This is a genomic window from Chryseobacterium sp. T16E-39, from assembly GCF_002216065.1.
Lineage (GTDB): Bacteria > Bacteroidota > Bacteroidia > Flavobacteriales > Weeksellaceae > Chryseobacterium.
In genome coordinates, this window is the sequence record NZ_CP022282.1 from 2,825,633 (window position 1) to 2,883,303 (window position 57,671).

General features: G+C 35.6%; 52 protein-coding genes (2 of these 52 running past the window's edge). 29 read left to right on the forward strand and 23 right to left on the reverse strand.

Going from position 1 to position 57,671, the window contains the following annotated elements:
* The 4 genes from topA to CEY12_RS12740 all read right to left on the reverse strand — a co-directional run.
* Window positions 1-961: the 5' portion of a type I DNA topoisomerase gene (topA, locus tag CEY12_RS12725; RefSeq protein WP_089028040.1), read on the reverse strand. It extends 1,571 nt beyond the left edge of the window; the window shows 961 of its 2,532 coding nt (coding positions 1-961); the start codon lies at window positions 959-961; its stop codon lies beyond the left edge, outside the window.
* A gap of 258 nt (window positions 962-1,219) precedes the next feature.
* Window positions 1,220-4,711, reverse strand: coding sequence for a T9SS type A sorting domain-containing protein (locus tag CEY12_RS12730; protein ID WP_089028041.1), 3,492 nt, complete (start codon window positions 4,709-4,711; stop codon window positions 1,220-1,222).
* Window positions 4,712-5,041: 330 nt separating this feature from the next.
* Window positions 5,042-6,181, reverse strand: a complete 1,140-nt coding sequence (locus CEY12_RS12735; protein WP_228409694.1) for an EpsG family protein — start codon at window positions 6,179-6,181, stop codon at window positions 5,042-5,044.
* Window positions 6,178-7,185, reverse strand: coding sequence for a hypothetical protein (locus CEY12_RS12740; RefSeq protein WP_089028042.1), 1,008 nt, complete (start codon window positions 7,183-7,185; stop codon window positions 6,178-6,180). The genes CEY12_RS12735 and CEY12_RS12740 overlap by 4 nt, the downstream gene beginning before the upstream one ends.
* Before the next feature lie 187 nt (window positions 7,186-7,372).
* On the opposite strand from CEY12_RS12740, the gene CEY12_RS12745 reads away from it, so the two are divergent.
* The 21 genes from CEY12_RS12745 (at window position 7,373) to CEY12_RS12845 (ending at window position 26,426) form a co-directional block, all read left to right on the forward strand.
* Window positions 7,373-11,023 (forward strand): MMPL family transporter, encoded by a 3,651-nt coding sequence (locus CEY12_RS12745; RefSeq protein ID WP_089028043.1) that lies wholly within the window; start codon window positions 7,373-7,375, stop codon window positions 11,021-11,023.
* A 45-nt stretch (window positions 11,024-11,068) separates the two neighbouring features.
* Window positions 11,069-11,983 carry a hypothetical protein gene (locus CEY12_RS12750; protein ID WP_089028044.1) on the forward strand — a complete coding sequence of 305 codons (915 nt, stop codon included), beginning with the start codon at window positions 11,069-11,071 and terminating at the stop codon, window positions 11,981-11,983.
* Between the two features lie 3 nt (window positions 11,984-11,986).
* A complete protein-coding gene (locus tag CEY12_RS12755; RefSeq protein WP_089028045.1) occupies window positions 11,987-13,126 on the forward strand; it encodes a beta-ketoacyl-ACP synthase III in 1,140 nt (379 codons plus the stop codon).
* Window positions 13,126-13,557 carry a hypothetical protein gene (locus CEY12_RS12760; protein ID WP_089028046.1) on the forward strand — a complete coding sequence of 144 codons (432 nt, stop codon included), beginning with the start codon at window positions 13,126-13,128 and terminating at the stop codon, window positions 13,555-13,557. The genes CEY12_RS12755 and CEY12_RS12760 overlap by 1 nt, the downstream gene beginning before the upstream one ends.
* Before the next feature lie 5 nt (window positions 13,558-13,562).
* On the forward strand, window positions 13,563-14,003 hold the full coding sequence (locus tag CEY12_RS12765; protein WP_089028047.1) for an ABC transporter permease: 441 nt from the start codon (window positions 13,563-13,565) through the stop codon (window positions 14,001-14,003).
* 11 nt (window positions 14,004-14,014) lie between these two features.
* Complete coding sequence (locus tag CEY12_RS12770) at window positions 14,015-14,419, forward strand: hypothetical protein (protein ID WP_089028048.1); 405 nt, start codon at window positions 14,015-14,017, stop codon at window positions 14,417-14,419.
* A 63-nt stretch (window positions 14,420-14,482) separates the two neighbouring features.
* The gene (locus tag CEY12_RS12775) at window positions 14,483-15,478 is read left to right on the forward strand and encodes a BtrH N-terminal domain-containing protein (protein ID WP_089028049.1); all 996 of its coding nucleotides are present in this window, start codon (window positions 14,483-14,485) and stop codon (window positions 15,476-15,478) included.
* Window position 15,479: 1 nt separating this feature from the next.
* Window positions 15,480-16,238 (forward strand): ABC transporter ATP-binding protein, encoded by a 759-nt coding sequence (locus CEY12_RS12780; protein WP_089028050.1) that lies wholly within the window; start codon window positions 15,480-15,482, stop codon window positions 16,236-16,238.
* On the forward strand, window positions 16,225-17,493 hold the full coding sequence (locus tag CEY12_RS12785; RefSeq protein ID WP_089028051.1) for an ABC transporter permease: 1,269 nt from the start codon (window positions 16,225-16,227) through the stop codon (window positions 17,491-17,493). The genes CEY12_RS12780 and CEY12_RS12785 overlap by 14 nt, the downstream gene beginning before the upstream one ends.
* The gene (locus CEY12_RS12790) at window positions 17,483-17,911 is read left to right on the forward strand and encodes an acyl-CoA thioesterase (protein WP_089028052.1); all 429 of its coding nucleotides are present in this window, start codon (window positions 17,483-17,485) and stop codon (window positions 17,909-17,911) included. The genes CEY12_RS12785 and CEY12_RS12790 overlap by 11 nt, the downstream gene beginning before the upstream one ends.
* Window positions 17,908-19,041, forward strand: a complete 1,134-nt coding sequence (locus CEY12_RS12795) for a beta-ketoacyl synthase N-terminal-like domain-containing protein (protein ID WP_089028053.1) — start codon at window positions 17,908-17,910, stop codon at window positions 19,039-19,041. The genes CEY12_RS12790 and CEY12_RS12795 overlap by 4 nt, the downstream gene beginning before the upstream one ends.
* Before the next feature lie 10 nt (window positions 19,042-19,051).
* Complete coding sequence (locus tag CEY12_RS12800; protein WP_089028054.1) at window positions 19,052-19,591, forward strand: 3-oxoacyl-ACP synthase; 540 nt, start codon at window positions 19,052-19,054, stop codon at window positions 19,589-19,591.
* A gap of 113 nt (window positions 19,592-19,704) precedes the next feature.
* Window positions 19,705-19,962: a phosphopantetheine-binding protein gene (locus CEY12_RS12805; protein ID WP_089028055.1), complete on the forward strand. Its 258-nt coding sequence runs from the start codon at window positions 19,705-19,707 to the stop codon at window positions 19,960-19,962.
* A gap of 3 nt (window positions 19,963-19,965) precedes the next feature.
* A complete protein-coding gene (locus tag CEY12_RS12810; protein WP_089028056.1) occupies window positions 19,966-21,165 on the forward strand; it encodes a beta-ketoacyl-[acyl-carrier-protein] synthase family protein in 1,200 nt (399 codons plus the stop codon).
* Window positions 21,162-22,223 (forward strand): beta-ketoacyl synthase N-terminal-like domain-containing protein, encoded by a 1,062-nt coding sequence (locus CEY12_RS12815; RefSeq protein WP_089028057.1) that lies wholly within the window; start codon window positions 21,162-21,164, stop codon window positions 22,221-22,223. The genes CEY12_RS12810 and CEY12_RS12815 overlap by 4 nt, the downstream gene beginning before the upstream one ends.
* 183 nt (window positions 22,224-22,406) lie before the next feature.
* The gene (locus CEY12_RS12820) at window positions 22,407-23,159 is read left to right on the forward strand and encodes a polysaccharide deacetylase family protein (protein ID WP_089028058.1); all 753 of its coding nucleotides are present in this window, start codon (window positions 22,407-22,409) and stop codon (window positions 23,157-23,159) included.
* Window positions 23,156-23,782, forward strand: coding sequence for a LolA family protein (locus CEY12_RS12825; RefSeq protein WP_089028059.1), 627 nt, complete (start codon window positions 23,156-23,158; stop codon window positions 23,780-23,782). The genes CEY12_RS12820 and CEY12_RS12825 overlap by 4 nt, the downstream gene beginning before the upstream one ends.
* A complete protein-coding gene (locus tag CEY12_RS12830) occupies window positions 23,748-24,383 on the forward strand; it encodes a hypothetical protein (RefSeq protein ID WP_089028060.1) in 636 nt (211 codons plus the stop codon). Before CEY12_RS12825 ends, CEY12_RS12830 begins: the two co-directional genes overlap by 35 nt.
* A gap of 3 nt (window positions 24,384-24,386) precedes the next feature.
* Window positions 24,387-24,758, forward strand: coding sequence for a 3-hydroxyacyl-ACP dehydratase (locus CEY12_RS12835; RefSeq protein WP_089028061.1), 372 nt, complete (start codon window positions 24,387-24,389; stop codon window positions 24,756-24,758).
* Window positions 24,759-24,763: 5 nt separating this feature from the next.
* The gene (locus tag CEY12_RS12840) at window positions 24,764-25,249 is read left to right on the forward strand and encodes a hypothetical protein (protein WP_089028062.1); all 486 of its coding nucleotides are present in this window, start codon (window positions 24,764-24,766) and stop codon (window positions 25,247-25,249) included.
* Between the two features lie 4 nt (window positions 25,250-25,253).
* A complete protein-coding gene (locus CEY12_RS12845) occupies window positions 25,254-26,426 on the forward strand; it encodes a DUF2062 domain-containing protein (protein ID WP_089028063.1) in 1,173 nt (390 codons plus the stop codon).
* 98 nt (window positions 26,427-26,524) lie between these two features.
* Here CEY12_RS12845 and CEY12_RS12850 read toward each other — a convergent pair whose 3' ends face one another.
* The 11 genes from CEY12_RS12850 to hutH all read right to left on the reverse strand — a co-directional run bounded on the left by CEY12_RS12850 (window position 26,525) and on the right by hutH (window position 42,282).
* Window positions 26,525-29,179 (reverse strand): T9SS-dependent M36 family metallopeptidase, encoded by a 2,655-nt coding sequence (locus CEY12_RS12850; RefSeq protein WP_089028064.1) that lies wholly within the window; start codon window positions 29,177-29,179, stop codon window positions 26,525-26,527.
* Between the two features lie 495 nt (window positions 29,180-29,674).
* Window positions 29,675-31,687: an FG-GAP-like repeat-containing protein gene (locus CEY12_RS12855; protein ID WP_089028065.1), complete on the reverse strand. Its 2,013-nt coding sequence runs from the start codon at window positions 31,685-31,687 to the stop codon at window positions 29,675-29,677.
* 28 nt (window positions 31,688-31,715) lie between these two features.
* Entirely contained in the window at window positions 31,716-32,807 is a 1,092-nt protein-coding gene (locus CEY12_RS12860; RefSeq protein WP_089028066.1) for a hypothetical protein, read from the reverse strand.
* Between the two features lie 240 nt (window positions 32,808-33,047).
* Window positions 33,048-34,706: a C45 family peptidase gene (locus CEY12_RS12865; protein WP_089029871.1), complete on the reverse strand. Its 1,659-nt coding sequence runs from the start codon at window positions 34,704-34,706 to the stop codon at window positions 33,048-33,050.
* Window positions 34,707-34,794: 88 nt separating this feature from the next.
* Window positions 34,795-36,324 carry a phytoene desaturase family protein gene (locus tag CEY12_RS12870; protein ID WP_089028067.1) on the reverse strand — a complete coding sequence of 510 codons (1,530 nt, stop codon included), beginning with the start codon at window positions 36,322-36,324 and terminating at the stop codon, window positions 34,795-34,797.
* A gap of 142 nt (window positions 36,325-36,466) precedes the next feature.
* On the reverse strand, window positions 36,467-37,348 hold the full coding sequence (locus tag CEY12_RS12875; protein WP_089028068.1) for a lipid A biosynthesis acyltransferase: 882 nt from the start codon (window positions 37,346-37,348) through the stop codon (window positions 36,467-36,469).
* Window positions 37,349-37,407: 59 nt separating this feature from the next.
* Window positions 37,408-37,662, reverse strand: coding sequence for an acyl carrier protein (locus CEY12_RS12880; protein ID WP_089028069.1), 255 nt, complete (start codon window positions 37,660-37,662; stop codon window positions 37,408-37,410).
* 4 nt (window positions 37,663-37,666) lie between these two features.
* On the reverse strand, window positions 37,667-38,887 hold the full coding sequence (locus CEY12_RS12885; protein WP_089028070.1) for a beta-ketoacyl-[acyl-carrier-protein] synthase family protein: 1,221 nt from the start codon (window positions 38,885-38,887) through the stop codon (window positions 37,667-37,669).
* Between the two features lie 18 nt (window positions 38,888-38,905).
* Window positions 38,906-39,637, reverse strand: a complete 732-nt coding sequence (gene fabG / locus CEY12_RS12890) for a 3-oxoacyl-ACP reductase FabG (RefSeq protein WP_089028071.1) — start codon at window positions 39,635-39,637, stop codon at window positions 38,906-38,908.
* Window positions 39,638-39,652: 15 nt separating this feature from the next.
* Window positions 39,653-40,759 (reverse strand): WG repeat-containing protein, encoded by a 1,107-nt coding sequence (locus tag CEY12_RS12895; RefSeq protein ID WP_089028072.1) that lies wholly within the window; start codon window positions 40,757-40,759, stop codon window positions 39,653-39,655.
* Window positions 40,756-42,282, reverse strand: coding sequence for a histidine ammonia-lyase (gene hutH / locus CEY12_RS12900; RefSeq protein WP_089028073.1), 1,527 nt, complete (start codon window positions 42,280-42,282; stop codon window positions 40,756-40,758). Before hutH ends, CEY12_RS12895 begins: the two co-directional genes overlap by 4 nt.
* 98 nt (window positions 42,283-42,380) lie before the next feature.
* Here hutH and CEY12_RS12905 point away from each other — a divergent pair, with 98 nt between their 5' ends.
* Entirely contained in the window at window positions 42,381-43,634 is a 1,254-nt protein-coding gene (locus tag CEY12_RS12905; RefSeq protein WP_089028074.1) for an NAD(P)/FAD-dependent oxidoreductase, read from the forward strand.
* Window positions 43,635-43,688: 54 nt separating this feature from the next.
* Here CEY12_RS12905 and CEY12_RS12910 read toward each other — a convergent pair whose 3' ends face one another.
* Together CEY12_RS12910 and CEY12_RS12915 are read right to left on the reverse strand one after the other, a co-directional pair.
* A complete protein-coding gene (locus CEY12_RS12910) occupies window positions 43,689-44,981 on the reverse strand; it encodes a phenylacetate--CoA ligase family protein (RefSeq protein ID WP_089028075.1) in 1,293 nt (430 codons plus the stop codon).
* 87 nt (window positions 44,982-45,068) lie between these two features.
* Entirely contained in the window at window positions 45,069-46,748 is a 1,680-nt protein-coding gene (locus CEY12_RS12915) for a M23 family metallopeptidase (protein WP_089028076.1), read from the reverse strand.
* Window positions 46,749-47,185: 437 nt separating this feature from the next.
* On the opposite strand from CEY12_RS12915, the gene ileS reads away from it, so the two are divergent.
* The 7 genes from ileS (at window position 47,186) to trpS (ending at window position 53,942) form a co-directional block, all read left to right on the forward strand.
* On the forward strand, window positions 47,186-50,575 hold the full coding sequence (gene ileS / locus CEY12_RS12920; RefSeq protein WP_089028077.1) for an isoleucine--tRNA ligase: 3,390 nt from the start codon (window positions 47,186-47,188) through the stop codon (window positions 50,573-50,575).
* 59 nt (window positions 50,576-50,634) lie between these two features.
* Entirely contained in the window at window positions 50,635-51,015 is a 381-nt protein-coding gene (locus CEY12_RS12925) for a TraR/DksA family transcriptional regulator (RefSeq protein ID WP_034740299.1), read from the forward strand.
* A gap of 80 nt (window positions 51,016-51,095) precedes the next feature.
* A complete protein-coding gene (locus CEY12_RS12930) occupies window positions 51,096-51,341 on the forward strand; it encodes a DUF6576 domain-containing protein (protein WP_089028078.1) in 246 nt (81 codons plus the stop codon).
* A 16-nt stretch (window positions 51,342-51,357) separates the two neighbouring features.
* Window positions 51,358-51,552 carry a DUF2683 family protein gene (locus CEY12_RS12935; RefSeq protein WP_089028079.1) on the forward strand — a complete coding sequence of 65 codons (195 nt, stop codon included), beginning with the start codon at window positions 51,358-51,360 and terminating at the stop codon, window positions 51,550-51,552.
* Complete coding sequence (locus CEY12_RS12940; protein ID WP_089028080.1) at window positions 51,552-52,190, forward strand: lipoprotein signal peptidase; 639 nt, start codon at window positions 51,552-51,554, stop codon at window positions 52,188-52,190. Before CEY12_RS12935 ends, CEY12_RS12940 begins: the two co-directional genes overlap by 1 nt.
* Window positions 52,191-52,202: 12 nt before the next feature.
* Entirely contained in the window at window positions 52,203-52,847 is a 645-nt protein-coding gene (locus tag CEY12_RS12945) for a vancomycin high temperature exclusion protein (protein ID WP_089028081.1), read from the forward strand.
* 126 nt (window positions 52,848-52,973) lie between these two features.
* Complete coding sequence (gene trpS, locus CEY12_RS12950) at window positions 52,974-53,942, forward strand: tryptophan--tRNA ligase (RefSeq protein ID WP_089028082.1); 969 nt, start codon at window positions 52,974-52,976, stop codon at window positions 53,940-53,942.
* A gap of 14 nt (window positions 53,943-53,956) precedes the next feature.
* On the opposite strand, the gene CEY12_RS12955 is transcribed toward trpS, so the two are convergent.
* The 6 genes from CEY12_RS12955 to CEY12_RS12975 all read right to left on the reverse strand — a co-directional run.
* The gene (locus CEY12_RS12955) at window positions 53,957-55,237 is read right to left on the reverse strand and encodes a sensor histidine kinase (protein WP_089028083.1); all 1,281 of its coding nucleotides are present in this window, start codon (window positions 55,235-55,237) and stop codon (window positions 53,957-53,959) included.
* Window positions 55,237-55,908, reverse strand: coding sequence for a response regulator transcription factor (locus CEY12_RS12960; protein ID WP_089028084.1), 672 nt, complete (start codon window positions 55,906-55,908; stop codon window positions 55,237-55,239). The genes CEY12_RS12955 and CEY12_RS12960 overlap by 1 nt, the downstream gene beginning before the upstream one ends.
* Before the next feature lie 80 nt (window positions 55,909-55,988).
* Entirely contained in the window at window positions 55,989-56,174 is a 186-nt protein-coding gene (locus tag CEY12_RS22280; protein WP_157676816.1) for a hypothetical protein, read from the reverse strand.
* A 32-nt stretch (window positions 56,175-56,206) separates the two neighbouring features.
* On the reverse strand, window positions 56,207-56,656 hold the full coding sequence (locus tag CEY12_RS12965; protein WP_089028085.1) for a PepSY-like domain-containing protein: 450 nt from the start codon (window positions 56,654-56,656) through the stop codon (window positions 56,207-56,209).
* A gap of 85 nt (window positions 56,657-56,741) precedes the next feature.
* The gene (locus CEY12_RS12970; RefSeq protein WP_089028086.1) at window positions 56,742-57,437 is read right to left on the reverse strand and encodes a YjjG family noncanonical pyrimidine nucleotidase; all 696 of its coding nucleotides are present in this window, start codon (window positions 57,435-57,437) and stop codon (window positions 56,742-56,744) included.
* A gap of 199 nt (window positions 57,438-57,636) precedes the next feature.
* Window positions 57,637-57,671: the 3' portion of an RNA polymerase sigma factor gene (locus CEY12_RS12975; protein ID WP_089028087.1), read on the reverse strand. The gene runs 556 nt beyond the window's last position; 35 of the gene's 591 nt are visible here — the last part of the coding sequence; its start codon lies beyond the right edge, outside the window; it ends in the stop codon at window positions 57,637-57,639.

The following is a 57,671-nucleotide window of genomic DNA, read 5'->3' on the forward strand; positions in this document are numbered from 1 at the left end:
ATTTTGTTGTATAGTTTCTCGGAGCGGAATATTCTGCTCCATATTCTGAAATAATCTGTTTTTTTGATCCTTCGATCGCTTCCTGAGAAAGATTCACTGAGTCTGTTCTCATATAGGTAATATATCCCTCTTCGTATAGCCTTTGTGCAAGACGCATGGTATTGGTTACATTATAACCTAACCGTGAAGAAGCTTCCTGCTGCAAGGTAGAAGTTGTAAAAGGAGCAGATGCAGAACGTGTTCCTGGTTTCGTTTCAACATTCAGCACTTTAAACTCTGTAGTCTTTGCCTTTTCAAGGAATTTTTCAGCTTCCTCTTCTTTGTCAAAATCTTTTTTAAGTTTTGCTGAAATTTCCTGCTCAGTACTGTTTAGAAATATCCCATCCAGCTTAAAACTTGCCTTAGGAACAAATGCACGTATTTCCTTTTCTCTTTCCACAACTAATCTTACCGCAACGGACTGAACTCTTCCAGCTGACAATCCCGGTTTTACTTTTTTCCATAGAACCGGAGACATTTCAAAACCTACGATTCTATCTAAAACTCTTCTTGCTTGTTGTGCATTTACTAAATTCTGATCAATATCTCTCGGATTATCAATTGCTTTTAGAATAGCATTTTTAGTAATTTCATGGAAAACTATTCGTTTCCTATTTTCAGGCTTTAGTTTTAATTCATCTGCCAAATGCCACGCAATAGCTTCCCCTTCGCGGTCTTCATCGGAAGCCAGCCAAACGATTTCAGCTTTCTTTACAGCAGATTTTAATTCTGTCACCAATTTCTTTTTGTCAGCAGAAACTTCGTAATCAGGACTGAATGTCTCGAGGTCAATACCCATTCCTTTTTTAGGCAAATCCCGGATGTGTCCGAAACTGGATTTCACTTCAAAATCCTTTCCTAAATATTTCTGAATAGTTTTTGCTTTGGCCGGGGACTCTACGATTACTAAATTTTTCGACATTCTAAAATTTTTGCAAAAGTAAACCTTTTTTATTACATAGGTTTTGCTATAGTCGTTTAATTTAAAAATCGGACAGGTTTATTAAAGTCGATTTTGTAAGCCTTACCTATTTTAAACAAGTGATTTAAGATCAGTTTTCGGTGAATTGAAATATCTTAATAGAATTTCTCACCTGTTATTATAAGATTGATAAATGACAGATGCAAAAAAAGGACAGTCTCATTGGTGAGACCGTCCTTTTTTGATTTATTTAAAAAATTATTCTTTAATAATCTTTATAACATTTTCAGAATTATTAATTCTTATTAAATAATTTCCTGATATCAATGACGAAAGATTAGTACGTCCATTTTCAAATTTACCTGATTTTACAAGTTGTCCGGACATATTATATATCTGATAATAATATCCTTCATTATTGTTGGGGGCCTTGATATGAAGCTCATCTTTAACAGGATTAGGAAATACTGAAACCTTTTCTGTGCTTACTATTTTCTCAATTTCATTTTTATCAAACGCCATTGCTGCTTTTGTTGCCGGTAAAGAAGTGATCTGAAGTGCCGGAATCACCCCCTCTTCATTTCCATCAGCGTCATACTTCATTTTTACACAACGGCAGCTCATTCCAAAATAAGGATCATTGTTATCATGAAATGCAATCATACGGTTCGCACTGGATGCTGCGTCAAATAACATATTAACGGGTCTTCCAATATAATTGGACACTAAGGCTCCTGTCCATACTCCGGGATACTGATAATTAAGTACATTATAAGTCCCTTGAGCTGACTGATTTCCCGTAACACTCCTGAATCCCCTTGACCCTGGATTGGGATAATTACCTATCGGATAGGTCGGATGATTAAAAATATATCCAATCGTTGTGGTTGTACTGGGATTCCTTACCCTTACGCCTAAATAATCATTTGCAATACTATAAGTAGTTGCTACATTTTTATCTTTTTTATACCAGGGTACCATTCCAAAATCCTTACCAGAGACTATTGCAACCCCGTAAACATCAGGGATTCTCCAACCAGCCGGACAAGGATCGAACGGAGATTTTTCTCCTCCTCTTCCCCATCGGTCTGCCGCTAGATTGGGCTCAGTTGAAAGCCAGTCCGTTCCGTTAGTATAGTTCGGAACACTTTTATTATAGGGAGCAAAAGTACTTGGAACCATGTACACTAAGGGATTTTTCACAGAATAGGATAAAATCTTTGAAATCTTTTCTGATATTTTATCTGTATCCAATAGATTCACACTAGCAGCATAATTATTATAAGGAACAATATAACTTCCTGAAGTATTATTATAAGTTGCCGCAGTAAGTGTAGTATAACTTACAGAACCACTAGCCAGTACATTTCCTAGAAACACATTGTAGGAACTCCGGTTATCCGCATTTTGGAATGTTGGAATAGGATCCTTTCTTCCCCACTGATAATGCAACCCTGTAGATGCGCGTATTTTTGCCAATTCTGCAGAAGTCGGAGTCAGATTATTAGCTACTAAAGGAAATGCATCCACAGCGCCTAAGTTCCTATCCATAAATTCTGATTGAAAGGCAATGTCTGCTTTATCAACATAATTGATGTAATTGGTTGCGCTTCCATTTGGCACCTCGGTTGTATAGGCTAATGTTTTAATAGGTGTATCCGTAACCCAAATATGCCAGCTCCAGTAAACAGGGTTGGATATGCTGCCATTGTGTAAAGTAATCACCGCATTTCCACTTTGATTTGCATTGATTACCACTAAAATTTTAGAGTTATTTAATTCTCCTAATGAACCAGGAGTTGGATTAGCAATTGATACCGTATTGATTAAGTTATTATTCGTAGCCCACAGCACATTCGCTTTTAAATTGCTAAAATTTGAAGCATTCAGAATATCCTGGTTATCCAGAATTTGACTTTGTACTGCAAAAGCTTTGCTCACCGGAATTTCAATCGTAGATGCTGTAGCTGCTTTTACTATTTGATAGCTGTTTGGATTATCTATCCCTTCCCGATATTCAATAGGTGTATTTAAATATTCAGTAGGAAAATCGTAGCTATCAACAATATATAGCGGATCTTTTACACATCTGCATCCATTAGCTCCAGAGGTATTCATCGTAGCCAATGGCATGTATTGAAATCTGCCTTTTATAGCCGGAAAATTTGAATCAGGAACATCAGGCTGCGCTTTATCAGGAATCATAAACAATCCCCTTGCCACGGTAGCCGGTGTACTATCAAACTGTCTGGCCATAGTAGCCGTCCATATACTTGTGTGATGCTGATCTGCATATTGTCCCGCCTGCATGTCAATTCCCAACTGTCCGGTACCCGGAAATACTCCCATATCATATCCTCCCACACTGGATAAATCAAATCCTATGTTGGAGTACAGCCTAATTCCTTTCATAAATGCGGGAACATTCGCATCGGTAGGTTTTATAATATGGTATCCATTGGACTCAAAAACATTTTTACCCATATTGGTTCTCACTCCAAATGGAGAAAAATCAACTCTAATGTCATCCACATAAGTTGGTGAAGCAAGATTAGCCACTAAAGCAGAAGGAATTCTCCATCCATTAGGACAAGGGTCATAAGACGACTTATCCCGATATGGCTGTGCTCCGGAATCAGTATTATAACTCGTATTTACTTTTCCTAATGAATTATCAGACCATAAATTAAGCTCTGAAAGCTGACTATCCTTAAAATTAGATGATTTCCCAAACCAATTGACCATTAAGTTGGTATTATTGTTATAGTAGGCAGGCCCTGAATTATCATCTTTATTTACATAAATAAGGCTTAACGGATTTTTAACTGAAAGTCTGATGTTACTCTTAACTTCAGCATTTGACAGCAAAACAAACTTCCTAAGATCATCGAATTTTATAGCATTCGTGAAATTTTTTGCTCCACGATGCCTTACTCTTCCAATAGAGCCTGTAACCTCATAAAAATCGTTCCCCTTGTATACAAGCGATGGTATCGGATCTTTTCTTCCCCACTGATAGAGTAGCCCTCCATTTCTATTCCAGTCTGTTCCCGTTATAGTCCCACTTACTGCACCTAAATCCCTATCCATCCACTTCCAGTCAGAGCTAGGGATTAATTCCACAACACCATCATTTCTTTCTCTTGTCAGATTTTCATAACTTTTATAGGTAGATCCATTAGAAGGATCATCTGTAACCCATACATGCCATGACCAGAAAACCTCTCCATTGACCCTAAATGCAATGACAGCATTCCCTTTTCTTGATTTATTAATAGGAACTTTAATTTTTGCGTTCTGCCCTGAGTCTACTATTTCCAGAGAATAGTCGTTATCACTAGTGATTAACCCCGGAATATCCTCCCATAGCACATCAGCTGTCAGTTTTCCATCTGGAATACCTTCATTTCCAATGTATTTATCATCCGCCCACATTACATATGCTTTTCTAACAGGTATAAGCAGTCCTCCATAATCCTGAGCAGGATCAAAAATATAGCTGTTAGGAGCCTTTGTCCAGTCCGATCCGGTAAGACTTTGAACCCCTTTATTCTTATTTTCATTTGATGGAAAAGTGCCCACATAACGAGGGCTTATGTTTTGATCTGATTTCTGTAAACCAGCAATTAAAGAGTCTTTACCCAAAGATCTCTTATCATTCTTTTTAGAACCAGGACTATTACCCGAATAGACACTGATCGATACAAGGCAAAAAATTGCCGTAAGATTTTTAAGTACGTTATTTTTCATATCCTTAGGTTCGGTGTTTAAACACCAGTACAAATTTTAAGCCCGCATCAATAAATAGTGATTTATATTATAAATATTAATTTAATAAGTTAATTATAATATAAATAACATTACATTAAATCATTATTCGTAAATATTTCATTTTAAAATCAAGCAGCACAAAACTACAATATTATCCTATGTAATTTCAATCGGATCATATTAAATTTTGCAAATAATGAACCCACAATGTGCCCCACAGCACCAACAAACCAATGCCAATAAGGGATAGAGACAAAAAAAGACGACACATAAAGCATCGTCATTTTTATAAAAATAGGGTGTAATTTATTACGGTAGAATATGATTTTTATAAAGATCAATTGTAAACCTCCCTCCAATAATATTTCTGAAACTGGAGAATACCACAAAATTAAATATAGTCAAGGCTATAATAAAGGAATAGATCATTCTTTTTGTATTGGCAGAAACAACATACATCGCATTGGGAATCAGGACAAACGAGAATCCAATAAACGCTCCGGCCAGCCTTGAAGAAAATACAGGATTGTTCCTAAATATAAAATAGAGACAAATCCCAATCACTGCATAGTTCCTGTGATATTCGTAATAGGGATACTTTTCTTTCATTGGAGTATCAAATGCAAATAAAAAGAAGGTAAGGATGGCCATTAATGCTTCAGGAATACCAAAACCACCATTCAACCTTTGGGCTGTCTCATCCACATATCCATTAAATCCTTCCACCAGCATACTGTCAGAAGCGATATTGCTCAAAAAATTTCCAAACACTTTATACACTTCAAACGGCGATAAAAATATTGAACCAATGATCAGCACCAACATTACTGTTTTATTCAAAGGTACCCTGGCAAGCCAGTACATTGGCAGAAATATATAACACACGTTGTGGATTCCGGAAGCCAGAAAGACAAAAAACAGATAATGCCACAACTTCCTCTCCTTAATATATCTGATTGCGAAATAAATGATAAAAGTACCAAGATTCTGTCTTATCTGCCCGCTTTCCCCAATGAAGAAATTAGGAATAAACATGAACAGTGTAAAAGTGAATGGATAAAAAGTATTATCCTCAGTATATTTTATCTTAAAAAATATAGCAAAAATTGCAATGACCAGCGTTAAAACATAGAACGGAGCATTGAACACATTAAGCAATATCTTATTGATCAATGCATATAGCCACTCGATATCTACATTTTCTGAACCCTCTATATGCAGGGCTTTCAAAAAGATACTCACATATTCTTTCGTATCTGAATAGATGTATATCCCTTTATAACTTCCATAATCCGGGCCTACACTATCACGTAGCCCCGCAATAATGATAAGGTAAATACCTAAAAACCAAAACCACTTTTTCTCTACTTTATTTCCAAAAACCTCCTGAATACTGAAAAACAGCATATAGATCATGGCAATGATGTAATATGGATGCAGTAAACTCATGGGCGGATCACGGAATTTTTAAATTGATGATAAGCAACGATAATTCCGGTAAGAATAAGAGGCAGGAAAAGCCTGACCTCCCAATACAATCCAACCATAGTAATCATAACAAGATAAGGCAATGAGAAAAAAAGATATTTTTTAAAAAACGTTTTATTTTCAGCTGACCCACACAATTGATATACAAAGTATAAAACAGTACATCCAAACAGGAGTCCTGCCAGGTTAAAAGGACTTTCAAAATTTCTATTAATATAGAAACCTTCAACAAACGTTGTTTCCTGAACAATGATCATCCTCAATCCCAGATAGGCCACTAAAAATGCAACCACAAGAGGAATTGTTTTCCAGATAAACCTGAAATCTCTCTTTTTAAGTTCGTCAATATTTAAGAAAATTGCGGCAAAAAAAGCAATATTCAGACAAGCTGTTTCTCTGATAAATGTGGAGAGAAAAATAAGCCCGATCAAAGAATAGAAATATACAGATCGATTTGTGTAAAGGTATTTCAAAGTCAAAAACACTCCCGTAAGATAACAAAACAAAGCCATCATATCACAGTTCGTAGGTGCGTACTGCGTAATTACAATAAAGAAGATAGCCAGCAAATGAACAATCCCTCTTACGTTAGTATTCAAAAGAAGTTCAACAGGTTTTAGCCTCAGAATCTTATTAAGAATGATGGAAGACAGAATAAAGAAAAAACTATTCATTAAAAAAAGCCCGTGATAAAATGCGGTTCCGTTTTTAAAGAGAAATTTCTGAAAAAAGCCGAGGTAATTATCAATAACAAATCCCACGACACCCGTAAGATACAAGCTGAGATAGTTTGGAATTACCCGATATGCATAAACAGACGAGAATAAATAATCTGGTGGCCTTTCTGCTGTCTTCAATCTTGTATAGGAAGATTCAAACCCATAGTAAGCCATAGAAAACAGCAAAAGCGGAAGTATTATTGTAAATAAAAATCCGTTCATTTTTTCATCAAAAATTTTCAACATATCAAAACAGCTTTTTATTCAAAATAATTTTGTTTTAAAATATATTATTAAAAGGGAACATTTGCAAAAGTATAAGTTTTTTTTATTTTACCTAAACATTTTATTGATTTTCAGATAAAAGTTAATTGGTAAAAGTTTTGAACTAATACTTAAAAAATTAAATTTGCAAACTTGATTTTTAAATGAAATGCATCGTTTTTTTATATTTCTATATTATTTAATTTCTAAAAATAGATTCCTATCTATATTATTTACAGCAGGAATCGCCTTGGTGTGCTTATTTTTTGCATCAAAAATAAATTTTGAGGAAGACATTAATCAGATTATTCCTAAAAGCGAAAAATCCGACCTGACTGCTAAAGTTCTTAAACAACTTAATTTTTCAGATAAGATCATAGTCATTATAGAGAATAAATCTTCTGAAGACAGCTTCCAGCTATCTGAAACCGCCAATATTTTTTTAGAAAAAATCTCTCCATTAAAAAAATACATCGGAGCAATTCAGGGAAAAGTAAATGATAATGAAATTTCCGAGACATTTGATTTTGTGAACCAGAATCTCCCACTGTTTTTAGATGAAAATGATTATAAAAAAATTAATGAGAAGCTTCAGAAAGACAGTATTGCGAAGCAGGTCGAAAATAACTATATCTCCCTGTCTTCTCCTACAGGTCTTGTTACAAAAGAATTTATAAAAAAAGATCCTCTTGGCATTACTTTTTTAGGCATCAAAAAATTAAATGCGCTCAATATCAGTCAGGATTTTAAACTGGAGGACAATTATATTGTTACCAAAGATGGAAAAAACCTTTTACTGTTCATCGATCCTAGAAATAAAAGTAATGATACCAAAAACAATGAATTTTTTGTAGATCAGCTGAATACAATAAAAGACGACATCAATAAACAGTTTAAAGGCAAAACAGAAATAAGTTACTTTGGATCTCCTGTAATTGCAGTTGCTAATGCAGAACAGATAAAAAAAGACATTCAGAATACGGTCATGATTTCTATGACTGTTCTTCTCATACTCCTTATCTATTACTTTAGAAATTTCTTTACACCTATTATTGTTTTCCTGCCCACGGTATTTTCCGTTTTACTGGCTTTACTTATATTATATTTCATCAAGGACAAGATTTCGGCAATTTCCCTAAGTGTCGGAGCAATCTTAATCGGAATCACGATAGACTATTCATTACATATTCTTACCCATTACAAACACAACAACAATATTGAAGAACTATACAAAGAAATCACCCAACCCATTATTTTAAGCAGCGCTACGACAGCAGTCTCTTTCTTATGCCTGGTCTTTGTAAGATCTGAAGCTTTGAAAGACCTGGGCTTGTTTGCTTCCATTACGGTAATGCTTTCTTCAATTTCAGCTTTGATTATCGTACCTCAGCTTTACCATCCAAAGGAAAAAGCAGGTCACGTAAGTACAAATTTCATTGATAGAATTGGCTTTTATCCCTACGAAAAAAACAAGCCCTTAATTATCGGATGCTCTTTAATAATCATTGCCTGCCTATTTGGATTCCGTCATGTTGGTTTTAATGAAGACATTGGTGATTTAAATTACATCCCGAAGGATCTGAAAATAAGTGAAGCTAAATTGCAAAGGCTTTCTGACATTACATCAAAATCAATCTATACAATTTCTTATGGTAGTTCAGAAGAAGAGGCCTTAGCGAGAAATACCCAGCTTAATCAATTTTTAGAAAAGGAAAAGAAGGATGGTAAAATCCTAAGCTATAATTCTTTAGGGAATGTTGTTCTCTCTGAAAAAGATCAACAAAAAAAGATTGAAAACTGGAAGAATTTCTGGGATGACAATAAAAAAAGACAAACAGTTTCTGAGTTGACCAACAACGGAAATAAATTCGGATTCAACAGTTCAGCTTTTGCCCAGTTTACAGGGCTTTTAAATAAAAACTACTCTATACGTAGTCTCAGGGATTATGAAAAGATAAAAGCACTGCAGGTATCAGAATTTCTAAGTAACGAAAATGGATTTTATACTGTTTCCAATATCGTTAAAGTAGATGAAACCAAAAGGAACGTTTTTATTAAGGATGTAGAAAAAAAACAGGATGTCCTTGCTATAGACCGCCAGCAAATGAATGAGAACTTTCTGGGGCTGTTAAAAAGGGATTTCAACACTTTGATCAATTATTCACTGTTGGCTATTATTCTTACGATTATTGTCTTCTTTAGAAACTTTGAACTAACTGTTCTTACCATGTTTCCTATTGTCTTAACGGGAATCGTTACCGCGGGGATATTGTATTTCCTGGGATTAGAACTTAATATTTTCAGTACCGTGGTTTGTACTTTAATTTTTGGAGTTGGAGATGATTTCAGTATTTTTCTTACCAAAGCCATGCAAAAAGAGCATACAACAGGAAAAAATGAACTCCCTACTTACAGGATTTCAATCATTTTAGCTGTTTTTACAACCATTTTGTCTATTGGCTCATTGATTTTTGCCAAACACCCGGCATTACATTCTTTAGCATTAGTTGCTTTAATAGGAATGTTCTCTGTGATCATCATTACTTCAACATTGTACCCATTCTGGTTTAGACTTTTAATAATTAACCGGGCAAAAAAGGGACTTTCTCCTATTACGTTCAGGCTATTCCTGCATTCAACACTATCGTTTTTATATTACGGTTTAGGGGGATTTCTTTTCTCTTTATTTGGAACCGTTTTTGTAAAAAATGCAGGCGGAAATACCTTGAAATATATCAAAATATTTATTGCAAAGTTCTTAACATCCGTTTTATACAGTAATCCTTTTGTTAAAAAAGTAGTTATTAATAATCCTAATGAAGATTTTAGCAAACCTGCTATTATTATTGCTAACCATACTTCTTTCTTAGATACTTTAGCTCTTGCAATGACCAATTACAAGATTGTCTATTTAGTTAATGACTGGGTTTATAACTCGCCCATTTTTGGAAAACTGGTAAAGGCATTAGGCTTTTATCCGGTTTCTCAGGGAATAGAAAATGGAATAGACAAACTGAAGGAAAAAATAGAACAGGGATATTCTCTGGTTGTCTTCCCGGAAGCAGAACGCTCTTACACCAACGATGTAAAAAGATTCCATAAAGGAGCTTTTTACCTTTCGGAACAACTCAATTTAGACATCCTGCCAATGTATATTCATGGAAACTCTGAAGTATTACCGAAAGGCGATTTCATTATTTATGACGGAAGCATTACAGTGAAAGTTGGCGAGCGTATTGATAAAGATGATCATAAATTCGGAACCACCTATTCAGAAAGAACAAAGAGGATCAATGCCTATTTCAGAGAAGAGTTTGCAAAACTAAGAAATGAACTTGAAGATGAAAATTACTTTAGAAAGAAGTTATTCTTAAGTTTCTTATATAAAGAGAATGATATTGTAAAAGAGATCAAAGAAGATTTCAATATCAATAAGTCAGCCTACTTTGAACTGAATAAGCACATCCCAAAAGAAGCAACTGTTCTTCATATTGCTGACGATTATGGGCAAACAGATGTTTTACTGACTCTTCAGGAGGCGAGCCGGAAGATATTCAGTCTGATTTCCGACCCTGAGAAAAGAGAAGTGGCAGCCCACAACTATATTGTAAAAAGAAGAAAAATAAACTATATATCGAGCATTTCAGAGATTAATAAAAAGGTTGGTATACTTTTAGTTTCTAATGAAAACTATGATTTAAGTACTCTTGGGCAACTGCCTGAAATTATTATTTTCTTCAATATCAAAAACATATTGTTTCAAAACAGTGAATATCATTCATATTTTAGTTCAGAATCAATTAAAATATACAAGAGATAACCAATAAATTATAAAAGTATATTTTTGTAATCAATAAAAATTTCCATGCAGAAGAACATACTTGTCTTATACTATACGCAAACGGGCCAATTAGAGGATATTGTAAAGAATATTGCCCAGCCTTTTGAGGATAAAAAGGACGAATATAACGTTACGTATTATAATATTAAGCTTAAGGAAGATTTCCCTTTTCCTTGGCCTGGTGACGTTTTCTTCAATACATTTCCTGAATCCTATTTGCAAATCCCCAGTGAGATCCTTCCTCCACCGGAAGAAGTACTGAATAAAAAATTCGATCTCATTATTTTCGGATATCAGGTTTGGTATTTAACCCCCTCTATTCCTATTATTTCTTTCTTAAAAAGTGGCTATGCGGAAAATATTCTGAGAGACACTCCGGTAGTAACCGTTTCAGGATCCCGAAATATGTGGATGCTTTCTCAGGAAAAGCTTAAAGTGTATCTGAAGAATTTAAATGCAAAGCTCGTTGGAAATATTGCGTTGGTAGACCGACACGATAATTATACCAGTGTATTGACTATTTTGCGCTGGCTGACTACAGGAAAGAAGGAAAAATCAGGAATATTACCTGCTGCAGGAATTTCAGATGAAGAAATTACCGGAGCCGGAAAATATGGTACCATTATTAAAAGGCATTTTGATAATAACCATTATGACAATCTACAACCGGAACTCGTAAAAAATGGTGCCGTAGAAATCAGACCTTTTTTAGTAAGAGTCGAGAAAGTAGGAAATAAAATATTCACCGTATGGTCTAATCTGATTATAAAGAAAAAAGAGAAACGACCATTGCTGATAAAATTCTTTAAGGTATATTTGATGGCAGCAATATGGATTATTTCTCCTATTGTCTTGGTTTTTCACATATTATTAGCCCCTGTTTTAAGATCAAAAAGACTGAAACAAAAAAAATATTTACAAGGAATTAATTTAAAATAAGAGATGAACGACGTATTTATAACCAAAGCTTCAACATACTTACCCAATGAGCCTGTTTCTAATGATGAAATGGAAAGCTATCTTGGCTTGGTCAATGACACTCCTTCTAAAGCGAGAGCTCTAATCTTAAGAAATAACCAGATTACAACGAGATATTACGCCTTAGATAAAAACAGCCAACCTACTCATACCAATGCTCAGATTACAGCAAAGGCGGTGGAAGGTCTGTTCGATGAGAATTTTACAAAAGAAGATATCCAACTGTTATCTTGCGGAACCACTTCTGCGGATCAGATTCAGCCTTCCCATGCTTCTATGGTTCATGGAGAACTGAAAGTTGGAAAATCTATAGAAATTAATACTTCAACCGGACTATGTAATTCAGGGATGAATGCCTTCAATTACGGTTTTCTTTCTGTAAAAGCAGGGGTGCGGGACAATGCAGTCTGTGTAGGATCTGAAAGATTTTCTGCATGGATGACCGCTGATAAATTTAATCATGAAGCAGAAAACTTAAAGTTGCTGGAAGAAAGACCGATCATTGCTTTTAAAAGAGAGTTTTTAAGATGGATGCTTTCCGATGGTGCAGGAGCTTTACTGTTGGAAAACAAACCAAGAGAAAACAGTGTTTCTTTAAAAGTGGAATTCATTGATTTCTATTCTTATGCACACGAGATCGAGGCTTGTATGTATTCCGGCTGTGAAAAACAGGAAGATGGTAGTTTAAAGTCTTGGGCAGATTATTCTTCTGACGAATGGCTGAAGCAATCGCTTTTTGCTTTGAAGCAGGACACCAAGCTTTTAGATCAATATATATTAGTAAAAGGAGCAGAAAGCTTAAGAGCTTCTTTCGATAAACACCAATTAGATCCGGATAAAATAGACCACGTTTTAGCTCATATCTCTTCAGGTTATTTTAAAAACGGACTTAAAGAAGAATTCGCTAAAAAAGGAATGGACTTTCCTTGGGAAAAATGGTATTACAATCTTTCTGAAGTAGGAAATATCGGAGCGGGTTCTATTTTTATCGCACTGGAGGAATTAATGAATTCCGGAAAATTGAAAAAAGGTGAAAAAGTACTTCTTTGTGTTCCTGAAAGTGGAAGATTTGCTTATTCTTGCGCACTATTAACGGTTTGCTAATGGAAATCAACCTGCCAACATCAGACAAAGATTTTGTGGAAAGTTTAATTCCACAGAGATTTCCTTTTGTAATGGTGAATCAGTTGTCTGAATATTCTGAAAATCATCTGATCTCAGGATTTATGATAAAGGAAGAGAATATTTTTCTTCAGGATGGAGTTTTCCAGGCTTCAGGACTTATCGAACATCAGGCACAAAGCGTAGCCTTACATACAGGCTATAAATATTATTTATTAGGAAAAGAAGCCCCGACGGGTTATATCGGCGCCATTAAATCCTTTGAGGCTGAAGCTTTACCAAAGGTAGGAGACCAACTCATTACAGAAGTTAGTATTCTCAATGAAGTGATGGGAGTAACACTCGTTAACTGCATCACCAAATTGAACAATGATATCATCGCAAGTTCTCAAATGAAAACTGTTGTAAAATAATTTTAATGAAAATTAAGGAAGACAATATCATCAATATTCATCACTTTTTACCTCATCGTGAACCGATGCTGATGGTGGATTATATTTTGGAATTGACAGAGCAGAATGTTATTACTTCCTTTCAGATAACAGCAGATAACATTTTTGTACATAACAATGAACTTGTAGAAGCAGGATTAATTGAAAATTCAGCTCAAACCTGCTCATCTATTGTAGGGCAAAGCTTTTTTGAAGGTCCCGAGGTGGAAACAAAGGTCATAGGTTTTATTACCAATATTAAAAAGATTGATGTATTCTCATTACCCAAAGTAGGCGATACCATTATTTCAAAGGCATCACTTATTTCTAAATATGAAAATATCTGCAATATTTTCTGTGAAACTTTTAATAATGATGAGTTACTGATAAGAGCAGAAATCAATTTGTTTATTCAAAAGCTATCATAATAAAATAAACGATGAAAAAGCAGGATCTCCCACAGGATGAAAGCAATCTGAAATCAGCAAACATGACAGAAGTAGTGTATGTTACTGATGAAAATGATAATTATACAACAGCAAACAGCATTGGCTGGGAGGCTAAGAAATTAGCTCTTGAAGAATCTATGGACCTCATCCATGAAAGAATAGAGGAAGCCAGAAAGAATGTTGCAGATCAAACAGCAAGTCCTATTATTTATTTCATGGAGCTGAATAAAATGGACCTGGGAGTACTTTCTGCCTATGTCGGATTATGGCAATGGCGGGTAAAAAGACATACCAAACCTAAAGTATTTAAAACACTAAGCGATACTGTGCTTAAAAAATATGCGGATGCATTTGGAATCACAGTAACAGAATTAAAAAATTTCAATGGGAAGTAATAAAATGAAGCATAGATTCTATGTGTAATTGCAGCTGACCAGGAAATAGAAAAAAATATACGGATGAAATTGAATTTTGAACATCACCAAACCGCTCATTGCGAAAACGGTGTTGCCTCTAATTTATTACTCTATAAAGGTATAAAACTAAGTGAACCTATGATTTTTGGAATAGGTTCAGGATTGTTTTTTGTATATCTGCCTTTCTTAAAAGTAAACTTTGCTCCCGGCTTCAGCTATCGTCCGATGCCTGGCGCAATTTTCAGTAAGGCGGCCAAAAGATTAGGTATTAAAATAAAAAGAGAGAAATTCTCAAATCCCAAAGATGCACAATTGGCATTGGAGAAAAATCTAGAAAATAACATTCCTACCGGACTTCAGGTGGGGGTTTTTAATCTTACTTATTTTCCGGAAGAATATAAATTCCATTTCAACGCCCATAATCTTGTCGTTTACGGAAAGGAAGATGGAAGATTTCTGATCAGTGATCCGGTAATGGATTACGTAACTACTCTCTCTGAAGCCGAACTGGAAAAAGTAAGGTATGCAAAAGGAGCACTACCTCCGAAAGGTCATATGTACTATCCTGTTTATATTCCTGAAAATATAGATGTACAAGATGCTATAAAAAAAGGAATTAAAGATACTTGTAAAAACATGCTCGCTCCTGTTCCTCTTATTGGAGTAAAAGCCATGAGGTGGGTCGCGAAAAGCATCCCGAAATGGGCTGAGAAAAAAGGGACCAAGGTGACCAATCATTATTTGGGTCAATTAATAAGAATGCAGGAAGAAATTGGAACCGGTGGCGGTGGATTCAGATTTATTTATGGTGCTTTTTTACAGGAAGCTGCAGAAATTCTTAAGAATGACCAATTAAGAGAATTATCGAAGGAAATTACTGCCATTGGAGATCTTTGGAGAGACTTCGCAGTAGATATTGCCCGGGTTTATAAAAACCGTAATTCAAAAAGTAATATCTACCAGGAACTTTCAAAATCAATGCTTCATATTGCAGATCTGGAAGAAGCTTTCTACAAAAAACTGAGAAAAGCAATCTGATATGGCAGAGCACATGATCGAAATTAAAAATCTTTATAAAAAATATAAGAATTCTGATGAATTTTCTGTCAACGATATTTCTTTGAATATCGACAAGAATGAGATCTATGGAATTCTTGGTCCTAACGGCGCAGGGAAAACCACTTTAATATCCATGCTCTCGGGATTGATCAAACCTACTTCTGGCCAGTTTACGATTAACGGGCTTTCCCCTCAAAAAAACAGTTTTAAAATAAAACAGATCATAGGGATCGTCCCTCAGGAATATGCACTTTATCCGACCCTTACAGCAAAGGAAAACCTGTTGTTCTTCGGAAGCTTGTATGGATTGAAACATAAAGCTCTTCACAGGAACATTGATGAATCCCTGGAAAGAATGGGCTTATCAAAATTTGCTGATAAAAAAGTAGAGCAGTTCTCAGGAGGAATGAAGCGCCGTTGTAACCTGATTGCCGGAACACTTCATAACCCCAAAGTTCTGTTCTTAGACGAACCAACGGTGGGAGTTGATGTACAGTCTAAAAAAGTGATCATCGATTTCCTGCAGGAACTCAATAAAAACGGGACATGCATTATTTATACATCCCATCACCTCTCTGAAGCTGAGGAATTCTGTACTAAAATTGCAATCATAGACCGAGGAAGAATCCATGCTGTTGGAACTCCTGAAGAGCTCGTTGCACAAATAGCTACTGCTGAAACATTGGAAGATGTTTTCATTTCATTAACCGGAAAAGAATTAAGAGATGTTGTTGTATAAATTGTGGAGAAGCTTTATTAAGGAAATTCTTTTATTAAAAAGAGATATTGGAGGGATCGTCATTATTTTTGTGATGCCTTTACTGCTCATTGTAACGATTACCCTGATTCAGGATTCTACATTTAAAAACCTTGAAGGTTCAAAAATACCAATCATATTCATTGATAAAGATCAATCTGATGTCTCCCAAAACATCAAAAAAGAACTGGAAAACAGCAAAACATTCCAGCTTCTGACCAATTATAATGAAAAATCAGCACAGGACGCTGTTTTCTCGGGAGAATATCAAATGGCCATTGTCATTCCAGAAAATCTGACAAAAGACCTCAACTCCAATATCGACTCCAAAGTTCAGACGATTGTCAGTTCCTTTGGTTTGGAAACGGATTCTGCGTCTGCCAAAAAACCAGTTTCAAAAACAAAAGAAATCCATCTTTATTTTGATCCCGCAACCAATGCCGGATTTAAAAACTCTGTGATGAATTCTGTGAACAAAATGGTTTTTGAAATTGAAAACAAAAAAATTTACAAAGCCTTTCAGGATCAGTTGGGAACTACTGAAAATCTCGAAGAAAATAAGAACTTAATCAGTTTTAAAGAAATCACTCCGAAAAAAGGCGATGTGGAAATTATGCCCAATTCTGTTCAGCATAATGTCCCGGCATGGACCTTGTTTGCCATTTTCTTTATTGTGGTTCCACTTTCCATCAATCTTGTGAAAGAAAAAAGTCAGGGCACCAGCGTAAGAGCAAGAGTAAGTCCAACACCTTACTACATTCATATCTTAGGAAAAACATGTACCTATCTTATAATCTGCATGATCCAGTTTTTACTGATGGTCGCAGTAGGAATGTACCTATTCCCTTATATGGATCTCCCGGCATTTGACGTTTCCGGAAAAATGTTCCACCTGATTATTGTGACCTTATTTGCCGGCTTAGCTGCAATTGGGTTCGGGGTTTTATTGGGGACCATTGCCGACACTCAGGAACAGTCAGCACCTTTTGGCGCAACTTCAGTAGTCGTATTGGCTGCTATCGGAGGAATTTGGGTTCCTGTATTCCTGATGCCTGAATTCATGCAGCATGTAGCTCAATTTTCACCAATGAACTGGGGACTTAATGCATATTATGACATTATTTTAAGAAACAGTGGAATTACTGATATAGCGAAAGAGCTTATTTTATTACTTTTATTTTATATCGCTATGGTCACCATTTCAATTTTTTACGAAAGGAAACAAAATGCAGTCTAAAGAAAAAAATATTACCTGCACTGAGGAAGTCAGGGTAAGGTTCAATGAAACAGATCCTTTGGGAATTGTCTGGCATGGCCACTATATTGTTTATTTTGAAGACGGCAGGGAAGCTTTTGGAAGAGCACATGGCCTTTCCTACCTGGATATCCAGAAAGCCGGATATCTTACTCCCATCGTAAAAAGCACTTGCGAACACTTCCTTCCTTTAAAATATGGGGAAACCTTCAGGATTGAGACCACTTTTGTTAATTCGGTTGCAGCCAAGCTGATCTTTACATATGAACTGTTTAACGAGGACAATAAACTCGTTTGCAGTGGAGAAACCATTCAGGTATTTTTAGATAGTACGGGAAACCTGTGTTTGTATAACCCCGATTTCTTTCAGAAGTGGAAGGATAAAATGAAGCTTTCATGATGAAGGAAATTTACATAACCGATTACAACTGCGTGACTCCACTCGGAATGAATGTATCCGACAACTGGAGTGCTTTAATGCAAAACCAATCCGGAGTAGCAAAGCACTCAATTATTGAAAATCAGGACGCTGTATATGCTTCAATGATAGATACAGAAAAGCTGGAAACGGAATTTATCAAAAACTTTTCCGATCAGGATTTTACAAGATTAGAAAAAATGTTCATGCTATGTTTAAAGCCATTGGTTGAGAGACATGCTATTAACAGTAATACTGCATTTATATTATCCACAACAAAAGGAAACATCAGCTTATTAAAGAATCAGTCCACTTTACCCGAAGGAGCCTTCCTTTCTGCCCTGGCACAAAAGATCGGTGATTTCTTTGGATTCAAAACAAAACCTATTGTTGTTTCCAATGCCTGTGTTTCGGGGGTTATGGCCATTGGGGTTGCCAAAAATTTAATTCAATCGGAGAGCTATCAAGATGCCTTCGTAGTTGCGGGCGATGAGATCACTGAATTTGTTATCTCAGGATTTAATTCTTTTCAGGCTATTGGTACAGAGCCGTGTCAGCCTTATGATAAGAACCGTAATGGAATTAATATCGGAGAAGCAACTGCTGCTGCCTACATTACAAGTGAAATCAACTCAAACGAAAAATTTCGGTTTAAAATCCTTGGAGATTCCGCTATTAATGACGCCAATCATATTTCCGGTCCCTCAAGAACAGGGGATGGATTGTATGCAAGCATTAAGAATGCAATGACAGAAGCTAAAGTTAGTGCAACAGAAATTGATTTTATCTCTGCGCACGGAACCGCAACACTGTATAATGACGAAATGGAAGCCGTTGCTTTTAACAGGATGGAATTACAAAATGTCCCTTTAAACAGCATGAAAGGTTTTTATGGACATTGCTTAGGGGCTTCCGGATTACTGGAAAGTATCATTTCTATGGAAAGCTCTCTACACCACACACTTTTGCCATCTAAAAACTTTAAAGAAATGGGCGTATCCCAGCCCCTTCGTATTATTAAAGAACAGCAAACTGCAGAAATTAAATATATTTTAAAGACAGCCTCCGGTTTTGGAGGATGTAATGCTGCCGTAGTTTTAGAAAAATGTTAATTTGAAAAAAATGAAGAAAACAGCTTTTTGCAGTATAGAAAATTCAACGATTACCATTAATGAAAATGTTGTTTTTACAAGCACTGAAGCAACATTCCAGGAATTTGCCAAGGAAGCTTATAAGAGCCTTGACCTTAACTATCCTAAATTTCATAAAATGGATGCCCTCAGCAAACTCGCCTTTCTATCTGCAGAAATGCTTCTGAAAGACCAGGAAAACAGCAGGACAGCCCTTGTTTTTGCAAACAGATCATCAAGCCTGGATACGGATTTCAAATATCAGGACAGTATTAATTCTATAGAAAGTTATTTTCCCAGTCCAGCAGTCTTTGTTTACACATTACCTAATATTTGTGTAGGCGAAATAAGTATCCGGCACCAGATGCAGACAGAAAATGCTTTTTTCGTTTTAGATGAATTTGATGAAAATTTTTTAAATAATTATGCCCGGCAATTATTGCAATCCGGTAAGGCTGAAAAGGCATTATGTGGCTGGGTAGAACTATATCAGGAAAGTTATAAAGCTTTTGTATATTTGCTAACCTTGTGAAAAATGTAACAATATAATAGTGTAGCAGTATAACATTGAAAAGCCATCATTCAATTTTTACAATTGGAATATCGGTAAACAACCACACTGGTACACGACAATAAATAATATTTATGGAAGATTTAAAATTAGAATTAAAACACAAAATCATAGAAGTTCTTAACCTTGAAGATATTTCAGTAGAAGAAATCAAAGATACTGATCCATTATTTGGAGGTGGATTAGGATTAGACTCTATTGATGCTTTAGAGCTGATCGTTCTTCTTGACAAGGATTACGGAATAAAATTAGCCGATCCTAAGAAAGGAAAAGAAATTTTTCAATCTATCGATACAATGGCAAAGTTCATCGAAGAAAACAGAACTAAATAATTAATGGGTCATAGAATTGCCATAACAGGAATGGGCATCATTTCTTCCATTGGAAACAATGTAGAGGAAAATTTCATTTCACTGACCACCGGCCGGCATGGTATTTCAGATATTCAGTTATTTGAAACCCGCCATGCAGGAAATATCAAGACAGGTGAAATAAAAAAAACCAATGAAGAACTTGTACAACAACTTCAGCTGAATGAAGACAACAACGTGACAAGAACTTCTTTATTGGGAATGGTTGCCGCAAAAGAAGCGATAGAAAGTGCCGGGATATCCGATATCAATACCTACAAAACAGGTCTGATCTCTTCCACGAGTGTAGGAGGAATGGATATTACTGAAAAATACTTCTATAGCTATGAGAACTTTCCTGAAAAGCAAAAATATATTGATGCTCACGATGCCGGAAATTCCTCATTAGCCATTGCAGACTTTTTAGGCTTAAAGGGGATGGTATCAACAATCAGTACTGCATGTTCATCAGCAGCCAATGCGATCATGATGGGTGCAAAACTTATTAAAAACGGAGTTTTAGATCGTGTGATTGTAGGTGGAACAGATTCTTTATCTAAGTTTACCCTCAATGGGTTTAATACGCTTATGATCCTGACGGATTCTTACAATACCCCTTTTGATCAGAATAGAAAAGGGCTTAACTTAGGTGAGGCCGCTGCCTTTTTGGTACTGGAGTCTGAGGAAGTTGTAAAAAAAGAGAATAAAAAAGTCCTTGCCTATCTGTCTGGTTATGGCAATGCAAATGATGCCCATCATCAGACCGCATCTTCAGAAAACGGGCAGGGAGCCTATCTGGCTATGCAACAAGCATTAAAGATATCCGGAATTGACAAAAAGGACATTGATTACATCAATGTTCATGGAACCGCAACTCCCAATAATGATCTATCGGAAGGAATTGCTATGACGCGGATCTTTGGAGAAGGAAATGTTCCTGAATTCAGTTCAACCAAAGCTTTTACCGGACATACTCTGGCCGCAGCGGCAGGAATTGAAGCTGTTTATTCTATTTTAGCCATTCAAAACAGTGTTATGTTTCCAAATTTGAATTTTAAAAACAAAATGGAAGAGTTCGATTTGGTTCCGGTAACTGAACTTAAAGAGAAAAACATCAATCATGTACTTTCCAATTCATTTGGATTTGGAGGAAATTGTTCAACCTTAATTTTCTCAAAATCATGAGTGTAGTTTATATCAATGGAGCTTCTTGTATTTCTGTTCAGGATACATTAGCCGAAAACTTTTCTCAGAATCTGAATCCTGAAAATTCAATACCAATTATAAAAGCAATCGAACCGAACTACAAAGAATTCATTCCTCCTGCCATGATCAGGAGAATGTCGAAAACGGTAAAGATGAGTTCAGTTGCATCGCACCATGCCCTGAAAGAAGCTGGAATAGAAAAACCGGACGCCATCATTGTAGGTACGGGGATGGGATGCTCTCAGGACTCGGAAAAATTCTTAAAAAATGTGATTGATAATCAGGAAGAGTTTTTAACCCCTACTTATTTCATTCAATCGACTCACAATACCGTGGCAGGTCAAATTGCTTTGGCTTTACAGTGTCATGCCTACAACTTTACCTACGTTAACACTTCTTCAGCTTTAGAGTTTTCCTTGCTGGATGCTAAGCTGCAGATCACAGATGAAGAAGCCGAAAACATTCTGGTAGGATCTACGGATGAACAAACCGACAGAACCATGGAACTTTATAAGCTTCACAACATCATTAAGAAATCTGAAGACTTTCCTTTCGATTTTTTAAAATCAACAACGAAAGGTGTTATGTGGGGGGAAGGCTCAAGCTTTTTTGTTATAGGCAAAAATAAAACGGATAACACTTATGCTAAGATTAAGGATATCCAAATCATCAATAGTCTGGAAAATCAAGAAACTGAGTCATTTGTTGGAGGTTTTCTGGATAAAAATAATCTGACCTACAAAGATATCGATGTTGTCATTCTTGGATTCAGTGGAGATCAGGATTCCGATAATTATTACAAAACAGCGATGAGCCTGTTTCCGGAATCAGCATTACTCTACTATAAACATTTGAGTGGAGAGTTTAATACAGCAAGTGGATTTTCGACTTTTATGGCTTGTCAGATTCTCAAAAACCAGGAGATCCCGGAAATAATGAAGATTCAGCCCGTACAAAAAGATGCTATTAAAAATGTACTTTTATATAATCACCTTTTGGGGGATGATCATAGTTTGGTGTTGTTGGAGAGAGCTTAATGGGGCGAATTAGCGGAAAGGCGAAATTGCTGAATTGCTGAATTGCCAAACTGTAAATTTGCAAATGGGAGAAGTCTTTGCTTTCAGGTTATTTGGATTCTTTATTTCTCTTTGCTACATTTTGAATGACACTAAGGTGAGAAGTTAACAAATTTCAATCCAAAAATTCATAAACAATACAAGATGAAACATTACTTATTTATTCTATTTTATCTTTTCTGTAATGTGTTTATTTATGCATTTCAGGGAACTTTTTGGGTGTATTTGTTTTGTTTTTTTCTTTTTTCAGCAATTGTAGTCTGGGCTTCTTTTGATATCCAGCTTGGATATTTTGTCAATAGCATTACCCATAAAAGAACCAGGATAAAAGAAGTTGCCCTTACTTTTGATGATGGGCCTACAGAATTTACTCCTCAATTTTTAGATCTTCTTCAGGAATATCAGATTAAAGCAACATTTTTCTGTATTGGAAAACAGATTGAAAAATACCCGGAGACATTTCAAAGGATTATTGCCGAAGGCCATTGTGTTGGAAATCACACCTATTCCCACTCCAATTCAACAGGTTTCCTGTCTACCGCTAAAATGGCAGAGGAAATAACAAAATGTGATCAGGTTTTTGCCTCTGTAGGAAACGGAACTACTTCATTATACAGACCTCCATTTGGAGTTACCAATCCTTCCATAGCAAAAGCAATTAAGAAAACCGGAAAAAAAAGTATTGGCTGGAATGTCAGATCTTTAGATACGGTTATTGATGATGAGAAGAGAATCTACAAAAGGATAACAGGAAAGATCAGACCCGGTAGCATTATCCTTCTTCACGACACTTCAGAAAAGACCTATCGTGTTTTGGTAGATTTATTGCTATTTTTGAGGGATAAAAAATATTCCACTTTCACCATTGATTCAATTATAAAATCAAATAGAAAATGATTAAAAATATTGCTTTTGGGGCATTTTTATTGGTTTCAGGTTTCTTTTTTGCACAAAATACGGCAATGACAGGAACTGAGGCAAAAGCTTTTGTAACGAAAGTATCGTCTGAAACCCAGCAGATCAAAACTTTACAGAGCGATTTTACACAAACCAAAAAAATGGATTTTTTAGATAAAAATATCATCACTTATGGTAAGATGTCGCTAAAATCTCCTAATATGCTAAGCTGGAAATATACCAAGCCTTATCAGTACAGCATTGTTTTTAAAGAAAATAAAATCTTCATCAATGATCAGGGAAAGAAATCTTCTGTTGATGCAAAAAGTAAAACTTTTGAGAAGATCAATAAACTCATCGTTGGAAGTTCTAACGGGAAAATGTTTAGCGACCCTGAGTTTACAGTTACTTACTTTAAAAGTTCTGCTTATAATATAGCAAAGTTCACTCCGAAATCTGCTCAACTTTTGAAGTATATCAAACAGATTGAGTTATACTTTCCGAAGAATGAATCAACAGTTGCACAAGTCAATATGTTAGAAGCATCTGGAGACACTACGAATATTGTTTTCAAAAATACGAAGATCAATGCCCAGATTCCTGCTTCAGAGTTTTCTTTATAGTACTCTTTTGTTATTTCTTGTGTCTTGTAAGACCTATAAGCTTACGGATGTAAAACCAGTTCCCAACTCTGTAAAATTTGTTGAGAACTCATACTTTTCGTCAAAAGAAGATTATGTTTATAAATGCCAGATCGATATCTATAAAAATCACATCAGTGGAATACTGATCATAAAAAAGATCAGTGAAACGACTCATCGTGTCGCTTTAACTTCAGATTTTGGAAACAAACTCATCGATTTCGAAATTTCAGACCATGATTTCAAAATCAACTACATTATTCCTGATCTCGACAAGAAGATCGTAAAAAATTTTTTGAAAAATGATTTTCAAGAGCTACTAAAACAGACATACCCTGTACAGGAAAGTTTTGAAAATGATCAGGCAAAAATTTACCTTTCTCAGGAAGATCATAAAAAATACTATTTGTTTTTCAACAAAGAAAAAGGATTACTCGATCAGATCATGTATACCCGAAACAATAAAGCAAAAATCAATTTTAGTTTTGAGGCAAAAAAACATATATTCGCTGACAGTATCAATCTTCAACACAAAGATTTCAAGATCAATATCAAACTATTTCAAATAACAGAAACCGAGTAACAAATGCAAACTATTCTTACAGACTTTTACACCCTGGAATCTTACGATAAAGCTGAAAACGGAAGTTTTGTTGCTAATATTTCATTAAACAAGGATCATGAGATTTTTAAAGGTCATTTCCCTGGAAATCCCGTTACTCCCGGTGTCTGCATGATGCAGATCGTAAAGGAACTTACAGAGGAGTTCACAGGTTCCAAACTATTTTTACAATCAGCTTCCAATGTGAAGTTTATGGCGATCATTAACCCGTTTGAAACCCCTGATCTTATTGTACAGCTGGACATTAATGAAACAGAAGATGGAATTAAAGTAAAGAATACCACTCTATTTGGCGAGACAATTGCATTAAAAATGTCTGTACACTATAAAAGATAAAACTCATGAAATTGATCTTATCCCTGGTAACCGCATTTCTTTTTTTCTTTCAATCCTCTGATTTGGAATCATTGAGAAACAGCTATGCAAAAGCGAATCAATCCAATTCCAATACTCAGTCCTTTATCAACCTTGCTGAAAAGCAATCTTCATCAGATCCGGTTATTGCCGGTTATAAAGCGGCGGCCCAAATTATGGAGGCTAAAGTAACCACTGAAAAAGGAAAGAGAAAATCTTTTGTAAAAGCTGGAGCAACAAGCCTGGAAAGCATCATAAAAAGCAATACAAACAATATCGAATTAAGAGTAATCAGATTAAGCGTTCAGGAAAACATCCCTAAGATCGTTGGATATCATTCCAGTTTAAAAGATGATAAAACGTTTATTTTGAGTAACTACAGCAAACAGAATTCAGCATTAAAAAGCTATATTCAGAAATTTGCAGCACAGTCTAAAACTTTCACACCTGCAGATAAAGCTTCATTAAAATAAAACAATGACCCTTCCTGAAGTACAAAATGCAATTTCCGAAAAGAAAATTTGTGTTTTAATTCCCACTTACAACAATGAAAGAACGCTTACCCGAGTTATTGAGGGTGTCTTAGAATATACCTCAAATATTATTGTTGTCAATGATGGATCCACCGATTCTACAGCTCAGATTCTGAATCGATATCCTCAGATTACAACACTTACCCTTCCGGAAAATAAAGGAAAAGGAAATGGCTTAAAAACAGGGTTCAGAAAAGCCAAAGAATCAGGATATCATTATGCAATAACAATTGACTCTGATGGTCAGCACTACCCTGATGACATTCCGGTTTTTGTAGAGGCTCTCATTCAGGAAAAAAAAGACATTCTTCTGATTGGTAACCGAAATATGTCACAGGATGGAATTCCTAAGAAAAGCAGTTTTGGAAACCGATTTTCTAATTTCTGGTTCTGGTTTGAAACCGGTATTAAATTAGAAGATACCCAATCAGGTTATCGGCTGTATCCTTTACTTAAAATCCCAAAGAAATATTTTACCCCGAAATTTGAATTTGAAATCGAAATTATTGTACGATCAGCATGGAGACATGTTCCCGTAAAAAATGTTCCGGTAAAAGTTCTTTATGATCCGGCAGAACGGGTATCTCATTTCAGACCGTTTAAGGATTTTACACGGATCAGTATTCTGAATACCATTCTCGTTACCATCACATTGGTTTATATTATTCCAAGAAATTTCATCAACAACTTCCGGAAGAAAAGTTTTAAAAAATTCATCAAAGAAGATGTTCTGGAGAGCGATGGCAGTAACCGAACCAAAGCTTTTTCTGTTGCATTTGGTGTTTTTATAGGTTTATCTCCTTTCTGGGGATTCCAGACATTGCTTGTCATTTCTCTGTCTGTCCTCTTCAAATTAAACAAAGTCCTGGCTTTTGTAGCATCCAATATAAGCCTGCCTCCATTTATCCCATTTATAATTGCCGCCTCATTATTTGTGGGTTCTCCTTTCGTCCACGGAGAAAGTAATGTATTTGGTCAGGAATTAAATTTCGATCTGGTTAAGAATAACCTTCTCCAATACATTATAGGCAGTTTGATCCTGGCAAGCACAGTATCTGTGATTTCAGGAATAGGTGTTTATCTTTTTTTGAATAAGGTAAATCCCGACAACGAATAATTATGATCACTTATGTATAAAAAAGAAAAGCCTTAGAATATAAATTCTAAGACTTCTCCGATCTAATTATTACATTTTTCTTTTTATTACATTTTTCTTTATTTTGACACAATAATTTTCTGACTGAAATTAATTGTTTTATTAGTAATCTTAACCATATAAGCTCCATTGATTAGCTTGGAAACATTAACCTTTTGCTGCTGGTTAAGGTTAATATATTCTGTACTAACTAATTTACCCGTAAGATCATAGATCGCTACTGTAGTAATTCCAGATAAATCATTATTGGAAGGCACTTTTATGCTAAACTCATCTTTGACAGGATTTGGATAGATCGAGATTCCACTGTTACTGGAAGTAATCGTTTCTTTTGTACCTAGCGTGTTACATTCAGTTGGAATGGTGAAATCTTCAACCTGATCATTAAGCTCAGCTGCAGGATCATTGAAGCCCATATAAAGACCATTCAATCCACCAGGACTTGCATTGACTCCCAACCCTCTTTTTGCAAACGTTTTCCAGATCATACATTTATCAACTCCTCCTGTTGTTGCCTGGTCAGCAGCCAATATAGCATCTCTTCCCTGTATAAAACTAGGGTTACATGGCTGCAGTTTAAGAGCATCCATAACCAATTGTAATACTTTTGCACTTCCACTGTTAGGATCAGCCAATACATTGCTGTTATAACCATACTTTTCAACATAGTTCCAATTTAAGTCCCATAACATTGTAGCCCAAATGAAGCCAATGCTGTGAACATCTGGTCTTGTAACCGGGTAAGCACCACCTAGTACATCATTAACCTTCATCCCGTTGGTCCTTGCATAAGTGAAATTATTAATGCTAAAATCAGGTGAATATTTTGCAGGTCGTATACCTGCTTCATTGATTTGCTGTCCTTTCGTAAAAGTACCCATTCCTCTTGGTACAGAGGCATTATCTCCAGGCCTGTTGGTTACCATTAGAGCAAAAAAATCAGACCAGCCTTCTCCCATCTGTTCGTTATCATCAATCCATGACAAACAGCTGCTTCCAGTACCAGTCAATCGATTGGAGATACCATGTCCATATTCATGAGCCACTACGCCATTATCAAGACTTCCATCTTTATAAATATAATTCTGCTTATCATATTTCAGCGTTCCATTTACTGTAGTTCCTGCTGTTAATTGATTAACCAAAAATTCACCTTCTGATTTTCCAATCATAATAGTAGGTATTGTAATTGAAGCATCAGATCCTCCTAAACCGACTGGTGTATCACTGTTTGGATGATATTGAATAACACCAATAGCTCCAGCTGTCTGAAGATTTTTTGTTTTAAGTGCAAATGCGCAACCTCCTGCAGTAGTTACGGCAATTTTCCCAGTCAGGGTTCCTGCCGCAATAGCAGTACATGCATTTGCTGGAACCGGCAGAGCCAGATCACCCGTTACCGGAGGATTCCCCTCAAGTTCCGGTCCAAAAGCAGCGGTAGCACTTTTCGGTATTCTTGTCGTATAGTTTGCCGGTGCATTATAAAAAAGATTCTGCATATCTTTTGGTTCAAAAAGATACATCTGCATTCTACCGCTTGTTCCTTCCACAGCAGGGTTAAAATTCGCGTTATTGTAGGATCCTCCGTCTCTAGCTTCAGCAAGAACCGGATCATTTCCAGTACCGCCATTGGTAAAATTATTCATCTGAAAATTTCGGGCAGATTCTGTAAATCCAAACTTATAAAACACATCATGCATTTTATTGGTGGTATAAAACAGATTTGTTACTGCCGCAGAGGTATAATTTTGCGGAGGCAAAGTAACATCCATTGGGAAATCAAATACTCTTGATGCACCTCCATCCGGAGAAAACTGAGGCGTGTTTGTATTATTCTCATCGGTATATGTATAGGTGTTATTTCCTCTTGTTATGGTATAATGATTCGTTCCATCAGAATGCCAGCCTTCTGGAGAGGCTGTTAGATCCCAGGGATTAGAAATCAGGGTTCTGTTTCCAAATGTAGGTCCTTCAATAGGAAACGCAAGCACCTTATAAGAGGCATCATCTGGCGCAAAAACAAAATTAGCAGCTGTCTTTTTCAGGTTGGCCGGAAGCAAATAAGGCTGTGCTGTTTCATTTGTTTGAGATATCTCTAAAGGTAAATGCTCATAAGCATCAGAATGAAAATCACACGAAACAGTTGTATTTTCCTTATACAAAATAGAACCGTCTTCAGTACTTATAATCACATTCCACACATTACTTGTTCCTTTTTCTTCAATAAAGAACTGGTATCCCAATTGTAAAGTACCTGCTTTTGAGTAATAAACAGTTGTTGCTTTAATAGGATTTTGTAATGCTTTACTATCCTTTGAAGAAGCGTTCTTATTAATTTTTTTTACTGCCTCATCGATCATGAGATCTTTATTGGCATTTTCTTTACCTTTAATATTGGTAGGATAATCTTTGATGAAGGTGTCTGCAAAGCTTAACACTTCATTTCCACGAACCAAAACATTTGCTGAACTCCCGAAAACAGGGATTCCATTAAGAGTTTGTTGTATCCCTACCACATCACCTTTCAAACTTTTAGATGGATCAACATTGATAATCTGAAAAGCTTTCAGTTCCGAGCTCACTTTTTGTAAGGGGCCTTTTGCAGAATTCATATATCCTCCTATAATCCGCTCATATTTCTGGGCAGAAAGAGAGCCAAAACAGGCGAGAGAGGATAAAAGTAAAAATTTAATAGTAAATTTAATTCTAATCATAATACATCTTTTTTAGTAAGCCACCAATTTATGTATTTTTTTGCGAATTAATTAGTGAAATGATTAAAAAAATAAAGAATTAATAATTTAAACATCAATTTAAAAAAACTATAAAATTTTAATTTAAAATTATAATTTCAATATATTTTATTATATAAAAGCTATAATTTGTAAAATAAATCAGATTACGCTTATTTATAAAAAAGGATATCAAAGTCTCCATTTAAGGAATTATACATCATCCTAAAGCCTAAATCTCACCAATATTCTATAAAAAAAAAGAAAAATACCCAATTATTTATATTTTAGATTGATCCTCTTTACATAGAATAAAAATAATTTAATCCTAACCTATTTTTAAAATCCTGAAAATGGGATTATTTTTTTGATGGTGATTATAAATAATATCATCCCATATTTGAATTTAAGTTATAATTAAAAACTGCAAAGCCTTTCGACTTTGCAGTTTTTTCATCTTTCGAAACACTAATATTTCTATTTTTTTGTTACCTTTTGAGAATAGGTTTTACCATTTTTATCTGCCAAAACGAGAATATAAACTCCGGAAGTCAATTCTTTTATAGAAATTGAATTTCCTTCCACCTTTTTCTGCAACACGGTCCTGCCATTCAAATCATAAAGTTTTGCTTCTGCAGGAACAAAGTTATTTGCAGCTTTAATATTTAGAATATCATCACTTGGATTAGGATATACAGTAAATAAAACCTGGCTATTCTGTACCTCTTTTACATCTAAATGAGTTCCCTCCACGACATGCAATGTGGTATTGGGTGTTACATTCAAAATGACATCAACTACACCAGACGGCCACTTTATAACCACTTTAGTAATAGCTGTAGCCTGACCAATTCCAAAGTGGGCATTCAGGGTATTCATATTCTGGAATCCAACACCACTTTGTACATCACGGATTTGCTTACCCCAGGCTCCATAGATTTCTACTCTTGCTCCAATTCCGTTTCTGTTACTTTGTGTTCCCTGTAAAGTTACTTTAAGCCATTTATTGGTATTTCCATCATTTAACATGATTGTATTTCCATTTTGAATATCCAGGAAACCGTCATTATTCAAATCTCCTATCGGCCTGTTATCATGATCTAAGGTATATGGATTAAGATTGGGACTAAATTTAAAATTTCCATCACCAAACATAATTGTATTTCCCGCTCCTAATACATCAAGAAATCCGTCATTATCAAAATCGTAAGCTACATATTCACGGCTCAGGTTATTAATCATTTCATACCCAGAACCTGCAGATACATCCGTAAAGGTTCCATCCCCATTATTCTTCATCACTTTACTAAGACCATTAGCTGTAGAATTTATTCCAATCACAGCATCCATCCACCCATCATTATTAAAATCTCCCCACGCTGAAGACCACGTCTGAGTGGGATTAGCCATATTTGCGGCAACGGCAACATTTGTGAAGGTCCCGTCTCCGTTATTCCTGTGCAATTCATCGATATTTCCACCAGGCCCCGATCCTCCGCCACTGCATTTTGCAATATACATATCCATATCTCCATCATTATCATAATCGATCCAGATAGAACCATAATTGCCTCCTGAAGGAAAATTTCCTAATCCTCCCTGGTTATGATTCATATTGGTTCCATCATTCAAATAAAATCTATTGGGAGCATTATCATCGCAGACAAAAGCATCCAGCTTTCCATCTTTATTGATATCTATAAAGTTGGTACGTTGGGTTAAAAATGACTGAGGCTTTCGGTCAGAAGTATACCCTGTTCCGTCAGCATTAGCTTTTACAAAAGTAACCCCACTTCCTGAACCATAGATCAGATCATTAAATCCGTTATTATCGTAATCTCCTGCGGCAATACTCCAGGTTGGTAATACTATTGTATTGGGAATTGTATACGTTACATTATTAAATCCTCCCCCCGACTGTTGGTATGAAATGACCATTTGTGTATTATTGACCACAGATACGATATCATCCAGGTAGTCTCCGTTCATATCGACCACACAGTGATTAAAATTTCCGGCAGCACTCACTGGTTGAGGAGTAAATGAAAGTCGGTTTATAATTGGTGTTGCCTCTGTCAAGGTAAAGTTAAATCCTAAACTGGACCATTTGTTATCGAATACAATGTAATAGCTATTTCCAGCTATTGCAGAAAATGTGACCTGGGAAGAATTTCCCGAAAAATCATCATTTGCAGCAACGCAAGCAAGTGCTCCACAGGTTCCTTTGTACACGATCAGTCTTGTATCTATATTCTGCCCTGCGATTACTGTAGAAACAGTTACACTTTTGTCTTGAGTCGCTGTGTATTTATACCATAATCCGGCCGTGCCCAGGCTTCCTAAGCCACAAACTGAAGTAACCGCAGTCCCTGTAACTGCTGGTGCTGTATGTGTTCCGGCTGTAAGATCTACCGCGGAAGCACATGTGAGTTGTGCAATTCCCCATGTTATATTGAACAATACAACAAGAAAGGATAAATTTTTTCTCATATTTTCTTCATTTTGATTAGTTTTTCGTTTAAGGACAGGTTTGGTTTAGTGAGTTAATCCACTGTTTGAGGAGCTCAACACCTTCATCGTGTACTATTGTTCTTCCTAACAAAGGCATTCGCTTGCTCTCATCTGTAGAATTAAGTCTAAAGTTCATCACCGACTTATTATGATTTCCCGGTGTTATAATTTTTTCTAATGAAGGACCTAGAGGTTCGTCCGCCATTACACACACTCCCATATTCGTTAAGTTGGTTGTCTGGCTAAAACTCAAACGAATAGCACGATAATCACAACGGGCATTCTGCTGATGACAATGTGCACAGTTGATATCCAAATAAGACCTCAGTCTTATATCTACCGGCTTGCTTGTATCTCTGTAATTCACAGTGGAAACAATATTAGCAGGATAACTGACCAGATATCCTTCATCCACCAATTTCTGCAATTGATTTTTAATAAGTCCGGGATAATTATAATTTGTATTGAGGTTTTGAGGTTTTACACCGATTGGAACAGGTTTATTATCAAGTTTGTGACAGGCATAACATTCTGATTCCGATGGTATCCTGTAATCTTCATTAATAATATCATTATTCTCTTTTTTGAAGGTAATATTTTTAGAACTCCCACTTGCAAAATCAGTTCCTGTTACCAAATTAGCCTCTGTCTGATCATCATTCCACAAGTATTCTGCAAATATCCAACCACTTGACTTTCTGATCATGAGTCTGGTCTCAAGTATCTTTGTGGTATTGTTTGGCTGTATCGTATTATAATAAAAGCTTTTTATTAAAACTGTTCCAACAGGAAAATTCAGTGCTTTGCTATCTCCGTCATAAGTAGCTTTTACCCCATCAGGCATCCAGATAAATCTCTTTTTTAAAGCGTAGTCAGTAAAAAGGGAACTCGCTGGTTCATAAGGCAATACTTTGCGTGACGGCGTTAAGTTTTTAAGTTCTCCGGTAAAGAAAGAATATGTAGACAATTTAGCGTAAGGAACAGCATTAATATCAAAATTAACGGTAGAACTTTCTACTTTTACCCCTTCTATTCTATCATCATTTTTACAAGAAAACAGCACAATCAGGCATAAAAACATCAAATAGATTTTTTTCATTCATTTAGTAATTTAAGGAAACCAATATAAATAATAAACCTTAAAACAACCAAATATTTTACAATAAAAAAACCTTATTGATTAAAATAAAAAACTAAAACCGTTAAAACAAAATGAATTTATTAATAAAACAAACAACTTGACTCATAAAACAAAAATTAACATTTTAAAATAAAATGAAAATTAGACAAGGAATAACGATTAATATGTATAATTATCAAGACCATGAAATAAGAAAAATCAATCTGTATGTCTTTTAGCCCTTCGTAAATATTTCTCTACATTTTCTTTATCAGGCACAGTAGTAATCTCCTTTGAGAGCGCTTTTTCAAACTCTACTACTGCTTTAGAATATTCTTTTTTATTTAGGTAATATTTTCCAGCCTTGTAATAGACTTCCCAAAGATCAGGATTCAAAGCTTGATAACGTAGAATGAAGTCATCTGTAAGCATTTTATCACGATCATCAATAGCAGCATTTATTTGAGCATTCAGATGCTTATATTCTCCGAAATCTTTAAATTCCTGTGAATCAACAAAAGGATCTTTCGCTATATTCAAATCAGCACTTGCCAATTCTCCGGTTTTTAACCGGTCTTTCGAAAAGATTTTATTGAGATTATAACACACAAATTCTCCCAATTGGTAAGGATTTGAGGAGACCCATACCAATTTCTTTTGTGGTGAAAATATAACCGCATGATGAGCCAGCAGTTGATTAAGTGCCTTTTCATTTCCATACCCTATTCTCTCTCCCTTTAAGCCTGACCTATCTCTCAGTATAGCTGCCATTTCTTCGGGATTCAGTTTTTTGTTCTCCCGAAACAATTCTTCAAGTTTTTCATAACGGTATTCTGAGTGGCTTTCACGTATCTGTTTCCGGTTTCTTCTGTCATCCTTATATTCTTCAGATTGAAAATGGTTGGTACAGAAAATACGGCTTGAATTTTCAACCTTATAGACCCCCAATTTATTAGGGGAAACTTCGATAATAACAGCTTTCTTGTCATTAGCACTTCCAACCAGTATCGATTCTGAAACGAAAACTTTTCTTTTTTTTGCGATAGCAATTGCTTCGTCAATATTCCTGGCATACTGTAAAATCTCCCTGGTCACAAAAGATATGGGCGTTTTTGCCGTTAAGGGAATTTTAGACTTTCCCGCATTGATGGTCACAGTAATACCTTCTTTATTCATTCCCGAAACAACCCCGATCATTCCCGGCCAGCTTACAGACATATAAGGAATACCTGCTTCCGGTTCTACAAATTGAATAAGCTTATTTTTTGCAAAATCATCCCCGACATAGAAATCAAAATTACGACCTATCAAAAGGTCTCCATCTTCCGTATTTTCATTCCACACGGCTAATGAGCTGCATCCCACTATGGCAAGATCCTGCATCGCGTGTCCAATATCATGAGCTCCATGCAGATACAGACTCCTTAAATATCTTGGAGCAATAAAATCATACTGATCAGATGAATATCGGGATAAGCCATACAATTCCGCCTGATAGTCCTCCCGGATATTGAGGTACATTTTCCTGTTATACCATTTCAGAAAACCCCTTAATAACTTTTGTTTAAATTTTGACGGTACAAATCCCTCAACCTTAGAGAAGAAAACCGCTTCCTGCTTTTGCATCAGATCCTTAGTAAGAGCACCATTATTGTAACCCAGCTGAAGAGAATTTCCTTTAATATAAAGCTCCCATAGCTGCTGTTTATTTTTAGTTAAATAATTCTGATCAAAACTAAAAGTAGAATCATTGATTATCTTAACCTCCGGAATTTCCAATGAATACTGTTTGATATTTGGAAGATGGTGAATAGATTTTCTGATACCACAGGAAACAAGACCAAGCATGAAAAAAAGACAGAATAATAATTTTCTCATCTCATGATTTTGAATAAAAGAGATTTTTGCGAATCGAAATTCTACATTTTTCCTGGCTTCATGTTGAATGACAATATCGAGGTTATTTTCAATCATTTGCTTCAGTCATTTGTCTCAAACGTTCATCAATAAGTTCCTTCCCAACTATTTCTGCACAAGTATTAAACGCTCCTATCGTTACTCCTAAAATTCCATGCATATTAACAGACTGCCCCGTTAAAAAAAGATTATCAATTTTCGTCTTAGGCGAAACCATCGTTTTTAAAGGGTTTTCAGAACTTTTTACATAACCATACATATTTCCTTCAAAACTCCCAATATAATCCCGATAAGAGAGCGGTGAAGAGGTATAAATATTTGTAATCACTTTTTTAAGACCAGGAATTTTCTTTTCCAAAGCGTCAATCATCTTATACGCCTTGTCTAATTTAAATTCTTCATATGCGCTTCCTCTTTCGTGTTCTTCTACTACGGTACTTACCGTGTTTTGCCAGGTTTTAACCTCTTCAAAATCCATATATGAAATGGCCGTTATACTTTCTGCAAATTCAGGGTGTGGTCTTGATGCTGTTGAACTAAGCATATAGGTTTCCGGCCACATTTCTTTTTTATAACAGCAGGCATTCCAGGCCAGTTCTTCAGTCGAATAATGATAAACGTTATTATTAAAATAGGGGATCGTATTGGGTTTTAAAACAAGATAGACACTAAAACAAGAGGAAACCGGTTCCCAACTCAGAACCCTGTTCAGAAAGGATTTTCTCAATCGCTTCTCACCTATCAGTTGTATCGTTGAACGGATTTCTATATTGGAAATAAATTTCCTGGCAGCATACTCTTTCCCATTTCTGGTTTTTACAGCGACCAGAACTTCGTCATCATTAAAAACCATCTCAGAAACCTCAGCATGCTTGTGTACTTCAGCCCCATATTCCCGTAACTTCCTGATAAGTAATCTGGAAATCTGGCTCCCTCCTTTTACACATTTATAAGCGCTTTGAATATAGGAGTTAACCGTAAGGGCATGAACATAAAACGGGGTGTTTTCGGAATCTCCACCATATAGAAAATTAGATCCCAACAATACAGATTGTAGTTTTTTATCAGAGGTAATTGATTCTATGAACCTCCTGGTATTAAGATGAAGTACTTCATCGTTATAATGATTACTTCCGGTTACATTAAATCTCGGAAAATGGCTGCAAATGTACTGAATCTCTTCACAGTAACGTTCAAGATTCTCTTTTTCGTCTGGAAAAAACTCTACCAGTTGCAATACAAAATTATCATAACCCTGAGCATGCGGATATTCAATCTCATCTCCATTAAAAGTAATTTTATCGAATCCATCCACATCCATTTGTTCGATTTCCAGATCGTCCATTATTTCCAGATAGGAAAAAAACTGATTGAGGTTCTGCCCTTTTGACAACCCACCCAGATAATGAACTCCTGTGTCAAAGATCAATTTGTTCCTGGAAAAGGTCTGTAAATTTCCTCCGTATTGATTATTTTTCTCCAATACACATACTTTCAAGCCTTCTTTCGCTAAAATCAGAGCTGAAACAAGACCTCCTAATCCACTCCCGATTACAAGTATGTCGTATTCTTTTTTCAAAAGGAAAATATGTTATTAGATTATTTAAAAATCAAGATCAATCCTGTACTGTGACCTTCTTAAAATTGGAAATCTTAATTTTTAATTGGATATTGGCAGGCTAGGTTTATTATTCGTTTTTATGCCCTAAAAGTATAGAAAATTAATTAATATCATCCCAAAAATCAAAATAATTGAACCATTGGAGCGGATATTTCTGAAGCATAGACTCCAGATTCTGCACATACGAGTTGAGCAGTCCCTGAGCATCACGTTTTTTTACCTGTGCCACCCGGGCATAAAGATGATAATGAAGATTTTTTTCTTTCATTACATATACATATACCACCGGAACCCCAAGCCTGGAAGCAATAAGAAATGGGCCTGCCGGGAATTTTGCAGTTTTTCCTAACAGCCCTGTTTCAAGAAACTTTGAACCTTCAAAATAACGGTCTCCTGTGAAACAAATCAATTCATTATTTGATAGCGCTGTATTGATATCGAAAATATGGGACATATCATCTTTCACATAGATAAATTTGATATTACTTTTTTTCACAGCAACACTATCCATATACTCTTTAATCACCGTAACCTCCTGATCTGTAGTAACCAGATTAATCTGACAGTCAAAATCAATATCTGCAAAAAAATGCTCTGCAATTTCAAAGTTCCCGATATGGGCACTGATCAGAACCCCGCCTTTTTTCTCACTCAAAAGATCTTTAAGATTTTGAATCCCGTCAAATTCGTACGTAAAGCGGTTTCTAAGACCTACAGAAATGGCAGTCTTATCAATTAAAACTTTTCCGAAAATAAAATAACTTTTAAATACTGAAAGCTTAGATTTCCAAAAATTATATCCAAGCCTTTGGTTGAAATAATAAAAGATATACTGATTACTCTTTTTCAGGAATAGAAAGTAATAAGTGGCCACAAAATAAAGAACAAAATAAGAACTCTTAATGCCGATATTTCTAATACAGTAGACAAATATTTTATATCCCAATATTGTCCCTTTAGACTTACCCTTCCATTTGTTCATTGGTTATTTGTGCGACTTATGTAGAATTTTATGTAAAAAAAATAAAGTTCAATCAATAGTTATGCGTTTTTATTAGCTATTTTTTCTTCAATAGTTGAGTAGAAATCATCAAATGTGATCATCTTTTTAAAGTCTGCCTCACCCAATTTTACTCCGAAATTAGCTTCTATAATGACAACCATGTCAATATAATCCAAACTGTCCAAACCTAGTGTTGTTTTAAGGTTAGCGTCTTTGTTTATTTCATCGCTGTCTACCTCAAATTCATTTACTAAAAAATCATTAACGATAGCAACAATTTTTTCTCTTTCCATGTTTTTAATCAAATTTTTTTACAATTAATGCCGAATTCGTTCCCCCAAATCCGAAAGAATTGGACAAAAATACGTCAATTTTTTGATTTTTTGTTTTGGAGATTAAATTTATCCTTTTTGCTTCTTCATCAGGATTTTCAAGATTAATGTTTGGCGCTATGAAATCATGCTGCATCATCAACATAGAGTAAATGACTTCACTGGCTCCTGCCATCCAGCATTCATGCCCCGTCATTGATTTTGTAGAGCTCACAGGAACCTCTTCCCCAAAAATTTCATAGATCGCTCTCGCTTCATTAGCATCTCCTATTGGAGTCGAAGTTGCGTGAGCATTGATATAGTCTATATCTTTTGCCTGTAATCCTGATTGCTTCAATGCCCTGTCCATTGCTAAGGCAGGACCATCAACATTTGGAGTTGAAATATGTCCGCCATTTGAAGAAAAACCATACCCGATGATTTCACCCAGGATAGGAGCTCCTCTCCTTTGTGCAGACTCCAGACTTTCGACAATTAAGGTTGCAGCACCTCCACTTGGTATTAATCCGTCTCTGGCTGAATCAAATGGTCTTGATGCTTTTTCAGGGTGATCTTCTCTTGCAGAAAATACCCCTAATCCATCAAAACTCGCCATTGAATATTTATTCGTTTCCTGCGCTCCACCACATATAATCATCTCCTGCAATCCGCTTTTGATCATCAAATAAGCCAATCCCAAAGAATGAGACCCACTTGCACAAGCAGCACTGATCGTAAGATTGATTCCTTTCAGCTTAAATATTGTAGAAAGGTTCATGGTAACCGTAGAGTTCATTGACTTAAAAATGGCTCCTGACCCCATTAAGGTCGTATCCTTCTTCTCCCTTGCAATATCAATTGCTTCCACTACAGCCTGAGATACACTGTCATTTCCATATAAAATACCCACTTCATGCAGATCAAGAAAATCTTCTTCAATTTGGGCCTGCTTCAAAGCATCAACGGTAGCGAGGTAAGCATATTCGCTTTCTTCCCCCATACTTACACGCTGTCTTCTGTTGAGAAGTCCTTTAAGATCCGGCTTGGGAACTTGTCCCGTTAATCCCGACCTATACCCAAAATCTTTTCTTTCCTGTTCAAGAACAATACCTGATTTTCCTTGATATAGGGATTCCTTCACCTCTTCTAATGAAGTTCCGATGCAAGAATAAATTCCCATTCCGGTAATTACAACCCTATTTTCCATCTTTTCTTATTCTATTGATTATGAGTAAATACCGCCATTAATATTAATCACTTCCCCTGTAATGTAAGAAGATTTCTTTGAAGCCAGAAATGCAACCAGTTCGGCCACTTCTTCTGCTTCTCCAAATCTGTTGGCAGGGATCATCGCTTTTAATTCATCTTCATTAAACTCCTGCGTCATATCTGTTCTGATAAATCCCGGAGCTACAGCATTTACGGTTATATTTCTTTTAGCAACTTCTTGCGCCAGTGCTTTTGTAGCACCCACCACAGCACCTTTTGCAGCAGAATAATTGGTTTGCCCGGCAGTTCCTTTTACTCCGGAAACTGAAACCATATTGATAATCCTACCATATTTGTTACGTAACAATTTCTGAATAAAGAAGTTGGTTACATTGAAAAATCCATTTAAACTGGTATTGATCACACTGTTCCAGTCTTCATTTTTCATCCACATAAACAAACCGTCTCTTGTAATCCCGGCATTGTTTACAATAACCTCAACAAGTGCATCGGCATTATTTTCCTGCCAATCTCCCAGTACTTTCAGGGTTTCTTCAGAATTACCTACGTCAAATTTAAGAATCTCTCCCGTTGCACCAAGCTCTACAACTTTTGCCAGCGTCTCTTTTGCAGCGGCTTCATTCGATGTATAGTTAATCAGTATATGATAGTTTTTTTCCTCCGCTAGCTTTATACAGATCGCTCTTCCAATACCTCTGGAGCCTCCTGTTACAATTGCACATTTCATGTCTTAGTGTTAGTTTTAATTATGAAAAAGTTCTGCATTGTAGAACCATTTATTTCCTAATAAATTTCCTTTTGTATCTAAAAACCCCCATTTACCAGATTTTTTTACTCTTGAAACTCCATTATTAAATCCCTTATTCTTTTCATTAAACCCAAAGCTCACAGAGATCTCATAATCCATTGGAATTACCACTTTCCCTGTGGTGTCAATGAATCCCCAGTTCTTTCCCTTTACGGCGGCAAGATTATCATTACTAAAAACCTCTGCATCACTATACATAGGCTCTATAACATAATTTCCTTCTTTATTTATATATCCCCATTTGCCTCCTTCGAATACAGGAGCTAAATTCTGATTAAAAGCTCTTGCTTTGGCAAACTTTGGTTCTATGATCCATTTCCCGGTTTTATCAACAAACCCTACCTTCCCATTTCTTTTAGCATAGGTAAGTGTCTGATTTCCAAAATCCCATATTTTATCCGCTCCTTCTACCACAGTAAATACACTTCCATCAATAACGCCATATGCTTTTTCTTTTTGCGCCCACGTTACCCCATTCACATATTCTCCAACATCTTTATATTCTACAGGAACGATCACCTTTCCATTGGTATCAATGATTCCCCACATTCCATTTTGTGATGCTCTCGCATATCCATTTTGAAAAGGCTTGATCACGTCATATTCTGCACGGATGGTCACTTTTCCTGCCTTATCAAATGCACCAACCTTATTTCCAACTTTCATGAAAGCTACTCCACTGGTAAAGTCATAAATTTTATCAGAATAAGGCATCGTCTGTTTTTCACCTTTTTTATCAATGTAAAACCAAGCCCCGTCACGTTCCACAGCGCAAAAGCCATCATTAAAATCCCTTGTTCTCGAAAATGATGGTTCTATAACCATTTTACCGTCCTTACCGATAAACCCCCAGCTGTCTTTTATCTTTACTGCAGCTAATCCATCTGAGAAATCTTTTGCGGCATCATAATTGGGCTGAATACTATAATTCCCCGATTTATCTATATATCCTATTTTGGCTTTTTCTTTTACTAAAGCCAACTCCTGAGCAAATACACTTTGGCCCAGGATCATTAATGAAATAACTAATATTTTTTTCATGCTTCTGTATTTTTAAGATATTGCTTTACTTTTTCCAGATAAGGATACATCACCATATCATCAGAGAAAGCCGGTATTATTTTTCTAATATCTTCATACAGCTTCTTTGTAGGTGTCGACACTTTATCCTGGAAACCAAGATATTCAATAGCCTGAACAACAGTAATTGCCTCTATACTTAACACTTCAAAAGCATTTTCTATTACTTTTCTGCAAATAACAGCAGCATTGGTCCCCATGCTTACAATATCCTGATTATCATTATTATTGGGAATACTGTGAACATACATTGAATTGGATAACATCTGGCTTTCAGCAGTTGTAGACGTTGCTGTAAACTGCACTCCCTGCATCCCAAAATTAAATCCTAATTTACCTAAATTAACAAAAGGCGGTAAAATTTCATTGATCTTGGAGTTCAGAAGATAATTAAGCTGTCTTTCTGCAAGCATTGTTAATTTTGTTACCACTAATTTTAGCTTATCCATCTCCAATGAGATATAATCTCCATGGAAATTTCCGCCATGATAAACATGCTGATCTTCAACGTTAATGATCGGATTATCATTTGCGGAATTCACCTCATTTTCAAGCACTTCTTCCGTGTATTCCAGAGTATCCAATACCGGACCTAAGATCTGAGGAACACATCTTAATGAATAATATTCCTGAACTTTTTCTTTAAATACTTTTTCCTGTTCTTCGAAGTGAGTATATAGATGATCTTCTCTTTTTCGGATCAATTTACTATCGGATAAATGGGCACGCATTTTTTCTGCGATCTTTTGCTGGCCATGGTGTCTTTTGGTTCCATTTAATACCTCTGAGAAATGATCATCATAAGCCTGAACAATTTCATTGATCGCACAGGAAAGCTGCACTGATATTTCCGTAAGCTGATTGGCTTTATATGCATTAACAGCTCCGATACCAGACATCACTGAAGTTCCGTTCATTAGAGCAAGACCTTCACGAATTTCAACTTTTATCGGCTGCAACCCTTCAGTTTCAAAAACTGCTTGTGTCGATTTCCTCTCTCCTTTATAAAATACCTCACCTTCTCCGATTAATACCAATGCTAAATGAGCTAACTGAACTAAATCACCACTCGCACCAACTCCTCCATGCTCAAAAACCAACGGTGTAATATCCCTGTTTATTAATTCTTTAAGTAAATAAATTACAGAACTATGAACCCCAGATTTACCAAGAGATAAGGTATTAAGTCTTGCCAACATACAAGCCTTAACTTCTGAAGCAGGTAACGGAGTTCCGATTCCTGAAGAATGGCTTCTTATCAGATTATATTGAAGCTGATGAGTATCCTCATCACTTATTTTAAATTGAGCCATCGGCCCAAAACCTGTATTTACACCATAAATTATCTTATTCTTTGAAAACTCCTTTAAAAACTGAAAGCTTTCTTCAACTCTTGTTAAAAGTGCATCATCCAGTTCTATTTTTTCATTTTCAATAATAATTTTTTGAAAATCCCTCAGTGTTAAAAAGTTGTCTATTTTCATTAATCAGAAGTAATAATAGATAATTTTATAAAATATTAATTAATTGTCACTAATTTTGCGGCAAAGATAGAAGTTATTATTAAAATAAAAAATCAAAGATGGGTAAAGAGTTTGTTGATGTTCTTGTAATAGGTGCCGGACCTTCAGGATGCGTATCTTCCTCATACTTAAAGAAGAACAACATTAACGTAAAGGTTGTTGAAAAAACCAAATTCCCAAGATTAGTCGTTGGCGAAAGCCTAATTCCCAGGGTAATGGATCATTTCGATGAAGCCGGGCTTTTCCCTGCTTTGGACAAAATGAACTTTGAGAAGAAGCTGGGTGCCCGTTTCTTACGAGGTGACGAAGTCTGCCTATTTGATTTTAGCGATAAATTTGGAAGTGGCTGGGACTGGACCTGGCAGGTTCCAAGAGCTGATTTTGATCATACACTAGCTAATGAAGTCATCAATAAAGGTATTGATCTGGAATTTGAAACAGAAGTCATTGATATCCAATTTGAAGGAACAAATTCTGTAACCACTGTAAAAAATAAGAACGGAGAAACAAAAGAGATCCATGCAAAATTTGTTATTGATTCCAGTGGATATGGCAGGGTTTTGCCCCGTTTACTGGATTTGGAAAAACCATCAAAACTATCTCCGCATTCCGCCATTTTCTCCCATGTGAAAGACATCAACAGGGAAGAGGGAACAGAAGGTACTTTAATTTCCTTTGACATCATTGAAACAGAAGTATGGCTGTGGGTCATCCCTTTTTCAAATGGAAACACCAGTGTCGGAATTGTAGGACCTACTGATTATATCGAAAAGTTGGCAGAAAATGGAGACACAGCAGAAGCACTTAGAAAAGCCATATCACTTTCCGATTATTATGTAAAACGTTTCGGAAATATTGACTTTCTTTTTGAACCCAGACATCTGAAAGATTATTCCTGTTCTGTTAAAAGTTTATTCGGTGATGGATTTGCACTGACAGGAAATGCCTCTGAATTCTTAGATCCTGTTTTTTCATCAGGAATGGCTTTCGCCACAGAATCAGGAATGTTGGCTGCAAAGCTGGCGATCAGACAATTAAATGGAGAATCCATAGACTGGCAAAAAGAATATGCAGATTATATATTATATGGAGTAGATGTATTTACGACCTATGTAAAAGAGTGGTACACCGGAAATCTTCAGGAATTATTCTTCCATCAGCCAGAAAATCCTGATGTCAAAAAGAAAATATGTGCAGTTCTAGCAGGCTATGTGTGGGATAAGGATAATCCTTTTGTGAAGAAACATGACACCGTGATAAAAAATCTTGCTAATCTGATTAAAACAGAAAAACAACAGCAAGAATTACAATAAAAAAAAGCGGTCCGACTATTGAGGCCGCTTTTTTATTATGATTTATATCGTTTTTTATCTTAAATCGATAAAGGTAATAGGTTTCCTACTGTTTGGATTATGAACAATTTTAGATAAAGTCTCCAATTCTATAATTTCAATCTTCGGACTCACCCGTAGTTTTGCACGAAAATGATCCCGGACTTCATTAACAAAAGTCTCAGGTTCAGCATCTGTACTTACCTTAATAATGATTTCATCCAATCCAATTTCATTAGACTGAATAACAATCTGAAAGCATTGTAGATTATTAAAATCATTTAAAATATCATTCATGGCAGGTGGATACAAAGTAGTCCCCTTATATTTGATCATCTGTTGCTTTCTCCCAATCACAGGACCAAGCCGCATCGTATTTCTGCCACATTTACAGGCTTCATAATGAGCTTTTACAATATCCCCTGTTTTAAATCTGAGTAAAGGAATCGCCTCAACCCCAAGAGTCGTAATCGTTAATTCACCACTTTCACCTTCTTTTACGTGATTTCCTTCATCATCAAGAATCTCAGTAATAATTAATTCTGGATGATGATGTCCCCCAATCTGGAATTCGCATTCTGTAAAAGCAGTACTCATTTCCGTCGAAGCATAAGTAGAGAATAATTTGATATCCCATTTTTCCTTAATTTTCTGGGAAAGAATATTATCTGTGAAATCCTGATTTTTTATACTTTCTCCAATACAAACAGCTCCATAAATGCTGGAGTTTTTGTAATCCAATCCATGTTTTTCAGCATAGTCGATCATTTTCAATAAAAAAGAAGGAACCGTAATCAGGTATTTGGGCTGATATCTGAAGATCGAGTCCCATTGCAATTCCGGAATCCCGGGACCCATTCTTACTACGCTCGCTCCCATTTTTCTTAATCCTAAAAAATAAGCCAGCCCAGCCATAAATCTTTTATCGATCGTGGTGATCATCTGCACCACATCTCCTCTTTGTATTCCGGCGCACGCAAAAGAGATCGCTTCATTATAAGCCAATCTTTCAAGATCAAGATCTGACAGTCCAAAAGTAACCGGATCCCCCAAAGTTCCCGAAGTAGTACTATAATCTACAATTTTGTTTGGGGGAATACAGAAAAAATCATGATTATGCTGTTGCAAATCATTCTTTGTGGTTGTAGGGATCTTCTTTAAATCTTCTAAAGATTGGATATCATCAATACTGATATTATTTTCTTTAAATAATTTCTGATAAAATGGCGAGTTATTTTCAAGATAAATTAGCAGTTCCTGAAGTTTTCCCTCTTGAAACCTTTTAATCTCCTGAAGGTCTGATTTTTCAATTGACGGATAGAAGTCCAATGGTTTTATTTTTATGGAACAAATTTATTCAATTAAAATTAAAAGATTGAATGATTAAAAGATTAAAAAATGAAACCGCTCCTAATTTTATCTCTGAAATGTAAAAGTTTGTGTATTTACGTTTCCTGCGGTATTAGCCGTTGTAACTTTCAACGTGTGCAAGCCTGAACCTTTTGGACAGTGCTCGTCAAAAACATAAACAAAATTATCTTTTACACGGGTAAACCTGAGCCATTTTCCGTCCATTTCAGCACGGAATGATTCAATATCTCCTATTTTAGTAACACCTTTTAATTGCAGAGAGCTGGTTCCTACGAGTGCTCCCTCCTTCCAACCCGAAGAGACAGAAGGCAGGCTGTCATCTATAAGCAACCTTGCAACACCTAATCTCTTAAACACTCCTTCTAGCCAATTGTCATTCCATTTTCCTTTGACAAAATCCTTATCACTTCCATAATTAAGTTCTATTACAGACTGATTCTTTTCCGCATTGCTCACATTTCTGTTTGGTTTTATTTTTAAAGAATAGCTGTCATGAACAGGAACATACAAACTATGCAAAAGAATCGCATTAGAAGGCGCCTCCGGGTCAGGTCTTTCAGACATATTGAAATTGACCTCATCATAAACCGAATTTTTACTAAGATTGATTTCTGCATTTTCAGTTTTAATTATCTTTCCTTCATTTGGCTTTACCGATTTATTACCGGAAGGCACCCTATCAGAAATCTTACTTAGTTGGATTTGCGTTGTTAGTCTGCTTGTATTTCCATTGATATCTTTTAAAACAATCTCGATCGTATGAATGTCTTCGTCCTGAAGATTAACAATTCCATTGGAACCGGAACTATAATCAGGCAACTTCATTCCCGGCAATGTAGATAAATGCTGAATACTCATCTTATCCCGGATGAATTTTGCGTAGTCAATACACCCATTGATATAGCGGGTATCATCATAACTTACTTTATCAATTTTAAAACTGTATATCAATTTATTATCCATCAGCAACTGAGCCTCATAAATTCCTAAATTAAAACCCTTATTTGCTTTATCTACAGCTTTTATCGCAAAGCTTACTGAAGGCGAGGAGACATAAACGATATTAGAAGTGTATACATTTCCTGTTTTTTTCACAGCAATGTCATTAGCCCCTGGCTCATAGCTACTGAAACGTCTATCATACCAATATAGCCCACTGATAATGGGTGCAATACTATCCGGAATAGTAAAACCGAAAAGCAGAGGATTAAGGCATTCTTCGGTCTTTGTATCTCTGATCTCAAAATGTAAATGAGGTCCCGCGGAACCTCCTGTATTTCCACTTAATGCAATTATCTGACCCTTGGTAACGGGAAACTCTCTGGTAGAAAATGTAATATCCTGCTCCCATTTCTCATCTTGATACTGCTTCTGTTTTACATATTCGTTAAGCGAATCAAAATAGGAATTCAGATGGGCATAAACGGTTGTATATCCATTGGGGTGTGTGATGTAAACGGCATTTCCAAAACCATAGCGTTCAACTTTTATCCTGCTCACATAACCATCTGCAGCCGCAACCACCGGTAGATTTTCCTGACTATTGGTTCGTATATCCAACCCCATGTGAAAATGATTGGATCGGACGGCTCCAAAATTTGCGGCCAACTGTATGGGAATATTCAATGGATTTCTAAAATAGTTCTGAGGGTACTTATTCTGGCCAAAAATCAGACTTCCACTGATGCAACAAATAGTAAACAATAATTTCAAAAGGATTTTCATTCAAGTGGTTTTTAAGTGTTATTTTAAAGTTACAAAAATTTGCTTATTGATTTTTCACTGATCACATCATGTTATTTATGGTCCAATTAAAATTTTAAGCTAAAAAAATCTACGTGATCTACGCAAATCTGCGAGAGGACATTTTATATTTTGGTTTAAACCAAATAATAAAATGTACAATTTGGAAGTGGGCTAAAGCCCACCTCTATTGATATAATCATTAATTTTTAATTAGGAAAATTTATAAAAATCATCAGGAATACCATTTAAAAAATCTCCTTTTTACATTTCAAAATTCACAAATAATTGATCCCATTATTTATATTTCTGAAATTGAACTTTTTAATAGATGATATCAAAATAAAACATATATTATAAACCCACAAAAAATCACTAAATTTGCCAACTTAATTAATCAACGATATTGAGATAGTACAATGAGCCAATTTAAAGAATACAAAAACCTCAACCTTATTGATATAGCCGACAATGTTTCGGAATTTTGGAAACAAAATCAAACTTTCAGTAAAAGTGTTGAAATTCGTGAGGGTAGCCCTGAGTTTGTATTTTATGAAGGTCCGCCTTCAGCAAACGGTATGCCTGGAATTCACCATGTAATGGCAAGAGCGTTGAAAGATATTTTCTGCCGTTATCAGACTCAGAACGGGAAACAGGTTTTCCGTAAAGCGGGTTGGGATACACACGGACTTCCTGTGGAGCTGGGTGTTGAAAAAGAATTAGGGATTACGAAAGAAGACATTGGCAAAAAAATTTCTATTGAAGATTATAACAGAGCATGTCGTGAGGCGGTAATGCGTTATACGGATGTATGGAATGACCTTACAGAGAAAATAGGATATTGGGTGGATCTTGAAGATCCATACATTACCTATAAATCAAAATATATGGAGACCGTTTGGTGGTTGTTGAAGCAATTATACAGCAAGGAATTGTTATATAAAGGGTACACGATCCAGCCTTACTCTCCCAAAGCAGGAACAGGACTTTCTTCACACGAATTGAATCAGCCGGGAACTTATCGTGATGTTTCTGACACTACGATCGTGGCTCAATTCAGAGTTAAGAAAGAAACAAGTGATCTGTTCACTGATGTAGATGGTAACGTAGATATTTTAGCATGGACGACTACTCCATGGACATTGCCTTCAAATACGGCGCTTGCCGTAGGAAGAGACATTGAGTATGTTGTTGTTAAGACATTCAACCAATATACTTTTGAACCGATCACCATAGTATTGGCAAGAGTTCTTTTGGAAAAGAATTTTGGTAAAAAGTATGTTGCAGGAACAGAAGAGGATTTTGCGAACTACACATCGGAAAGCAAAACAATTCCTTATCAAATTCTTAAGGAATTTACAGGAGAAAAACTGGCAGGAACTCAATATGAACAATTGATTCCCTGGTTCACTCCATCTGAGACTCTAGAAAAAGCATTCAGAGTAATCCTTGGGGACTTTGTAACGACAGAAGATGGTACCGGTATCGTACATATCGCTCCTACCTTTGGTGCAGATGATGCAAGAGTGGCTAAGGAAGCAGGTATTCCTCCAATGTTGGTAAAAGATGAAAATGACAATCTTGTTCCGTTAGTCGATTTACAGGGTAAATTTATAAGAGGAGAGAATGTTCCTGAGGTATTTTCAGGGAAATATATCAAGAATGAATATTATGATGACGGAACTGCTCCTGAAAAATCATGGGATGTTCATTTAGCCATTGTATTAAAAGAAGAGAATAAAGCCTTCAAGGTAGAAAAATATGTCCACAGCTATCCACATTGCTGGAGAACTGACAAACCAGTATTGTATTATCCATTGGATTCATGGTTTGTGAAAATGACCGCTGTAAAAGATCGTTTGGTTAATCTGAACAAAGAGATCAACTGGAAGCCAAAGGCTACCGGAGAGGGACGTTTTGCCAACTGGTTAGAAAATGTAAACGACTGGAACCTATCCCGTTCCCGTTATTGGGGAATTCCTTTACCGATCTGGAGAACGGATGACCTGAAAGAGGAAATGGTGATCGGTTCTGTAGAAGAGCTATACAACGAGATCGAAAAATCGGTTGAAAAAGGATTTATGAAAGAAAATCCATTCAAAGGTTTTGAAATAGGAAATATGTCTGAGGAAAACTATTCGTTGGTTGACCTTCATAAAAATGTAGTTGATAAAGTTGTTTTGGTATCAGTATCAGGAAGACCTATGAACCGTGAAAGCGATTTGATCGATGTTTGGTTCGATTCAGGTTCTATGCCTTATGCACAGCTGCATTATCCTTTTGAGAATAAAGAATTAATAGATAATAAAAAGGCATTCCCTGCTGATTTCATCGCAGAAGGTGTGGATCAGACCCGTGGTTGGTTCTATACACTTCATGCTATCGGAACTGCTGTTTTTGATTCAGTTGCTTATAAGAATGTAATGAGTAACGGACTTGTTCTGGATAAAAACGGGCAGAAGATGTCTAAGCGTTTAGGTAATGCAGTAGACCCGTTTGAAACACTTTCTGTTTACGGACCGGATGCAACACGTTGGTATATGATCTCCAATGCGAATCCTTGGGAAAATTTAAAATTTGATATCGAGGGAATCGACGAAGTAAGAAGAAAATTCTTCGGCACCCTTTACAATACCTATTCCTTCTTTGCATTATATGCAAATGTAGATGGATTCAATTATTCAGAAAAAGAAGTGGAAAACCGTCCGGAAATTGACAGATGGATCCTTTCTGAACTGAATCTTCTGATCAAGGAAGTGAAAGCATTCTATGAGGATTATGAGCCTACAAGAGTAGCTAGAGCAATAAGTAATTTTGTAAATGACAACTTAAGTAACTGGTATGTAAGATTATGCAGAAGACGTTTCTGGAAAGGAGAGTATTCTGATGATAAGATCTCTGCTTACCAGACTTTATATACCTGTCTTGAAGTGGTTGCTAAATTATCCGCACCAATTGCTCCATTCTTTATGGATCAATTGTACCAGGATCTGAATAAGGTAACAGGAAAAGAAAGTCTTGAGTCCGTACACCTTACTGACTTCCCGGTTGCCGATGAAAGTTTAATCGATCAGGACCTGGTTGAAAAAACCCATTTAGCACAGCAGATCACAAGTATGGTATTTTCTTTAAGAAAAAAAGAAAATGTAAAAGTACGTCAACCACTACAAAAAGTGCTGGTACCTGTCCTGGATTCTAAAGCTGAGGAACAGATTTTAGCCGTAGCAGAACTGATCAAGCAGGAAGTGAATGTAAAAGAATTACAATTAATTAATGCAGAAGAAGCTTCTCATTTAATTGTAAAACAAATCAAGCCCAACTTTAAGGCTTTAGGCCCTAAGCTTGGAAAAGATATGAAAGTCGTCGGAAATGAAATTGCTGATTTTTCAGCAGAACAAATTTCTAATTTAGAAAAAGAAGGTAAAATAGATATCCAGGGTTATGAAATAACAATGAATGATGTTGAAATTTCAACAAAAGACATTCCGGGATGGACGGTAACTTCTGATGGGAAAACAACTGTGGCATTAGATTTGACGTTAACAGACGAGTTGAAATCTGAAGGTATTGCAAGAGAGTTCATTAATAGAATTCAAAACCTAAGAAAAGACAAGGACTTTGAGTTGACGGACAGAATAAATATCTTCATAGAAGAAAATTCACCATTCCTTGATAATATCAAGAAAAATGAAGAATATATTTCTACAGAGGTCTTGTCAAATAAAATAGAAATTGTATCTTCACTTTCAAATTTTAACGAAATCGAGATAGATGAAGTTAATTTTAAGGTAAATGTTGAAAAAAATTAACGTATAGTTATTGCATTTCAAATTCCATTTCATAATTTTATTAAAAAAGAGAAAAGAACATGTCAGACGAAAGAGTAAGATATAATGATTCTGATTTACAAGAGTTTAAAGCGATCATTAAAGAAAAAATAGAAAAAGCTGAAAAAGATTTACAACTGATAAGAGAAAGTTTTATCAACGACCAGAATAACGGGACTGATGACACGTCTCCTACATTCAAAGCGTTTGAAGAAGGAGCGGAAACTCTTAGTAAAGAACAAAACTCGATCTTAGCAGGAAGACAGGAGAAGTTTGTTCGTGATCTTAAAAACGCTTTAATCAGAATAGAAAATAAAACGTATGGTGTTTGCAGAGTGACGGGAAAACTGATTCCAAAAGAAAGACTGTTAGCAGTTCCTCACGCTACATTAAGCATCGAAGCGAAAAATATGCAGAAATAACCGTAAGGTTTGTAAAATAAATTTGGGTTTATATTGTATTAGCAGTAATACTTTATAAACCTAATTTTTAATTTATATCCATGAGCGAATATTTAATTTTAGGGATTATACTTATTGCGGTGTTATGGTTTTTCAACAAAGACAGAATTAAGAATAAATTCTTTCCAGATCAACATAAAAACTATACAATCGACGATCAGTTTAATTCGGATAAACGCGAAAGGGAAAAAGAAATTGACAGACTCTTAGCTAAGATGGGTAAAAACGGCGTCAATGATCTTTCTCCAAAAGAAAGGAAAAGACTTGACGAATTATCTAAGAAGTAAAAATAAAATATAAGAAATGGAATCTATTATAGTACATCCTAAAAATCCGATGGAACTTGCAGCACTGAAAAATGTACTGAAAGAAATGAACATTAAATTTGAAAAAGCTCATGTGAAGAGTTCATTTAATGGACAGAAAGTGATCAAGAAAGCGAGCGATAATAAAAATGTAAGAGCAGCTTCAAAACCTTCAAAACCTAAAGGAGAGTAATGAAAAAGATATTAGCTATTACATTTTTGGTATTGTTAATAGACCAGGCTTCAAAAATTTACATTAAGACTCATTTCAATCTGGATGATAGTGTTTCTGTTCTTCCAGGTTTTAAACTTACTTTCGTAGAAAATCCGGGAATGGCTTATGGTCTTCATTTTGGAGGGGTAATCGGTAAGTATTTTTTAGTTATTCTAAGAATATTCCTGATTGGAGGAATGGTTTATATGTTTAAAAAGTGGCTTCAACAGGGAGCTTCTAATTATCTTATCATTCCAATGGCCGTTATTTTTGCCGGAGCAATCGGTAACCTTATCGACGGAATGTTCTATGGTCTCATTTTCGATAGCGGAACGGTGTATGATTCCAGTATTGATCGATGGATTGGCTATGGTGGGATTTCAAAAATCGCTTCTGCCGGACAGGGATATTCTACTTTTATGAGAGGTTGCGTCGTGGATATGCTTCATTTCCCAATTGTAGACTGGAATGTTCCGGAAAGCTACCCAATAATAGGTGGTAAGCATATTGAATTTTTCAAATATATCTTTAATGTTGCAGACTCTGCCATCACAGTAGGTGCAGTATTATTATTAATTTTCAGGAAAAAGGCTTTTCCAAACGGACTCGAGTTTTAGAGAACAATACAGATGAAAAAAATAATCAAAAATATATTTAAAATTTTCCTGCTTCTTATCGTTGCAGGAATTATTTTTATTGCATTTGCCAACTATAACATTAAAAAGCAAAGTGCTCCCTATCTTTCCAATAACCTCTCTACTTTTCCAAATACCAAAACAGCAATACTTCTTGGGACAAGTAAGATTTTGAATAATGGGATGCCTAATGCATATTTTTATAACAGGATCCAGGCAGCTATAGACCTTTTTAAAAGCGGTAAAATACAATACATTATTGTAAGTGGTGATAATAGTACAAAAGAGTATAATGAGCCGGAAGATATGCAGCTTACTTTAATGAAGTATGGTATTCCAAAAGACAGAATCATCCTTGACCATGCCGGATTTAGAACATTAGATTCTGTGGTAAGGGCCAAAGAGATTTTCGGACAAACTAAAATCATCATTATCTCACAAAAATTCCACAATGAAAGAGCGGTATTTTTAGCCCGAAAAAACGGAATTGAAGCATATGGATATAATGCAAATGATGTCAATAAATATGCGGGTTTAAAAACCAATATGCGGGAATATGTGGCAAAAGCTAAAGTATATTGGGATCTTCTGTTTGAAGTACAGCCAAAATTCGGAGGAGAGAAGATTGTGATTCCTTAGTTTTTAAGGATGTTTTGTGAAAACGTATTCATGAAATTTACCCGGAGAGCTTTTAATCTTTTAATTCATTATTCCAACAAACATCGTAAATTTGTAATTCATTAATTTTTATAAATAATAAACAAAATGTCAAGAATTCTTACCGGCGTTCAAGCCACCGGCACTCCGCACCTTGGAAATTTGTTAGGTGCTATTATTCCTGCTATTGAACTTTCAAAACAGGAAGGAAATGAGTCTTTTTTATTCATTGCGAATCTGCATTCATTAACGCAGATAAAAGACGCAAAAAAATTAAAACAAAATACCTACGAGATCGCTGCGGCTTGGCTTGCTTGTGGGCTGGATACTGAAAAAACATTCTTTTACAGACAAAGTGATATTCCTGAAACCTGTGAACTATCTTGGCATTTATCATGTTTTTTTCCTTATCAAAGATTAACACTGGCACATTCTTTTAAAGATAAAGCAGACAGACTTCAGGATGTGAATGCAGGACTTTTCACCTATCCTATATTAATGTCTGCAGATATTTTATTATATGACGCAGAGATTGTTCCGGTAGGAAAAGATCAGCTTCAGCATTTAGAAATTGCACGGGATGTGGCTTCAAGGTTTAATAATCAGATGGGAGAAGTGTTGGTACTTCCACAAGCTGAACTTCAGGCAGATACAAAATATGTTCCTGGAACAGATGGCCGCAAAATGTCTAAATCGATGGGAAATATTATCAATATTTTCTTATCTGATAAGGAACTGAAAAAACAGGTAATGAGTATTGAAACAGATTCTAAATCTTTAGAAGAGCCTAAAGATCCTGAAACCGATAAAACATTTACCATTTATCAATTAATTGCCACTCCTGAGCAGACAGAAGAATTAAGAGCAAAATACCTGGCTGGAAACTTCGGATATGGGCATGCTAAAACAGAGTTATTCAATTTAATTATCACCCGTTTCCAGAAAGAAAGAGAAACATATACTTATTATATGACCCATCTGGACGAGCTGGAAGCAAAACTTCAGGCTGGAGCTGCAAAAACAAGAGTCATTGCAGTAGAAACCATTAAACGGGTACGAGAAAGTTTAGGAATCTAAATACATACAAAATGCTAGCTGTTGTCAGATAAAACGAAGCTATGCATTCCATTTTCGAACGTATAAACAATATCCCATCCGGGATATTGTTTTATTATAGTCTTAATGATAGAAAGCCCCAATCCCGTAGAACTTGAATCTGCACTTTTTTTATAAAATCGGGTAAAAATCTTATCCTGTTCCAGTGGGATCTCTGAGCCTGTATTTTGAAAGATCAGTTTATCTTTTCCGGTCATGATATGTAAATGCCCTTCTTCACGGTTATACTTAATTGCATTTTTAAGCAAATTAGAAATAAGAATGCGTGCTAAATCAGGATTAAAAACAGCTTCAAAAACTTCTTTTTCCAATACATTTACATTGATATTTTTGAACTCTATAAAATCCTCATAGCTATCGAGCAATTCTGTGATCAATATATTAAAATTAACATTGGCTACCGAACTGAATTGATTATTCTCGATTTTAGAAAGCATGAGCAGAGACTTATTTAGACTCGCCATTCTTCTCAAATCGTTTTTCACTCCATCGAAAAATTGGATGTTATTTTTATCGAGTTCATCATTCTGGATAGCAAGATCTATTTTATTGATAACAATGGCTAAAGGAGTCTGAAGTTCGTGCGAAGCGTTTTCAATAAACTGTTTCTGCTGTTGAAAAACAAGCTCATTCCGATCGATCATCTCATTGATCTCAATATTCAGCTCCTCGAATTCTTTTATTGAATAGTTCTGAGGCTGCTCAACAGAAGGTATTCCAAACTGATATTTTTTGAGCTTATCCAATATTATATAGAAAGGTTTCATGGCTCTGTGAAGCAGGAATCCATTAATTCCCATAATACTCACCACCAACAGCAGATACAAAACAATAAGCGCAGTTGTCAGATCATATACCAACTCATCCTCCTCCACCGTAGAGGTTCTGATGGTCAGTTTCTGATATTTTCCAAACTGATCTATAAAATCGGTCTCAATAACTCTGTACGGCTGTTCCTCATCATCGTATTCCATATAATACATTTTATTATACAGTCTGTTTTTCTCCTGATGCTCTGATGCAGAAATAGGATTGATTTTAAATTCGTTAAAACCAAACTCATTATTCTTCAAGAGGTTTTCATCCAGATATACCGCTTTGATAATTTGGATCTTCCTGTTTTTCAATCCATCATCTACATTATCATATACCTCATCCAGGATGTAAGCGTAAAACAATGCCGCCCATACTGCAATAATTAATAACAGGATTGTTATCAGGTACTTTATCGTATAATATTTCAGTGAAACTTTCATTAAACAAATTTATAACCAATTCCATAGACCGCCTGAAAGTCCGCGTCTGCTCCGGAAGTCTTTAATTTTTTACGAAGATTTTTTATCTGTGAATAAATAAAATCAAGACTGTCAGCCTGGTCGATATAATCTCCCCAAATTGCTTCTGCAAGCATTGTTTTCTGTAATGTTTTCTCCGGATGGATCACAAAGTAATACAACAGATCATATTCTTTACGGTTCAGGATCAATTCTTCATCCCCAACCTTTACTTTCCTGATGTCAGGATCAATATAAATATTTTTATAACTAATTATATTTTCACCATCCTGATTTTTCCTTCTGATCACCGATTTAATTCTTGCCATCAACTCAGCAAGATGAAATGGCTTTGCCAGGTAATCATCTGCTCCAATTTCCAATCCGTTTACTTTATCATCAACGGAATCTTTTGCAGACAAGATGATCACCGGATCCTTTTTGTGCATATTTTTAATCTCTTTCAGAAGATCCATTCCATTTCCATCGGGCAGCATAATATCCAGAAGAATACAGTCATATTCATAAGAAATGATCTTTTCAAGCCCCGAAGTATAGTTGGAGGCGTATTCTACAATAAAGTGTTCGGCTTCAAGAAAGCTTTGCACAATATTTCTTAATTCTGGTTCATCTTCAATAATTAAAATTTTCATAACCCTTATTTATTCTAACTCCCTGATCAAATATATAAAATTATAACCTCCTGTTGCCGGGAGGTCATAATTTATCAAGATTAAAAATTATTTTTAATAAAGCTTCCATCTACACGGAAACTGAGTATTTTACCATTTAACAAATGAATCCTGTAGATATCCCTTATCTTATTTATAGATTCAACGACCACAGATGGATGGTTCTTAGTGATAAAGACCAATATATTTCTCCGGCTTTCTTTGCTGATTATATTCCAATTTACCATAACATAAAAATTTTGTGATTAAAAAAGTATTGTTAGTCATCAATTCGAGTAAAATTTCCATTTTTATCGAATTTCAGGTCAACACCATTGGAAAGCTCCGCCTTGTAGGACCATCTTTCCTTTTCAATTTTTATGACATAAGTATTTGGAAAACTCTTAGCCACATAATTTCTTATCCCTGCAGGAATAAAACCATATGGAAGTTTCTGATGTTTGCCATCTACCTCTTTCCAGTTCCCTTTGCTGTCAAATTCAATTTTTGTTCCGTTGGATAGATATACTTTGTATTCATCTACCCCATATATCTCGCGGTCTTCAATAACAGAACCTATAGAAACTCCCTTGAAATTAGCAAATAGAAAATTTTTGGCAGTTTTCGGTAACTGATTTTGGTTGATAGCACGATCCTGTGCAAAAACAAAACCAGTTGCAAACAGGAAAATAAAAGTTATAACACTGGTGATCTTCTTTAAATTTTTCATAATATAAAATTTTGTTCAATTATTATGAAGCAAAGTTCTATATTGATTTAGGAAAGAATTAGGAAAAAAACCGGCCGTAGAATTTTTATAGATACTCTTTGATCTGCAGAAGATGTTTAATCGTCTTTACGTTGTTCTCTGTTCTGTTTTCATTAAGCACATCAAAGAAAATGATATCTATTCCAAAATTCATAGCCCCTACAGCATCGGCAATCCAATCGTCTCCAATCAGAATACTTTCATCCTTAGCCGCCTGTGCCCGCCCTAAAGAATATTCAAAAATTTCAGGTCTGGGCTTTCTTACCCCAACTGCATCAGCACTGGTAATGGTATTAAAATATTTATCGATCCCTGACAGGATACATTTCCGTTCCGTCACTTCCTTAAACCCATTAGAAATAATGTGTAGTGTATAATTCTTAGATTTTAAGTAATCTAATATATAAATTGCCCCTTCTACCAATTCATTATGATTAAGAATCTTATCAAGGAAGTGTTCTTCAAAAAATTCGGAAAGCTCTTCGTTTTCTACACCAAAGTGTTTGAAAGTATCAAAAAAACGATGCTTTCTTAAATACTCTTTACCAATAATGCCATCCCGGATCTTCTCCCAAAGACTCTCATTGATTTCATGGTAGACCTCATGAAATTCTTCAAAATCAATGTTATAATTAAGGGCTATTTCCTGCTTTTCAAAAAGGTCTTTGATGGTACGGTAAGCGTTCTTACGGTGGTCCCAGAGCGTATTGTCCAGGTCAAAAAAAATGTGCTGAATTTTCATACAGCACAAAATTAATACTTTTAATTCTTGGAAATCGAATAATTTTTATCTTTGATCTTAACTATTCCCAGATTTTTTGAAAAGCTGAGTAGAAAATCAACGGTTTGTTTTTTTGGTTTCAAAGTTTTCACTTTTAAGGAATCATTTTTTTTCATAGGCGAAACATGTTTATCCTTAAAACGGGAATTTTTAATAATTATTATCTTGTCAGTATAATATTATTCTCTTCCATGA

Excerpts from the sequence above, each read along its gene's own strand:
- CEY12_RS12730 (WP_089028041.1), bottom strand. The coding sequence starts at position 4,711 with ATGAAAAATAACGTACTTAAAAATCTTACGGCAATTTTTTGCCTTGTA.
- CEY12_RS12735 (WP_228409694.1), bottom strand. The coding sequence starts at position 6,181 with ATGAGTTTACTGCATCCATATTACATCATTGCCATGATCTATATGCTG.
- CEY12_RS12740 (WP_089028042.1), bottom strand. The coding sequence starts at position 7,185 with ATGTTGAAAATTTTTGATGAAAAAATGAACGGATTTTTATTTACAATA.
- CEY12_RS12745 (WP_089028043.1), top strand. The coding sequence starts at position 7,373 with ATGCATCGTTTTTTTATATTTCTATATTATTTAATTTCTAAAAATAGA.
- CEY12_RS12750 (WP_089028044.1), top strand. The coding sequence starts at position 11,069 with ATGCAGAAGAACATACTTGTCTTATACTATACGCAAACGGGCCAATTA.
- CEY12_RS12755 (WP_089028045.1), top strand. The coding sequence starts at position 11,987 with ATGAACGACGTATTTATAACCAAAGCTTCAACATACTTACCCAATGAG.
- CEY12_RS12760 (WP_089028046.1), top strand. The coding sequence starts at position 13,126 with ATGGAAATCAACCTGCCAACATCAGACAAAGATTTTGTGGAAAGTTTA.
- CEY12_RS12765 (WP_089028047.1), top strand. The coding sequence starts at position 13,563 with ATGAAAATTAAGGAAGACAATATCATCAATATTCATCACTTTTTACCT.
- CEY12_RS12770 (WP_089028048.1), top strand. The coding sequence starts at position 14,015 with ATGAAAAAGCAGGATCTCCCACAGGATGAAAGCAATCTGAAATCAGCA.
- CEY12_RS12775 (WP_089028049.1), top strand. The coding sequence starts at position 14,483 with ATGAAATTGAATTTTGAACATCACCAAACCGCTCATTGCGAAAACGGT.
- CEY12_RS12780 (WP_089028050.1), top strand. The coding sequence starts at position 15,480 with ATGGCAGAGCACATGATCGAAATTAAAAATCTTTATAAAAAATATAAG.
- CEY12_RS12785 (WP_089028051.1), top strand. The coding sequence starts at position 16,225 with ATGTTGTTGTATAAATTGTGGAGAAGCTTTATTAAGGAAATTCTTTTA.
- CEY12_RS12790 (WP_089028052.1), top strand. The coding sequence starts at position 17,483 with ATGCAGTCTAAAGAAAAAAATATTACCTGCACTGAGGAAGTCAGGGTA.
- CEY12_RS12795 (WP_089028053.1), top strand. The coding sequence starts at position 17,908 with ATGATGAAGGAAATTTACATAACCGATTACAACTGCGTGACTCCACTC.
- CEY12_RS12800 (WP_089028054.1), top strand. The coding sequence starts at position 19,052 with ATGAAGAAAACAGCTTTTTGCAGTATAGAAAATTCAACGATTACCATT.
- CEY12_RS12805 (WP_089028055.1), top strand. The coding sequence starts at position 19,705 with ATGGAAGATTTAAAATTAGAATTAAAACACAAAATCATAGAAGTTCTT.
- CEY12_RS12810 (WP_089028056.1), top strand. The coding sequence starts at position 19,966 with ATGGGTCATAGAATTGCCATAACAGGAATGGGCATCATTTCTTCCATT.
- CEY12_RS12815 (WP_089028057.1), top strand. The coding sequence starts at position 21,162 with ATGAGTGTAGTTTATATCAATGGAGCTTCTTGTATTTCTGTTCAGGAT.
- CEY12_RS12820 (WP_089028058.1), top strand. The coding sequence starts at position 22,407 with ATGAAACATTACTTATTTATTCTATTTTATCTTTTCTGTAATGTGTTT.
- CEY12_RS12825 (WP_089028059.1), top strand. The coding sequence starts at position 23,156 with ATGATTAAAAATATTGCTTTTGGGGCATTTTTATTGGTTTCAGGTTTC.
- CEY12_RS12830 (WP_089028060.1), top strand. The coding sequence starts at position 23,748 with ATGCCCAGATTCCTGCTTCAGAGTTTTCTTTATAGTACTCTTTTGTTA.
- CEY12_RS12835 (WP_089028061.1), top strand. The coding sequence starts at position 24,387 with ATGCAAACTATTCTTACAGACTTTTACACCCTGGAATCTTACGATAAA.
- CEY12_RS12840 (WP_089028062.1), top strand. The coding sequence starts at position 24,764 with ATGAAATTGATCTTATCCCTGGTAACCGCATTTCTTTTTTTCTTTCAA.
- CEY12_RS12845 (WP_089028063.1), top strand. The coding sequence starts at position 25,254 with ATGACCCTTCCTGAAGTACAAAATGCAATTTCCGAAAAGAAAATTTGT.
- CEY12_RS12850 (WP_089028064.1), bottom strand. The coding sequence starts at position 29,179 with ATGATTAGAATTAAATTTACTATTAAATTTTTACTTTTATCCTCTCTC.
- CEY12_RS12855 (WP_089028065.1), bottom strand. The coding sequence starts at position 31,687 with ATGAGAAAAAATTTATCCTTTCTTGTTGTATTGTTCAATATAACATGG.
- CEY12_RS12860 (WP_089028066.1), bottom strand. The coding sequence starts at position 32,807 with ATGAAAAAAATCTATTTGATGTTTTTATGCCTGATTGTGCTGTTTTCT.
- CEY12_RS12865 (WP_089029871.1), bottom strand. The coding sequence starts at position 34,706 with ATGAGAAAATTATTATTCTGTCTTTTTTTCATGCTTGGTCTTGTTTCC.
- CEY12_RS12875 (WP_089028068.1), bottom strand. The coding sequence starts at position 37,348 with ATGAACAAATGGAAGGGTAAGTCTAAAGGGACAATATTGGGATATAAA.
- CEY12_RS12880 (WP_089028069.1), bottom strand. The coding sequence starts at position 37,662 with ATGGAAAGAGAAAAAATTGTTGCTATCGTTAATGATTTTTTAGTAAAT.
- CEY12_RS12885 (WP_089028070.1), bottom strand. The coding sequence starts at position 38,887 with ATGGAAAATAGGGTTGTAATTACCGGAATGGGAATTTATTCTTGCATC.
- fabG (WP_089028071.1), bottom strand. The coding sequence starts at position 39,637 with ATGAAATGTGCAATTGTAACAGGAGGCTCCAGAGGTATTGGAAGAGCG.
- CEY12_RS12895 (WP_089028072.1), bottom strand. The coding sequence starts at position 40,759 with ATGAAAAAAATATTAGTTATTTCATTAATGATCCTGGGCCAAAGTGTA.
- hutH (WP_089028073.1), bottom strand. The coding sequence starts at position 42,282 with ATGAAAATAGACAACTTTTTAACACTGAGGGATTTTCAAAAAATTATT.
- CEY12_RS12905 (WP_089028074.1), top strand. The coding sequence starts at position 42,381 with ATGGGTAAAGAGTTTGTTGATGTTCTTGTAATAGGTGCCGGACCTTCA.
- CEY12_RS12915 (WP_089028076.1), bottom strand. The coding sequence starts at position 46,748 with ATGAAAATCCTTTTGAAATTATTGTTTACTATTTGTTGCATCAGTGGA.
- ileS (WP_089028077.1), top strand. The coding sequence starts at position 47,186 with ATGAGCCAATTTAAAGAATACAAAAACCTCAACCTTATTGATATAGCC.
- CEY12_RS12925 (WP_034740299.1), top strand. The coding sequence starts at position 50,635 with ATGTCAGACGAAAGAGTAAGATATAATGATTCTGATTTACAAGAGTTT.
- CEY12_RS12930 (WP_089028078.1), top strand. The coding sequence starts at position 51,096 with ATGAGCGAATATTTAATTTTAGGGATTATACTTATTGCGGTGTTATGG.
- CEY12_RS12935 (WP_089028079.1), top strand. The coding sequence starts at position 51,358 with ATGGAATCTATTATAGTACATCCTAAAAATCCGATGGAACTTGCAGCA.
- CEY12_RS12940 (WP_089028080.1), top strand. The coding sequence starts at position 51,552 with ATGAAAAAGATATTAGCTATTACATTTTTGGTATTGTTAATAGACCAG.
- CEY12_RS12945 (WP_089028081.1), top strand. The coding sequence starts at position 52,203 with ATGAAAAAAATAATCAAAAATATATTTAAAATTTTCCTGCTTCTTATC.
- trpS (WP_089028082.1), top strand. The coding sequence starts at position 52,974 with ATGTCAAGAATTCTTACCGGCGTTCAAGCCACCGGCACTCCGCACCTT.
- CEY12_RS12955 (WP_089028083.1), bottom strand. The coding sequence starts at position 55,237 with ATGAAAGTTTCACTGAAATATTATACGATAAAGTACCTGATAACAATC.
- CEY12_RS12960 (WP_089028084.1), bottom strand. The coding sequence starts at position 55,908 with ATGAAAATTTTAATTATTGAAGATGAACCAGAATTAAGAAATATTGTG.
- CEY12_RS22280 (WP_157676816.1), bottom strand. The coding sequence starts at position 56,174 with ATGGTAAATTGGAATATAATCAGCAAAGAAAGCCGGAGAAATATATTG.
- CEY12_RS12965 (WP_089028085.1), bottom strand. The coding sequence starts at position 56,656 with ATGAAAAATTTAAAGAAGATCACCAGTGTTATAACTTTTATTTTCCTG.
- CEY12_RS12970 (WP_089028086.1), bottom strand. The coding sequence starts at position 57,437 with ATGAAAATTCAGCACATTTTTTTTGACCTGGACAATACGCTCTGGGAC.